Annotated in this window: 22 protein-coding genes and 4 pseudogenes; 8 read left to right on the forward strand and 18 right to left on the reverse strand. The window is 55.7% G+C overall.

Features of this window, described 5'->3' with window-relative positions; all coding sequences use genetic code 11:
* Nucleotides 1-557: 557 nt before the first annotated feature.
* On the forward strand, nt 558-1,529 hold the full coding sequence (locus GYH35_RS34135) for a glycosyltransferase family 2 protein (protein ID WP_161830709.1): 972 nt from the start codon (nt 558-560) through the stop codon (nt 1,527-1,529).
* A gap of 153 nt (nt 1,530-1,682) precedes the next feature.
* Nucleotides 1,683-2,882 (forward strand): macrolide family glycosyltransferase, encoded by a 1,200-nt coding sequence (locus GYH35_RS34140; RefSeq protein ID WP_161830710.1) that lies wholly within the window; start codon nt 1,683-1,685, stop codon nt 2,880-2,882.
* 118 nt (nt 2,883-3,000) lie between these two features.
* On the opposite strand, the gene GYH35_RS34145 is transcribed toward GYH35_RS34140, so the two are convergent.
* From GYH35_RS34145 to GYH35_RS34155, 3 genes are all read right to left on the reverse strand, one after another.
* Entirely contained in the window at nt 3,001-6,327 is a 3,327-nt protein-coding gene (locus tag GYH35_RS34145) for a family 78 glycoside hydrolase catalytic domain (protein WP_456115299.1), read from the reverse strand.
* 858 nt (nt 6,328-7,185) lie between these two features.
* Nucleotides 7,186-8,700 (reverse strand): hypothetical protein, encoded by a 1,515-nt coding sequence (locus tag GYH35_RS34150; RefSeq protein WP_161830712.1) that lies wholly within the window; start codon nt 8,698-8,700, stop codon nt 7,186-7,188.
* Nucleotides 8,701-9,390: 690 nt separating this feature from the next.
* Nucleotides 9,391-10,803 carry an MATE family efflux transporter gene (locus GYH35_RS34155; RefSeq protein ID WP_161830713.1) on the reverse strand — a complete coding sequence of 471 codons (1,413 nt, stop codon included), beginning with the start codon at nt 10,801-10,803 and terminating at the stop codon, nt 9,391-9,393.
* An 858-nt stretch (nt 10,804-11,661) separates the two neighbouring features.
* Between GYH35_RS34155 and GYH35_RS34160 the strand changes: the two genes are divergently transcribed.
* On the forward strand, nt 11,662-12,816 hold the full coding sequence (locus GYH35_RS34160) for a sulfotransferase family protein (protein ID WP_161830714.1): 1,155 nt from the start codon (nt 11,662-11,664) through the stop codon (nt 12,814-12,816).
* 27 nt (nt 12,817-12,843) lie between these two features.
* Here the strand turns inward: GYH35_RS34160 and GYH35_RS34165 are convergent, their stop codons facing one another.
* Complete coding sequence (locus GYH35_RS34165) at nt 12,844-15,183, reverse strand: arylsulfatase (protein ID WP_161830715.1); 2,340 nt, start codon at nt 15,181-15,183, stop codon at nt 12,844-12,846.
* 1,249 nt (nt 15,184-16,432) lie between these two features.
* Between GYH35_RS34165 and GYH35_RS34170 the strand changes: the two genes are divergently transcribed.
* On the forward strand, nt 16,433-18,463 hold the full coding sequence (locus tag GYH35_RS34170; RefSeq protein ID WP_407700242.1) for an outer membrane protein assembly factor BamB family protein: 2,031 nt from the start codon (nt 16,433-16,435) through the stop codon (nt 18,461-18,463).
* Nucleotides 18,464-18,746: 283 nt separating this feature from the next.
* Here the strand turns inward: GYH35_RS34170 and GYH35_RS34175 are convergent, their stop codons facing one another.
* The 9 genes and pseudogenes from GYH35_RS34175 to GYH35_RS35575 form a co-directional block, all read right to left on the reverse strand.
* Nucleotides 18,747-20,396: a PQQ-dependent sugar dehydrogenase gene (locus GYH35_RS34175; protein WP_161830717.1), complete on the reverse strand. Its 1,650-nt coding sequence runs from the start codon at nt 20,394-20,396 to the stop codon at nt 18,747-18,749.
* An 11-nt stretch (nt 20,397-20,407) separates the two neighbouring features.
* Nucleotides 20,408-21,592 carry an NAD-dependent epimerase/dehydratase family protein gene (locus GYH35_RS34180; protein WP_161830718.1) on the reverse strand — a complete coding sequence of 395 codons (1,185 nt, stop codon included), beginning with the start codon at nt 21,590-21,592 and terminating at the stop codon, nt 20,408-20,410.
* 933 nt (nt 21,593-22,525) lie between these two features.
* Nucleotides 22,526-23,124 (reverse strand): annotated as a pseudogene (locus GYH35_RS35070) (integrase core domain-containing protein); the annotation flags it as partial.
* An 89-nt stretch (nt 23,125-23,213) separates the two neighbouring features.
* Nucleotides 23,214-23,999, reverse strand: coding sequence for an IS21-like element helper ATPase IstB (istB, locus tag GYH35_RS34195; protein WP_161830721.1), 786 nt, complete (start codon nt 23,997-23,999; stop codon nt 23,214-23,216).
* Between the two features lie 65 nt (nt 24,000-24,064).
* A pseudogene (istA, locus tag GYH35_RS34200) lies at nt 24,065-25,595 on the reverse strand (IS21 family transposase).
* Between the two features lie 253 nt (nt 25,596-25,848).
* Nucleotides 25,849-26,247, reverse strand: a pseudogene (locus GYH35_RS35075) (transposase); the annotation flags it as partial.
* A 29-nt stretch (nt 26,248-26,276) separates the two neighbouring features.
* Nucleotides 26,277-27,395: an aldo/keto reductase gene (locus GYH35_RS34210; protein WP_161830723.1), complete on the reverse strand. Its 1,119-nt coding sequence runs from the start codon at nt 27,393-27,395 to the stop codon at nt 26,277-26,279.
* A gap of 834 nt (nt 27,396-28,229) precedes the next feature.
* Nucleotides 28,230-28,430 carry a hypothetical protein gene (locus tag GYH35_RS34215; RefSeq protein WP_161830724.1) on the reverse strand — a complete coding sequence of 67 codons (201 nt, stop codon included), beginning with the start codon at nt 28,428-28,430 and terminating at the stop codon, nt 28,230-28,232.
* 205 nt (nt 28,431-28,635) lie between these two features.
* A pseudogene (locus GYH35_RS35575) lies at nt 28,636-28,927 on the reverse strand (DUF1153 domain-containing protein).
* 814 nt (nt 28,928-29,741) lie between these two features.
* Between GYH35_RS35575 and GYH35_RS34220 the strand changes: the two are divergent.
* Nucleotides 29,742-31,778, forward strand: coding sequence for a pyrroloquinoline quinone-dependent dehydrogenase (locus GYH35_RS34220; protein WP_235936906.1), 2,037 nt, complete (start codon nt 29,742-29,744; stop codon nt 31,776-31,778).
* Nucleotides 31,779-31,961: 183 nt separating this feature from the next.
* On the opposite strand, the gene GYH35_RS34225 is transcribed toward GYH35_RS34220, so the two are convergent.
* Nucleotides 31,962-33,254 (reverse strand): ACS family MFS transporter, encoded by a 1,293-nt coding sequence (locus tag GYH35_RS34225; RefSeq protein WP_161830726.1) that lies wholly within the window; start codon nt 33,252-33,254, stop codon nt 31,962-31,964.
* A 547-nt stretch (nt 33,255-33,801) separates the two neighbouring features.
* Here GYH35_RS34225 and GYH35_RS34230 point away from each other — a divergent pair.
* Nucleotides 33,802-34,968, forward strand: coding sequence for an alpha-hydroxy acid oxidase (locus GYH35_RS34230; protein WP_268894976.1), 1,167 nt, complete (start codon nt 33,802-33,804; stop codon nt 34,966-34,968).
* A gap of 13 nt (nt 34,969-34,981) precedes the next feature.
* On the opposite strand, the gene GYH35_RS34235 is transcribed toward GYH35_RS34230, so the two are convergent.
* The 3 genes from GYH35_RS34235 to GYH35_RS34245 are packed head-to-tail and all read right to left on the reverse strand — an operon-like array spanning nt 34,982 to nt 39,081.
* Complete coding sequence (locus GYH35_RS34235; protein WP_161830728.1) at nt 34,982-35,968, reverse strand: SDR family oxidoreductase; 987 nt, start codon at nt 35,966-35,968, stop codon at nt 34,982-34,984.
* Nucleotides 35,969-38,656, reverse strand: coding sequence for a non-ribosomal peptide synthetase (locus tag GYH35_RS34240; RefSeq protein WP_161830729.1), 2,688 nt, complete (start codon nt 38,654-38,656; stop codon nt 35,969-35,971).
* A gap of 44 nt (nt 38,657-38,700) precedes the next feature.
* Nucleotides 38,701-39,081: an acyl carrier protein gene (locus GYH35_RS34245; RefSeq protein WP_161830730.1), complete on the reverse strand. Its 381-nt coding sequence runs from the start codon at nt 39,079-39,081 to the stop codon at nt 38,701-38,703.
* Between the two features lie 427 nt (nt 39,082-39,508).
* Between GYH35_RS34245 and GYH35_RS34250 the strand changes: the two genes are divergently transcribed.
* Entirely contained in the window at nt 39,509-41,197 is a 1,689-nt protein-coding gene (locus tag GYH35_RS34250) for an MBOAT family O-acyltransferase (RefSeq protein ID WP_161830731.1), read from the forward strand.
* A 190-nt stretch (nt 41,198-41,387) separates the two neighbouring features.
* Nucleotides 41,388-42,461, forward strand: a complete 1,074-nt coding sequence (locus GYH35_RS34255) for a hypothetical protein (RefSeq protein WP_161830732.1) — start codon at nt 41,388-41,390, stop codon at nt 42,459-42,461.
* 124 nt (nt 42,462-42,585) lie between these two features.
* On the opposite strand, the gene GYH35_RS34260 is transcribed toward GYH35_RS34255, so the two are convergent.
* On the reverse strand, nt 42,586-44,199 hold the full coding sequence (locus GYH35_RS34260) for a carboxylesterase/lipase family protein (RefSeq protein WP_161830733.1): 1,614 nt from the start codon (nt 44,197-44,199) through the stop codon (nt 42,586-42,588).
* Between the last annotated feature and the right edge of the window lie 1,158 nt (nt 44,200-45,357).

Genomic DNA, 45,357 nt, shown 5'->3' on the forward strand with positions numbered 1-45,357 from the left:
GTTCACGGAGCGGCAACCCTGCCTGACTGTGCAATTTTCGTCCGCCAGAAGTGTGCAAATTACGTCCGCCACCGACAGTGAGCCCCACCGTCCTCACGCCTAGAAACCTAGACCTCGACAAAGGTGCGATGCACATCAACTCACTGGCCTTGCTCATCGGGTCACGGCGATTACGGATGCCAGACTAAACGACCGCTCGGCTCGAGCCGCCCTCTGCAGTCAAACCCTCTTCCCGCCACCAGCGTTTCGACCGTTACATCTCAGTCATCCCGTGATGTTCGCCGAAACCCAGGTCGTCCCGAAGGAAGCTACCGGTGTCGTCGAATTATCTGGCGATAGACGCTAAAACAGTCAACACCCCAAAACACAGCGACATTCAAGCGATTCACACACAGGGCAAGCATTTTGGCAGGGCCAGGCACAGAGGAAGCCACGAACGTGGTGGAACTTCGCGAGAAATCCCTTAGCCTCAGCGAGTCATTCAGGTATGTGGTAGCTCAGCCCATTTTGCCTGTCCATATCCGCTCTTCATCTGATTCGAAATGATTGAACCCTCTATGACCAAACGACCGACCTGCAAACTCTCCATTTGCATTGCGACCTACAATCGCGCTTCGTTCATCGGCGCAACACTCGATAATATTATCTCTCAGGCGCACAACGACTGCGAGATAGTTATCTCGGACAATGCGTCGACAGACAACACTAAAGAAGTGATCGCATCCTATGCGCGTCGCTTCGATCGTCTACGCTATTTCAGACACGATACGAATCTGGGACTCGATCGAAATTTCGACTCCGCCGTTGACCTTGCTCGTGGCGAGTACTGCTGGCTAATGTCGGACGATGATTGGCTGAAGCCCAACGCCATCGCTCGTGTTATGGCGGTTTTAGCAGGAAATCTTAGCCTTGTCGTGGTAAACATGGAGTTAAGAGACTTCACTATGTCGAAGATCGTTCGTAGCCGTTTTATTGACTTCGAATCAGACCGCAATTATGAGAGCGGCGAAACGGATCGGTTGTTTGTTGAACTAGACAATACTCTGTGGAATATCGGTAACGTCATTGTGAAACGGGACATTTGGATGTCTCGCGAAAGGGAGCGGTATTATGGGTCTTGGTTCATCCACATAGGCGTAATTTTTCAAGACCACCTGCCCGGCGGGGCGTTTTTAATTTCCGAACCGCTAATCAACTACCGCCTGGGAAACACGCAATCAGCATCGTCTGTGTGGGCCGAGATCTTCCTTCACAAGTGGCCATCGCTCGTGGACTCTTTGGTCCTTTCAAACTCCGCAAAGGACATAATTAAAAGTACGAAACCATGGAGAAATCTGCGAACGATGCTGTGTCTGCGCAGCGATCACGGCTACACTCTGGCTCAGTACAAGTTGTGGATTAGTCCGCGCCTAAGATCCTTTCATGAACGGCTTATTCCGATCCTTGTTGCCGTAACCCCCCGTCCCCTCGCCAATCTCTTTATCACTCTGGCTGGCACCATCAGATTAACGCCTACGCTTTCAGGTTAACCGGAACGAGCGCGAATCAACGACGAGAGGCTCGTGCGATGGCACTACCGGTTCGATCTATGCGTGAATTCGGCGCCATACGATCCTTTCAAGGACATCCATCCGGCAACGACCTTGACAAACACTGATGCGAACAAGGAATCGAGGGCAGCAATGAAATCTCGTCACATCGCAGTCTTTACGCTGTTGACCAATGCTCATCTATACCCTGTTCTCGGTGTGTGTTCAGAGCTGGTCAACCGCGGTCACCGAGTGACCTTCGCAACAAACGATCGCTACGCGCCGGTCGTGAAGCAGACCGGCGCAGAGGTTGTTATTTTCAAGGATGTGAAGGTGGAGAACGCCGCAGCGTTCTCCACAGCGTCAGCCTTCTACGATCAGAACTTCTATACTATTTGGGCCTCGATCGTAGGGCCGTTTCTGATTCTCTTTGCAGCAAGCGCGTTTCCACAGCTAGAGAACTACTACAAAGAGAATAAGCCGGATCTGATATTGTACGATCGCGCCTGCTTTGTCGGCCGAATGCTAGCAGCTCGTCTAGGCTGTTCCGCTGTTCAACTGAGCCCTCACTTTGCTCCCTATGGTGATACTTTTATTCGGGAGAATGGAGTATTTTTGAATCCTTCTCCCATTCCTTCGTTCTCGCAGGTGCTTGATTGTTTCTTGCAAGCCTATGGCGTTCAAAGCAAGAACAACCTGACGCATGCCGCTGACTTGAACATATTTTTTATTCCCCGAGAATTTCAGTTTCATGGCGATTCATTCGATGACCGGTTTTGCTTTGTTGGACCTTGCCTGAATCGACCGGCTGCCTCTGAGTGGAGGAATAATAGCGGTGGCAAACCGATCATACTTGTCTCAGGCTCGCAGGCCGACGAAGGCACAACCTACTTCAGAACAATGATCAATGCTTTCTCCGGCTCGGATTTTCATGTCGTCCTTTCACCTGGCGCGAACGTTTCCGATGACCTATTCGGCCCTCTACCCAGTAATTTTGAATTGAACCGGGTCGCATACAATTTTCAAATTATCCCGCACTCCACGCTAACGATATCTCAGGGAGGCACGGGCACGGTGATGGAGACACTATATTACGGGGTTCCGTTGCTCGCAGTGCCTCGCATGCCCGTTCATGCAGAAACGGCGTACCGCCTGGCCGAACTAGGCTTGGGTGGCTACCTTCCGGAGCAGATGATGTCAGCGGACTCCATAAGAGAGCAGGTCACTCAGCTTCTAGGCGATACTTCGCTCGCCAGCAGAATAGCTCGTATGCAACACATCGTTAGAGACAGTGGTGGAGCTAAGATCGCAGCAAATCGCATCGAACAATGTCTTGGGTCCCGGCCCTCCTGAGATTCAATTAGTTGTTGCTGGCAAAGTCGAAGGCATGAGAACGACTTTCCTGGCCCGGCGCTGTCATTGATCAAACATTCGCCGATCCGCAACGACGCCGCGTGCTAGCAGACGAATTCTATCGTTCGACACGGAACGTGTACGAACCTGATCCGACTTCAAACACCGCTTCGCTATTCGAGCGGTTTACCAACCGCAGGTCCTTCCGTCCTGTAACCTCTCGACGACCTTCTTGTATCCGATTGTTCAACGAGGCGGGCAGATGAATCCGAGCGGTAGTATTAGCCGGAATCTTGACATCGAGGGTAAAACTGCCATCAATATTCTGTGACCAGTCCGTCGAGATACGGCCCATGATCGAATCGTAGTCGCCTCCTCCACTCCTCACACGAGGATCAAGCGTAGGGCGAATAACAATTGTTTCGAAACCCGGGGTTCCCGCATCAATGCCCGCGATACGACGGAATAAGAAACCCGATAGATTGGCAAAGTCCGAATGATTTTTTTCGAAGTGATTGATCTTGACGGTTCCGTCGGTATCCCTCGACTCATATGTACCATCCCAATTCTCCCACATCGTCGTGGCACCTTGGCGGACCATGTATCCCCATGAGGGGAACTCGGTCCTGAGCAGGAGGCCGTAGGCGAGGTCGGCAAAGCCCGCGTCCGTGAGTACTTCCAGAATAAACCGAGTTCCCAACATCCCGGTCGTAAGCGAAACGCCGCGCTGACGCAAGTCGTCCGCCAAACGCTCCGCGGCACGCCGCCGAAAGCCTTCAGACAAAAGGTTAAACTTGAGCGCCAAGACGTAGCTCGTCTGACTACCGCTGCCGACAGTTCCATCCTCCTGGACGAATGCGTATTGAAAAGCGCGACGGACCTGGCCGAACAACGCGTACAGACGATCGGCGTCTGTCCTGCGCCCGATCGCCCTTGCCATTTTCGCCAGTAGCTCGACCGAACCGGCCCAGTATGCCGTCGCAATCAAGTCCGAGGGCGTTGCTGGAAGCGTTCTGAATGACAGTTTCGTGAAATCCAGGGAAAACATGTCTCCGTAGTCCCAACTACGTCCTTTTCTCCAAAGATGGTCTGGATTGAGGTCCAGAATGAATTGCACGTGGCGATTCATCAGCTCCCAATGACGTTCGATCAATGCGATGTCCCCATATCGATGCCACGCAATCCAGGGAAGAACGATGCCGGCCTCGCACCACCCCGGGGCGCTCCCCGGAAGAGTCATCTCAGCATTATTGCTCTGCGGAGTCGGAGCCATGATCGGAAATGCGCCACTCGCGGTCTGCTCATCGCTGATGTTGTCCATGATTCGCGAAGTGAAGGCCGCCACATCCATATTGTAGGCAGCGTCATCCCAGCACAATGCGGTGCATCCTGTGTAGGGCCGCTGTTCTCGGCGTGTTCCGTCAGTGGGCACCGCTACCAAATTCGAGCGACGCGACCACATATGGTTGCGCCAGATCTGTTCGATGATTGGCGAGGACGTACGCAATCGGCCTGTCATTTTGAGGTCCGTGTGTACGACGATTCCTTCGAGCACATCCAGTGTCGGCACAGCTGACAGTCCCGTCACCTGAACATAGCGTATCCCTCGATAACTGAAATGCGGCTCGAGTGTCTCCCCTGCCGCTTCGCCCTTCAAAAAGAAAACATCTTGCTTTTGCACTCCACTATCAGAGTAGGTTTGACGAACCTGGCCCGAGTCGGCCAACCATTCCGCAAACTGCAATTCGACACGCTTGCCACGGTCACCTGTGACCCTGAGCCGACACCACCCAGCGAAATTTTGACCGAACTCGAAAACGTATACTCCAGGTGTGGGTTGCGTGATCGCTCGTGGCTTTAGGATCTGCATCACTCGAATTGGGGGAGTCACCTGGGCGACCAATCGCCCAGGCGGAATCTCTGCCAAGTGTGCCCGCTCCCAGTGCGAGGCGTCGAATCCGGAAGCATCCCAGCCAGGCTGCTCCAAGCGCGCATCATAAATTTCGCCACTCTGCATTTGCGACTCGCGAATGGCACTTTCTGTGATTCGCCACTCCGGGTCGGTCGCGACCGTCTGCCGCGAACCATCCTCGAAGATCACTTCCAACTGCGCCAGAACGCGTCGGGGCGGAAGCCCAAAGGCGTACCTATCGTCGAAGCTGGCATACCAACCATCCCCCACCGTCAGCCCAAGCACGTTCGCACCCAAGCGCAGAATCTCTTTGACATCGTAGATCTGATACAGCACACGTTTCGCGTACTGGGAGATCTCCGGTGCCAACAAGGCATCGCCCACACGACGGCCGTTCAGCCGCGCTTCGTACGCACCCAGTGCGGTGGCATAGAGGCGCGCCGTGCGCACCGGGCGATCCAACACGAAGGTGCGACGCAGATGCATTGCGGGTTGCGCCGGCCACGGCTGATGCCCAATCGGCATCACCTCAGCTAACTCCCACGCTGTGTCGTCATACCCGGGTTCGTACCACTTATCGGCTTGCGCCAAACGCGTTTTCCAATTCGACCGGCTGCCAATCCGCAGAGTCTCTCCATTGTCCAGCTTGAAACGCATGAATACGGCCAACCCATGCACCAATTTGCCTTCGGTTATGGGGGTGACCCTGAGCGTTGTCGTTGAATTTAGATCGGCGGTATGGGCCTCCACTGCAAGCAGATGCTCACCGGCAGGCATCCGTTTCAGCTTGCGCAACACCGTATCGGATTCCTTCACACCGACCTCGTCGGCATTGTTGCACCATGCGCCTCGGCCGCCGATGATCTCGCCATCGAGCCACACACGGCCGATCTGTGTGAACAAGACGATATCGTTCGTGACAGCGAACAGCTCACCGATTCGTGTGGCCGCTGGCAATCGAAACTTGAATCGAAACTGGCGCGTCGTCGCCTCGTTCGTTCTTGCACCCCAGATCCAGTGCAACCCAGCTTCGCGATCGGCGCGGTCCGTCGCGCTCTCTGCGGCCAACCAATGCGCGGCCCAATCCTTTGATTCGCGTAGCCCCATCTCCCACCAAGAGGCAGCACTGGCGAGCAACGATTCACCACCCTCGACCCACACTTGCACGCTCCACCAGCAGCGCTGGCGCGAGGCGGCTTCACGACCTCGATACGCGATCCCGAACGACTTTCTTGAATGGACCTTGCCGCTGTCCCACAGATCGCAGCATCCGGAGTTGAGCCCTTCTTCGCTGGTGGCGACCCAAATTCGATATGCACTTTGTCGTACATTTCGGCTGTCTGATTCCAATCGCCAAGAAAGCCGAGGATGCAACGACTCCAAGCCTAAGGGTCGATCCAAGTAGTCCGCTCTCAAGTCGACTACGCGTGCTCGACTGCTCGATCCGAGCAACGGACGGTTAGCTACACTCACGTACGCGGACATTGCGCCACCTGCAGTTAGAAACTCGCGGCGGTCAAATTTTGCAGGCATGGCTTCTTCACACCAAGAGAGTTGAGCGGAATGCGAGGGGTGTAGTTAGATTGGTTTTTGGCAAAAGGTAGCCTCACGTACCACAAACGTAACGCGGCGCAGGCTCCAACTGAGCACATAGACAGACATACCGACGGGCCAAGTCCGCCGCTGATGATCGCTGTTAGGACTGGATCCGGAGTTATCCCAAGATCACTCGTAACATGGAGTGCCGAAATCCGTCGCTCTGTTCGGCAAATCGACCGTGTCAATCTTGGAAGCACACACGATCATTCAACCAGCACGAAGCGGACCCACGTCTCCTTGATGTCAACATTGCCAAAGGCACGCATCATGCCGTCGCATTGTACCGCGCTGCCAAGCGGCGAAGTTCCCAGCGAAACCCGTTCAGGACGCCAATGCATCACTGCATCGGCCGCAGCTGGTTCCTTTTTGCCCAGCGCCTGCTACGGTCGCTGGTTGTTGCGGAAGTCGATTCAATCTCCGAACACACGACTGGCGTGCTGCAAGGTATCGAAGCGATGACGACGCAGGCATTGACCTCTCAGCACGAATCGCACTCTGGCCCATACCGCCCCGCACTGGCGTGTGCGATTGACGAACTCCTAACGAAGTCCATAGCTGCGTACCAGCGATGTGTGTCTGCGACCAGTAGAGACCAAACCGTGCCCGAACGAAGCAAGAACGCCGGCTGCATGCGCCCCACCGCTGCGAGACAAATGCCATTCAAATCTACTGCCGGAGGCCTGCAGCCATTTCCGCACCTGCCAATGCATCACCTGGGTCGTTACATCCGACCCTGGAACATCATTTCGCCGATTCCAGACAGATCAGTTCGAGGACAAAACAAAAAGATCCTCACTTGTATTCGGGTCCGTCCCAGCGCAACTGCGCAATTGCTCCCCCCCCGTGGTACTCAATCGGACTCTTTCCTCCCCAGTCCAGAAAGATATTTGCACGCTCAATCTTTCCCAGGATCTTCATTGGGACAGCAGTCTGATCGGTAGAGTGGATGCTAAGATCCACTGTCAACGCGCCAATTGCGGCATGGTTACCTATTCTGATCAGAGGGCGCTTAGCGATACCCTTAGTTGCTACTTGGCGCAGCTGCAGATTCTCAATGTCACCATTTAACGAGAACAAGGGCAGGTCACTCTCTTCTCCGATGTCTAATGACTCGAACTTCCACCACGCCTGTGTTTCAGCCAGGGCTTCGGCTGGCAACGCGTCCATGAGCGGAGCGTATAAATCTTCCCGGGAATAGCTATCCAGCAGGTCCACGTTTACATTGCTCATTATTATCGATCCAAAATTGCCCCCGCCCCGAAGTCCCATTGAGCTGATCACCGCCATTCGTTCACGCACGGTTCCCGACACGTTAGAAATAATGATCCGGTCCATCCGTTCGGATGCCGATTGCAAGCGGATACCATGAGAAGCTCCCTCAAAGACGACGTTGTTGACCGTCACATCCGTGATCGGACCACCCCCTAAAAATGGACCCAGAACATTCTCCCTGGTAGCCGTCGCTGCAACGTCCGCATGGAAGGACAGCGCATCATCCCAACTGCGGAGCAAGACTCCGTTAATAGTCACGTACTGAATGGGTCCGGCAAAATTTAGCCCATCTCGATTGCCCGCGTATTTTTTCATCCATGCCTGCGCAGCGGCAAGGCCACCACTCGTAGGAAAAGGTGGTGCGCCGATATCCACTGTGACGTCCCGAATCTGAATGAACTTGGCATTCGCCACCCCCATGCCAAAGGACCGAATGTTCCATAGGTGCACATTTTCCACGACCAAATAGTGCACGCCGGAGAACTGCAGTCCGGACATAAAGGTGCCGTCAGCCTCCTGAGCAACCCGATACATGGAAAGTGGAGGACCGACGACGAGTTGACCGTCGCTGTTGCCATTCAGAAAGCAATTTCGAATACCTACCCGTTGATCCGTCACCTCAAATCTGGAGCGATGCCCATTGCGCACTATGGCGCGGTTGGAACCGTCCTTCAGGTAGAGCCCGCCCCCCCCGGTGCACTCGATTGTGCTATTGCTATAAATATCCAAGCCCGTCACCAGCGCCGGCCCATCGATGATCAAATGCACCCCTTCCCCTCCCTTGGCTCGATCGAGTATCCCTTGAAGGATTGAGGTGTCATCTGTACCACCCCCCTTCATCAGATCCGAATCGAGATGCGCCCCGACTTCGGAGGCACGGACCAAGGTAGAAATCGGGCTGGCCGCACCATGCTTGGGCGCCTGTGCAGAAATGTTCCGTGCATGACCTACAGGGCCAAATACCGCCGTCCCAATAGCTATGGCAATGGCTGCTATAGAGTGCTTTGGGCCTTCAACGTTTAATGTGTGGCTCATACGACTCGTTGTGCGTGGATAGCAATTGTCCTTTTTTTGCCAATATCAAGAATAGAGCCGCAAGTTCATTGACGTTACTAGCGCTGAAATATCAGTGATGCTGACCATTGATATTGCCTCCGCCGTTGATGGTGACCGGTTAACTTACCTCACCCGCCTCTTCTTTGAGTCGCTGTCTGGGCGGACGAAATCGCACCATCAGGCAGGTGGCCGCTCGGTAAAAGATCGTGGGGCCCATCTGGGGAGGGGAGCCACGAGCGCTAGTACGTGACTATCCGGAGTGAGTGCTAGGCAAAGCTGATCGCACGCGCGTTAGGCATGATTCAGCGCGAGGTCTACCGCTGATCGAAACCGGCCAGTTAGAGGGAGAATCCGTTACGAGGCGGTGCGATACACACCGCGGCCGTCGGGGCAGCGTATGATCGATCCTTTTCGCCCCATCGTGATGTTAGGTTCGGGACCGCTCCGATGAGGTTGTGAACGGCTGATCAGATTGCACGACAGAGCATCTTAACGACCACGCTTTCTCAATGGTGCCGACCTCGTCAGAGCGCGCAGGCAACGATTGCCTGCCTCGGACGACTGGCCAGCCGCGCGATCGCCGCCGCTCGGCGAATGGCACCACATTTCGCTAATCGGGGGCAACAAGATCATGCGGCTGATACGAAAGCTGCTTGGACGAGAAGTCCTTCACTTGGCAGAGCGCCCCCGAATTCGCTCTGGCGCTGCTGTACGCCGCTCGGCGAGGAGCTCGCCTCGCCCTGATGTCCGCCAACCTCCATATCGGTAATACAACGTTGCCAGTACAAAGTCGAGGGTGCAAGAAATCGAAAAGCTCCACCAAATCGCATCAGCCTGCCAGCGGTCCAGCAATAACAACGCCAGAGGAAAGCGCACGACGAAGAGCGACAGACTGTGGATGAAAAGCGGCGCTATTACGACGCCAGTCGCGCGCATGACACCAAAAAGCACGACCGCCACCATCAGCAAAACTAAGGACCACATAATGACTCGATTGAGTTGGCTTGCGATCAGCAGTGCGGGCGAGTCCTGCGGTAGAAATAGCCGATACGCAAAGCCGTCAGCAGCATAGACCGCCAGCACTGCCACGCCGGTCGCGAGCGTGCAATAAATCACTCCGACTCGAGCCGCCATGTGCACGCGCTCCCAGTTCTGCGCTCCCACGCTCTGCGCCGTCATGCTCGACACAGCTACTGCTATCGCTAGTGCCGGCAATTGTATGTACGTCCACAGCTGGAGCGAAGCACCGTACGCTGCTGTCGTCTCCACCCCAAAACGATTGACCAGCACAATCATGAGCACAGCGCTCGAGGACACGACTAGCGCCTGCGCGGCCATCGGAACACCCATCCGCAGAAGCCCGCGGACAATCGGCCAATCCACCCGTAGCAGCGAAAGATCGTCGCTGTAAAAGCACAGCGGATGGCGACGCCGATACATATGCTGAACCAGCACTCCGAGGCTCACTGCTTGCGCGAGCAACGTGGCAAGCGCGGACCCCGCGATACCAGCGCCTGGCACGGGGCCTCCACCAAACATGAACAGGGGATTGAAAACGAGGCCTATGCACACCGCCAACACCATCGACAATAGCGGGGTCTTGGAGTCCCCTGTGCCGAGCGACATGGATATTACATAGGTGTACATATACAGAATCGGCAACGCAAGAAACATCACCTTCGTGTAGGAGATCGCCAGAGCAAGCGACTCCTTGGCGGTCTTCATGGCGAGCAGCAGCGGCTCCGCCAGCAAGCTGCCCGCAATGCTCATCGCAGCCGACAATGACAACAAGACAATCGCACCCGTGCTGACAACGCGCTTAGCCTCGCTGATCTTCCCTGCTCCCATGCATTGGCCGACCACAATGCTTGCAGCCATCGCCACACCGAAGGCCGCGCCCGTTAGCAGGAACATGATGGAGTGCGCATTCGCGACGGCAGAAAGCGCCGCTTCGCCTAGATACCGTCCCACCCAAAATGCATTCAGGGTCCCGCCGAGGCATTGCAACACATTCATGCCGAGGATGGGCAACGCAAACTGTAGAAGCGTGCGAGTTATCGGGCCTTCATTAAGTGACTGCAAGCGTTGCACTGAGGAACGTGACTACCTCTGGATTTCATCGCTTGCGCCGAACGTACGCGAGAACGCTCGGCGAGGCTATACGAATCGTCGCAATCGAGCGCCGTCATTCTAGATCTCGCCGGCGTCCAGTGTTCGCCATGGCCTTCACCCAAACAATCGATTGTCACGGGCTGTAGTGTCTGTCCATTCAGATTTGTAACTTGTCAGTTCACCGGTATCGAAACTTCCTCACTCTCTTCAACCGTTATTCGCCGGCAACTCGTTTACAATTGTGAATCACGCCTCCAGGAAGCAATCTTCGGTCACTCTTCATTAAAAGCATCTGCTCGAAGGTGCTTCGGTGCTTCTCCAATGACGAAGCCAAGCTTCGCGACCTCTGTGCGGCTCAGATTCTTTTGGCCGGTGGCATCTCGAATCTGCGTCGTAAATTCGCATGAGTAGCTGCAACGCACCCCTGCCGAAGCCACCATCTGGACAGACCGGCTTCACTTCACCTGGGGAGCGTCCAAACAGGGTTTACTGCCGTTAACCCACGGATCGACACATACCCTACCTGAGCATCGCATCTTTCGTTCTACATTCAACTCGGCTCGGCGCAACGAAGAACAAACTGGTGGCGACTCATGAGCATAGCTCGAAGCCGGCACCTTTACGCAAGGCGGAGACCATTCATATCACCTGCTGCCTCTGCCTGTTTCGTGGATGACAAGCCCCCACAACCGTTAATCTAGGCATGAACACAGCACGACCACTCGACACGTGCTTGCTTCTGCTCCTCTGAGATTCGGAATAGCAAAAGCTGAGTCAACTGGTCTATGGGCCGTCAATAACTCAGCTTGGTCGGCGCGCGAGGTAGTCATGACCGAAACTGTCAGAAAGTTCGTAGGACTGGAGGACGAATTGCACGAGGCCGCCATTCGCAAGACGACTCTTGATGACTTTGGTGACCCGAGCTACCGTCGCGGACTCGAAGCCCTACTTCATTCCTACGATGCTGACCTTCGACCAAGCGAATTTGGCTGGCAACGCCTCTATGAAGGAATCATCGGCATACTGAGCTCAAGGCTACACACCGAGCAAAGTTTGGCTGAGCACCCAGAGATAATATCAGTACCAATCCGCCGCCCCCTAATAATTACCGCACTTCCTCGCACAGGAACCACGGCATTGCACAGGCTCCTCGCTGTAGATCCGCAGTTCCAGACGCTCGAAAGATGGCTTATAGACTGGCCAATGGTGCGTCCACCTCGCAAGAATTGGAAAGATTATCCCGCGTATCGCGATTGCGAGAATTGGATCGAAGCCATGCATGCTGGGATACCTGAATCGCGCAAGCAACATGAACTACTGCCCGATCAGGCTGAGGAATGCTATGGACTTCTGATGCAAAGCTTTACGTGCCGAACATTCGCGCTACTCTGCCCAAGTTACGCTGACTGGTATGCCACGCAGAGTGCCAGCAAATCATACATACGCTATTCGAATATCCTTCGCCTCATCGGCTCAGCTGAACAGAATAAGCCTTGGCTGCTAAAGTGCCCAATTCACATGACTGATATTGACACCCTGCTTGAAGTGTTTCCCGATGCTTGCGTCATCCAAACACACCGTGACCCAGCTAGAGCGATTCCTTCACTCTGCAGCCTGCAATACACTGCTCGACAGTATCTTGGTCATCCCGCAACGCCCGACTCGATCGGAGCGTGGCAATGCACCTTCTGGCGCTTCGCCGTAGACCAAGTACAACGAGCTCGCCAAAGATTCCCAAGGCAATTCTTTGATGTCGATCATCGACGATTCGTCACGGATCCTTTGGCAGTAGTGCAGTCTATATATGAGTACTTCGGACTCACCCTAACACCTCATACCGAGCAACAAATGCGCACCTGGATTGAGGCCAGTCCGACTTCCAGACACGGGCGTCATGAGTATCCCCTTGATTCATGGGGCGTCACACAAGGTCAGATCTGCGAACTCTTCGCAGACTATCGAGCTCAGCATCATTTCACCTAGCCCCGACCTCAATCACCCCATGTGACTTCATTTCAGTTCCACCGTAACCTTGTTGATCTCTCCGGTGAACTTGAAGGGAGCTTTGTATGACTCACTGACCTGAGATGCCCCTGACTGTCCAATATCGAGGGTACCGAACATCATCATTGAACCGAGCATCGGCACTCCGAAATCCGTTACTTCCATCTCGCCAACCAGCTCATCGTTAATAAATAACTTGCCAACCCCCTGAACACTACGGCGGAAGGAGGAATATTGCTGCGACGAATCCTTGGACGTGAACTGATAAGCCAGTTCGACATCTCCGACGGGCACGGCCCTATTCGAAGTTGTCAGAGCCTTCTCATTCCGTCGTGTACAGCTTCTGTATTCGTATGCCAGTCGGCCATCCAACATGTACAGAACAAATCCGCAGTGATGCTGACCATACGACAGCAGGATCCCCTCCGCACCTTGCTTGGGTATAGATGCGGTCGCGCTAATCCGGTGAGACCGCTTAAAGTCTACCACGGAGTTGCCATAGAGCTGGATGGGCAATTGATTGGGGGAGTAAGTGAAGGTTCGGCTTCCTGAGATGATTGACGGCATATCACCCGAACCGTATCGAGCTAAAGGATATACATCACTCTTGCTCGCCTCGCTGTCAAAGAGTTTCTTCAATTCCTCGAGCTTTTCCGGGTACCGACTCGACAGATCCTTGGCTTGACTAAAATCGTCGTCGATCTTGTACAGCTCCCAACGATCGTGATCAAAGTTATCCAGGCCCTGACCATGATACCCTCCGCGCGCCCAAACCCATGGATTCGTGGGTCGGGCTGACGCCCACCAACCATCGTGATAGATCGCGCGATTGCCTAGCTGCTCAAAGATCTGGGTACGACGACGTGAACGCGCGCTCGCGTCATTGAAGCTATACGCAAAACTCAAGCCGTCCAAAGGTAGCTGCGGGACACCATCCACATAGGCAGGCATGTTGACTCCTGAAACCTCGTAGATGGTCGATGCAACGTCAGTGACATCGGTGAATTGGCTGCGGATCCCACCCGAATCTCTGATTCGCTCTGGCCAGGACACAACCATAGGCACACGAACCCCTCCCAGGTGAGAGGCCACGCCCTTTCCCCATTGAAAAGGAGCATCTGTCGCCCAACCCCATCCAGCCACCATATAGTTGTAACGCCGATCGCTACCCAATTCGTCTACCGTCTGCAGCTCAAACTTCGCCTGCTCCGGCTGCCAGATCTCTACTCCACCCAGAATATCAGCACCGTTATCTCCAGCGATGTAGAAGATCAGCGTGTTGTCGCCGCGCGGACCCGCACGCACTTCCCGCAGCAACCGCCCAATTTCATAATCAGCATGCGAGAGAAAGCCGGAATACACTTCCATCTGTCGCGCGTAAACCTGCTTCTGCTCAGGAGACAACGAAACCCAGGCGGGTAGTTCCTTGGGTCGCGAGGTTAGCCGGGCATTGTCGGGAATCACTCCCAGTGCTTTCTCCCGCTCGAAAATGGACTCTCGCAACGTATCCCAGCCTTGGCTGAACTGTCCGCGATACTTCTCGCTCCATTCGCGGGAGACCTGCTGCGGACCGTGGGCCGCCGCTGGTGCGAAATACAGGAAATAGGGTTTATCCGCCGCCAGGGACTCCTGAGTTCTCAACCAGCGAACCGCCTCATCTGTAATGTCGGTAGTAAAGTGATAACCCTGAGCCGGCGACTTAGGAGCGGCAATCAAGGTCGTGTTCCGATGCAGTACCGGCTCAAATTGGCTGTCGTTGCCTTTCAAAAATCCATAGAAGTACTCAAATCCAAGCCCCGTTGGCCACCGATCAAAAGGCCCGACTGGAGTCACTTCAGATAGCGGCGTGTTGTGCCATTTGCCAAAGGCAGCGGTGCTATAGCCATTGCGCCTTAGAACGTCGGCGATTGATGCGGTGCTCTTCTTCCACACGCCGTTGTAGCCGGGAAATCCTCGAACCACTTCGCTTATCGTTCCAAACCCCATACGATGATCGTTGCGACCGCCCAGCAGCGCTGCGCGCGTGGGCGAGCAAAGCGCGGTCACATGGAACCGGTTGTATAGCAGCCCCCGCGAGGCCAAGCGCTCGAGTTCCGGCATTTGAACCGGTCCGCCGACAGCGCTTGAGGCACCAAATCCAACGTCATCAAGTAGAATCAGTACGACGTTCGGAGCTTTATCCGGCGCCTTGATTGGCTGCGGCCAACTGGGAGCAGAAACTTTCGCTATTTCTGAGTTTTTTCCTTGGAATTGAGGCTTCGATTGCTGGGGCGACTCAGCCGCACATAGAAGGCACGAACTGAGAATACCAGCTAAACACACACACCACTGTCTCGTGATTCCCATCGGCAACCTAGCTGCTATCTTGTACCGCGGCGGCGCCGCCCGACATGTCGGGCCAACCTTTGTGATCAGCTCGCAAACACGCTCCATGCGAGAGATCGGCCGGAAAGCACCGTTGACCTCACCGTGTGTAGTTGCCCGTCGAGTGAGAGCTAGAAAAGCTCATTGGCGTCTCCGCGGAACGCAACAGAAACAGCTGCCTGTGTACGGAGTCGCAGCAGCTAGAAACTTAGGGGAAGCGAAAGCGCGTCACGCGACCTCAATGAGGAAGGCAGCCGATCAATATAGAAGGCTCCGGCAGCTCATCTTCCTGCTGCTGGCGAAGCCGCCATCTCTCAGAATCTCGGGCCCCTTCGGGCTTCACAAAGGAGGACGCCCCCCTCGGCGCTGACCGCAGCGGCAGTGCTGCATGATTCGATCGCCTATCAGTGGCCAGACGCCAAAACCTACTCGCTGTTGCTGACGCGGAGCTCTCTTTGTGGCTGACCTGAAGCCGCGATATCCGTGAGCGTGGATAGATCGGCAACACAGGCCTGAGGGCTGTGCGAATCGACAATGATCCGGAGCTCACTCGCTCAACGTTCGACGCCAGAAAAAAATTGCAGCGTGCAAAGTACCCCACACACTGCAAGCCGGCCCGGGGATCGGCGCCCGTCCGGAACCCTGCTTCGACGCTTCGCATGTCGTCGACAGCCGTGCCCTAACCGCATGACTCTGGTCTATTGGCCGCTGCTACAAGAAACACGCGAACTACTACGCACTCAGCCAGCTACTGACGCACCGGAACTCACATGCAAGTCCTGCCACCCGTCCCGTCCAGCAGACTTGTTTCGGTGGCGAACGCTGTCTTTCGCCGCGATACTCCTACCTACGTCAAATACCCAATCACTGAGACATACCCACCTCAATTTTTTTCTAGGGCTACGAACTTCCCATTATGGCCGCAGAAACAAACGATTTCGGCACGCACGAATCTGTCGAATAGGCACGCACATCACGACCTACCGTCCACGAGCCATATGGTGCTGCACGATCCGTAAACAGAAAGGAATGCCTCAGGGATGCATGCATGCCACTTTCAACCAGTCATAATAGTGCCTCTTTGAACACGAAACGTTGCGATCAAAGCTCCACGAACTCCACTCCGTCGCGCAAGGGAGAGCTGTCCCTTCTGCAGCTAATTCTCTCTGTAGGAATTTTTACATTTTCCTGCTCAACGGCTCAGTCGCAAGACACTCCAGCATTCACATCGATGCAGGCCGAAACAGGCGAGTCGAGATACACAGAGTACTGTTCTCGCTGTCACGGAGAAACATTGCGTGGCACGGACTTCGCGCCAGCTCTTATTGGAGACCGATTTCTCAGCCGTTGGGGCGGCCAACCACTTGGCGCATTCTTTTCGTGGATCAAAGCGACCATGCCACCGGGAAATAGTGGCGCACTCCACTCTCAGGCCTATACAGAAATCATCGCTTTTATTCTCAAATCAAATGGCATGAAACCCGGCCCGGCTGCGCTGCCGGACGACATTACTTCGCTTGACACAATGACCTTACCCGGAGAAAGATCATGGTTCGTTGATATCTCGAGGCCGGGATGGAAGCTCTCCGAAGGGATCACATTGCCCCCGTGGCCGCCTAGAGCGAATCCACTGGATAACTTAAGACCTGTTACCGACGATTTGCTTAAACATCCATCGGATGGCAGTTGGCTGAGTTGGAGACGCACTCAGGATGCGATTGGTTTCAGTCCGCTCACTCAAATAACAAAACGAAACGTCAAATCGCTTCGCGTTGCGTGGAGCCTTGCATTACCAGCTGGCCCGAATCAGTCCACTCCACTTGTCCACGATGGCGTGGTTTTTGTGCATAGTTTTAACGACCATATACAGGCACTTGATGCGGCGACCGGCGATGAGCTTTGGCATTACGTTCGTAAACTTCCCACGGGAGCTGCTAGCACGGTACATCGAAACATCGCTCTGTACGATAACAAGGTGTACTTCACCGCGTCGGATGCCAGCGTGGTCGCGCTTGACTTTAAAACGGGAAAAGTCATTTGGGAACAAGCAATCGCCGATTTCAGACTGTCACTCACGCATGGCGGCCCTCTGGTAGCGCGTGGAGTCGTAATGCAGGGAATAATTGGGAACCGTCAGCCCGGTGGTGGATCGATCGTCGGATTGGATGCCGAAACCGGCAATATTCTGTGGCGCTTCCACACCATTGCGCGACCGGGTGACCCCAACGATAGTTCCTGGAATGGCATCGATCCTGAAAAGCGCAGTGGGGGCTCCGTTTGGACTGCGGGTAGTTACGATGCAGACCTAAACCTCGCGTTCTTTGGCCCGGCACCGACGTATGACACGGCGCCGCTTCGTGATTTGGTGAAGGGACGGGGACTTTCCAATGACGCACTATATACCAATACAACCGTGGCCTTAGATCCCATGACTGGAAGGCTGATTTGGTATTACCAGCATTTGCCGAACGATCAATGGGACTTTGATTGGGCGTTCGAGAGACAAATTGTGCATCTCCCGATCGACGGCTACATACGTAAAGTTGTTATCACTGCCGGGAAAGTCGCAATCTACGACGCTCTTGATCCTGCAACGGGCCAATATGCGTTCTCGATTGACCTTGGGCTGCAAAACGTCGTTACAGCGATAGATCCTAAAACTGGCATTAAAACCATCGACCCAAACCTCATTCCCGGGTACGGAAGGAGAATAATGGTCTGTCCTCATATGGCTGGAGTGAAGACTTGGTATCCCGCTTCTTACAATCCAGCCACTCGCGTTTTGTATGTACCGTTGGTAGAATCGTGCATGGATATGATTCCTCAAGACAAAGGTGAACCTAGCTATCTCACGACAGGTGACGAGATCACGCTACGTCCACGACCCGATAGCGATGGCAAGTACGGGCGCGTGCAAGCGATCGATCTCACGACTCGCAAAACACTATGGGTGGCCCGGCAGCGCGCTCCGCAGATGACGGGAGTACTGGCGACAGCGGGCGGTCTTGTTTTTGCTGGCGCGTTAGATCGCGTGTTTACGGCTTACGACGCCGACACGGGCACAGAGCTGTGGAAGACGAAGCTGAATGCTGTACCTAATTCGACGCCTATTAGCTATCTTGCGAACGGAAAACAATATGTGGCAATGGTAGTTGGGAGCATCGCCGGCAACTCCTACGTATTCCCGACCTTGGTGCCCGAAATTAGTGTTCCCATGGCCGCAAACTCTACCTTATGGGTCTTCGAATTGCCGGATTCCTGATCAGCGGTTGTCTCATCGCGGGCGCCGATGACGGCGGTATGGGCAGCTGCGTTCTTCAGTTTGATTAGCACCGACAAGCTAATAGATTGCATTCCGAATGCTACTTACGCGGTCTCGCTCGAGTCGAATGGAATGACCGAGGCGCTCGTAAAGACGCTCGAGCGCGACTAATTGTTCGCCTTGAGCGAGTTCGCGACTGCGGAGTCAATGTTATCGTAAATTGCAGGATGGTACGCGAACGGTCACCTTCCCTCCCCTCCGCATGGGTCCTGAACGCTAGGGCTCAGTGGGACGATGACTGTTGTTTCAGAAAGCCGATGATGTTTCTCCGCGTTTGAGCATCGGTTACAGGTGGTGCCGTCATCTTCGTGCCAGGCGCGAGATGCTGAGGAGCCGCTAAGAACTGATTCAATGTCGCGAAGTCCCAGATCAGCGCACGACCCGACATGCTCGTCGAGTACTCATAGCCACGCTTCCGCCCCATGAAACTGTCATACACGTTTTCCAAATCCGGGCCGAGCTCTCCGCCACTTATCGACGGACTAATACTGTGACAGCCCGCGCAGCGCTCAAGAAATTCCTGCCGGCCCTGCGCAAAGTCTCCAGGTTGCATTAACGCCAGTTGCTCCTCACCGCCTTTAGGCAGCCCTGGTCCAGGGATAGCCATCGGTTGACCAAGCTTCCGAGCAACGCGGGCTTGATCGCTCTCGGCGGGATAGCCACTGCGCAATTTGAGGACCCTGCCATTTTGATGATCAGTCAACAGGTACAGATAACCATCCGGGCCGAGCCTCACGTCGCGAATACGCTCATCAAGGTCATGCAGCATCCGTTCCTGAACTACGACTTGCCTATCTGAAATCTTCAAGCGCAATAATGCCTTACCGCTGAGATTTCCAATGAATAAATCTCCATCCCAAGGCGGGAACACTCCACCTACATAGCGGGTGATCCCTGCCGGTGTCACCGAGGGCATCCAAACGTATACGGGATCCTCAATCCCTGGCCCGCTCTGGACAGGGGCTTCCAGCCCCTTGTTTAGGTAGGCGAATCCCCAGCTAGCCTTCGCCCATCCATAGTTTGCACCTGCCTTGAGGAGGTTTAGTTCATCGCCACCCCGTGGACCAGGTTCGATCTCCCAGAGCTCCCCCGTACTCGGGTCCTGATAAAACCCCATCGGAATGCGATGCCCGTACGACCAGATCTCGGGAAGTGCTCCCGGCGTGTTAATGAACGGATTGTCGACCGGGATAGACCCATCACGATGGATTCTCAGAATCTTGCCCATGTGCGAGTGGAGGTCCTGCGCGCGCGCTTGCGCGTGATCCTCGGCTACGCCGAACAACAAGGTACCATCCTTCAGAAGCGTCATCCTCGATACGATGGATACCGAAGCGCCGCCGACTGCCTCACTGGACAGAAAGATGCGCCTGGGATTGGCAAGGCCTCCCCGGTCCAATCGGGCCTGGTATACCGCTGCGCGCCGAGACTCGAACGTGCCCTCGGAAAGATATAAATAGAGTAGTCGATTGTTCTTGAAATCCGGGTCGAGTGCGATGTCTCTGATTCCATCGTACACGCTATGATAGCTCGGAGGGGTGCCCGGCACAGGTTGCGGATCTAACTTTCCCTTGTGCATCACACGTAGATTACCCATCCGTTCGGTGATCAAAATATCGCCATTGGGCAACCAAGCCATCGAAGACGGGAAATTTAGCCCCTCCGCAAGCTGTTCCACCCAATATGTCTGGGCACCGCCGGATGTTCTCACCATCGTCTCGGCAGGTGCTCCGACTGACAAATCCTCTGCTCGTGATACTCCAAAAATCCCGAGCAAGAGATACGCCTCAACGGCGTGCAAGCACAGTATCTTTGCGGCCCCAGCCAAGTTTTCTGCAGTAGCCATAGGTAAATAATTCAAAGTTTCGGTCATCAAACCTTTGGCTAGTTCTCGCGGCTGTGCCACGCGGCAAGCAGCTCCCGTTCGATAGCCATCGATTCCTCCAACGCCTTGTTCGTTCCATCCAATCCCATCAGTAGTTGCTTCTGGCGGTCTACAGCCTGATTTCTGAACCAGGCTCGCGTGTCAGATACCGTTACTGAGATGGGTCGGAACGTCAGTCCCTTGCTGCGCGCCTTGTCATTCTTCATGCGCATGATCCCGGGGAAGCCTACTTCCGCCGGCCAGAAGAGCACACTGCTCAAGGGCGATGAAATTCCTTGCTTTCTGACCCATTCAACAGGAACCCAAGTGAGTGATACTTCTGACGATGACAAGCCGCGGAGCGCGCCGAGAAACTCGGCCCAGCCCAGCGGCAGAGCAGGACCTACTAAATTGAAAGCACCTGTCTCTCCGATCTCAATCATGCGAATGACCCATTCGGCGATGTCGCGTACATCAACCATCTGGACCGGCGACAGCGGATCTCCAGCGACCAGAATTTCGCCCCCAGCCTCAATACGCATCGCCCAATACGTGAACACACCGCCACTGTCGTTGGGGCCAACAATGGTGCCGGGACGGACGATGAGAGTTCTTTCTGGGAATTGCTTCTCAGCCTCCGTTTCGCATAGTGCCTTCAGTTCCCCGTACTGACTCAAATTCTGGGACTGAGTAATCGAATAGGCATCCGCGCCTTTGTATTCCGCCCGCTTGTTCGTTTCATCGGTGCCATCCTCATTCGCACCGGGGTGATCGTAGACCCCCACTGTAGAAATAAAGGTATAGTGTCCCACTCGGTCTTTGAGCGCCTGCCCTAGCGTGCGCACCCAGATTGGACCATAGGTGGCAGTGTCGATAACCGCGTCCCAGTCGCGACCCTTGATCGATTCCAAGTCGCTATTTCGGTCTCCAGTCAGCTGCTCCACCTCTGATGGCAGCTCCGTCGCCCTCCTGCCACGATTGAACACGGATATCTTGTGTCCCCGCTGCAAGGCCGCGCGGACATGATGAGGACCAATGAACCCGGTTCCGCCGAGCATGAGAATGCGTAAAGGCGTCGAAGCCAAGCGGGTACTGTTTGGAACTACATCCTTTTCACTGGCTACGGCCCGCAGAGTGCCACTGGTAAGCCCGGATCCCACACAGGTGGCTGCGGTTTGTGCAAGGAATTCGCGACGATTCGGCATACGACTCCGGGCATACGGCATATTGCTGGGTAAGCAAACGATCCTTGAGTCAAAGACCCAGTAAACTGCGTGATCCCTTCTGCCCTCCTATGGGCTGCAGCTGTCGATCAGAGCGCTCGATCGTCCCGAGAGTGACGCGCATAAGTGAATACCCGCCGCTCCATGCGTGCTTCAACACACGCTGTGCGCGATGAGGGTTGTTGCCAGATTTGCCCACGTACCCGGTCTAAAATCCCGTGCCCTCTAAGGACGGTTCGTAGATAGACCGTGCGGTCGGCGACGGCGGCCCATAATGCACGCGTTCCTACGACGACAGCTCGCTACTAGTCGCACTTCGAGAGCGCAGAGCAAGATGGACCGGAGTCCGTCTCGGTCGCCGGCACGATCCCTAGCGGACAATTAGATTGTTGGAAGTGCACCACAATCGCTGCGAGTCGGCGTCGCGAGTGCAGCAGTCGATCACGAAGGCCAGCGCCCCCTTCATCACGACCACTCAAGGCGCGACACAGATAGGTTCCCCAGCGTCCGTTCGCTACTCTTGCCACCAATGCCAAAGCTCAAATCCTCGGCCGGAAGCCCACGGCCATTTTTGAATCTGCCAAGGCTCCCCTGGAAAACCATCGACGCTGATTCTGTCGATCCTCAGCAGACCCGCCACCGTGAGATAACCAAACGAGGATGCTCCTTGCTTAGTTTCCAACATACCGTGCAATCCAGCTGCTTCTACTACCTAGAGTTGCGGTCGTTACCGTTCAATGATCGCCATGCCAACGGCAGGCGCTGCAGCTTCGGCTTTAGGGGGAACTGGTTTGCGTGGTCTCGAGCTGAGGATTGTAGCGTCCACTCATCAGGCGAACGTTTGTCGCAGGGCTCTGCCAATCTCATCGTATAATGCGGAAAACGATCCGCGGTTGTTGTTGACAGGGTCTGTTTGAACTGCAGCGGCGTGAACTGACCGAGACTCGAATTCCGACGGATCTCGTTGTACTCCTGCCTGCACTTCTCGATCAGCATCTTCGCATCGATTCGATTCTTGAACCACTGCATGTTCAGACACTCGTCTCGAAACTTCCCGTTGAAGGATTCGTTCGAGCCGTTCTGCCACGGCTTGCCGGCGTCGATGTGTGCGGTGTCGATGTTCGTCTCCGTGGGCCAGCGCAGGACCGCTCTGGAGACGAACTCCGAGCCATTGTCGGATCTGAGATACCGTGGAGCGTCATGCGTGCTCACAAGCTTCGAGAGATGCTCGATCAAGCGACAGAGAGAATGCTGCCGGCCGCGTCGATGGCTAGGCACTCGCGGGAGTACTCATCGATCACCGTCAGGCACTTCAGCTGCTGGCCATTGGCGCGGGCGTCGAACACGAAGTCATAAGCCAAGATCAGATTGGCACCGAGCACTGGAACGGCTCAGGGGCGGCTAGCGGCGATGCGTCGTCGAGGCCGCTTCCTCGGCCTTTGGAAGCCGTACTGTCTCCAGATGCGATGCGTGCGATCCGCCCTCATCGCATGGCCTCGCCGGGCCAGGAACACCTGGTGTCACCGATCGGCATAAAGAGGCCGGGGATGATCGGCGTAATGAAGCCAGTTTTCAGGGGAGGAAAACGGACATCCCAGAGGGGTTAAGAATGGGTGGCTTTGCTGATGTTGGCAAGCATCGATTGAGCAGGCGGCGCGATTTTGGGATTGCGTCCGGACGGCCCGTCGAGCACGAGGCAGTAGGCGTTGTGGCGCAGCCGGTCGACGGTGGCTGAGGCGAGCAATCGATTGCTGGGGAACGCCTGATCCCATTCGTTGAAGTCGAGATTGCTGGTGACGATGGTGGAGGACTGCTCATAGCGTTCGGCGATGAGATCGTGGAGGTCTTCGTCTGCGGGCGGCCGCAGTGGTTTGAGACCGAAGTCATCGATAATGAGCAAGGGAATGCGCGCCAATGTGGCGAGCTTGCGCTCGTAAGCACCTGCAGCGCGGACGGCATTGAGACTGGCGGTGAGTTGCGCACAGGGCGTGAACAACACATCGATGCCTTGACGGATTGCGCAGTGGCCGAGCGCCTGCGCGAGATGACTTTTGCCGACGCCGACCTGGCCGACGATGAGCACGGGCGCGCGTTCGCTGAGATAGCGACCGGTCGCCAGATCATGCACGAGCGAGCGATTGAGCTTGGGCAATCGCTCAAAGTCGAACTGGTCCATCGTCTTGGTCGAACGGAACGTGGCGCGACGCTGACGCAATGTGAACTTCTTCTGCTCTCGGCGAGCGACTTCATCTTGAATCAGCAGTGCCAGAAACTCCGTGTAAGCGAGCTTGGCGTCGATCGCTTGTCGATTGCGAGCCTCGAGTGAATCGAGGATGCCGGACAGGCGAAGTTGCTTGAGGTGCGGGGCGAGTTCGGGAATCGGGTTCATAACTACTCTGGTAAAGGAATGAGAAGGAAATCGGGCGAGATGCTCGAGGTAGGCAAGGAAACAAATTAGTGCTTGGTGTCCTCCTTGCTATCGAATAGCGTTCTGGCGTCACGAGCGAAACGAGCGTTGCCGCCATAGACGTTCGCGTTTTCCCGAGGAGCGGCTTCCGACGGCAGTCGATCGAATCCGCCGATTAGGATGGACTTAACTGTGCGGTAAGCGGGGCTCGCGTGCGCGAGAGCACGTTGGCAGGCAGCTTCCAGGCGCGCGGCACCAAAGGTCTGTGCAAATCCCAACACGCCTTGCGCGCCGCGGAGTCGCTCAACGATGCGATCGCCGAGCAACTGCTCGATGAGCTCCGCGCAGGCGGGACCGACGACACGTGCCTGATGCAAACACCATTGGCGATCCTTGGCGAAGAATGTCCGCGCTTCCGGCGGCAAGTGATCGAGCACTGTGCGTCGATCGCCGGGTCGGCGCGCACGCGCGTGGCTGGCGACCAGCCGATAGTCCTGGAAAATCGAGATAGACATGTCGGTGGCACGCAGCCACAAAGTCTGGCCGACCAACGTGAACGGCGCCGAATACAGCACGTAATCGAACTTCACGTGGCAATCACGATGAAGCACGACGCGATGCCCGGATCCCAGATCCGGCGCGACCGGCGGTAATCCACGCATCAGCGGCTTCTCAAGCAGGAAACGTTCAAGCGGTTGCTGGCGTGTGGTGCCATGGATGCGAACGCCGGCTTCCTCCAATACCCAGCGACGCGCTTGCTCGTTCAGATCGGACAGATCGCGAAAGCTGCGCGTCGGCAGGAAGTTGCCCTTCACGTACTTCACGCCGGCCTCCACGATCCCCTTCTTCTGCGGATCCGCCGGCGGACACGGATCGATCTTGAATCCGTAGCCTTCGGCGCACTCGGCGTAAGCGCGCTGGACCAATGGATCGCGCGCGCAGGCGCGCGTGATCGCGCACTTCGGGTTGTCGATGATGATGCGAGCGGGAACGGCAGCGAACCACTCGAAGGCGCGTCGATGGCAACCGAGCCAAGTCATCACGGACTGGTCGAACACGAACTCCACATACTGGTGTCGTGAGAAACACAGCGTCATCACGAAACACCACGTTCGTCGCGGCTCGCCGCGGGCGGGGTCGATCAATAGCGGTCCGGCGCCAAAGTCGACTTGGGCAGCGTCCGCCGGTGCGAACAGCAGCGGCACGGTGACATCTGGGGGCAAGCTGGCGCGGATGCTTGCGAGCATGCGACGCACGGCGGAGTAACTACCTCGGTAACCGTGCTCGCGGCACAGGGCTGCATGGATAGCGATGCCGCCGACGCCTTCGGCGACCCAGCGTTCGACTTGCGCCCGATGGGGCAGTGGATATCGTGCTGCGCGCACGACGCGCTTGGCCAACGGCTGCACTGATCGCAGCGTCATCCGGCAGTGTGCCCTCTGGCGCCAACCAGCCGTGTGTCGCTGCCAACGCTCGAAACGCAGCTACCTTGGGCCGGCCCATCAATCGCGAGCGGGCAATGTCGCGATCAGAATCGCCCTGGCGCAATCGGACCAGGACTTGTCGATACTGAAACATCTCGAATCTCCGTCGGCCCACTGACGCTCCCGCCGGCAAAAAGCCTGCAGGATAGCCGCCGATGTCAGTTCGAGATGTCCGTCTTGCCCCTCCGTGTGGCTCCTATATGCCGATCAGCCAGTGGCTCCATTATGGCGATCACGCCGTGGCTCCATTACGCCGATCATCGAGTGGCTCCTATATGCCGATCACGCCCTGGCTCCGATATGCCGGTCGGTGACACCTGGATGCGCCGATAACCATAGCGCGGTTACTGCGCCGACAGCTCGTGCAATGCTGCCACCACTGGCGCATCTCGCCGCACCACTCGCCACTCGTATCCCAAGCGGATCTGGCCACTGACATCAGCGCGCACGCTCGTCGCTGCGCCGCGCCGCGTTCGCACACGAACGCCACATGTCGACGACGCTCCTGCGCGCTTACCGCTTTTTTGCCGCGACGTCCTTCATGACTGCGATCTCCAGATCACGCTCGGTCAGCAGCTTCTTGAGCTCGGCGTGCTCTTGCTCGAGCTGGCGCAGGCGCTTCACATCCACGGGCTCGAGCTGCCCAAACAGCTTGCGCCAGGCGTAGATCGTAACGTCACTGATCCCGTGCTTCTTGGCCACCTCCGCGACCGACGACTGGTCCGCCTCGCGCAGGATCTCACCATCTGTTCTTCTGTGAATCGGCTCTACTACACTAGGAAGGCCTTCGCTGAAACTTCACTGCCGCCTCCAACAATGCGTACCAATCCTGTCGGTTGATCTCTAGCCGATCCGCGGAACAGTTCTCGATGATGTGCGCGGGCTTCGTGGCACCGGTGATGGGGACGACACCGGCCGGATGACGCAACAGCCACGCCAACATTACTTGTGCCGGGGTCGCACTGTATTTCTTTGCAATGTCTGCTAGGAGGACCGCCGCTTGCTTGAACTCCAATGGAGCATCATCAGCCGGATCTATTAGAGTGCGCCCCCAAACATACTCCCCTTTCAAGGGCGAGTACGCTTGTACCAACATCCCAGACGCGCGGCAGTAGTCAACGATGCCGGAAAAATCAGCATAGCGAGCATCCACTAATGATCCCGCTATGGGACAACAGCTCGCCAAACCCAGTTTAATCTGATTAACCACTAGAGGCTGTTCGACGGAATTCTTGAGTAACTCAATTTGATGGATCGTGTGATTACTGACTCCAAAGTAGCGCACCCTTCCACCTCTGTTAAGGATGTCGAAGGCACGCGCAACTTCATCGGGCTCCACCAGGTGATCATGCGCATGAAGCAAGAGAATGTCGATATAATCCGTTCGCAATCGTCTCAAGCTCTCCTCGGTGGCGCTGACGATGTGTTCATAACTCGAATTCAATCCCTTCGAATCGGCACCGCACTTGGATTGGATAGTAATGTTGTTACGCAATCCCGGTGACATCTTCATAACTTCCCCGAAAAGTATTTCTGCCTTTCCTCCGCCGTAGGTGTGCGCAAGATCGAACAGAGTGATTCCGTGTTCGTATGCCGTATTTATAATCTTCAAACCCTTTGTAATTGCATCAGGAGCCATAGGCCCAGCGGATCCGCGCGTATATGATTCCTTGAACGAACGCTCATCTGCATAGTCAGGCTCAAGACCCAGAGTGGCAGTGCCATAGGCTATGCGAGAAACCGTCAAGTTTGCGTGCGCGACCTGGTATGTTTTCATATTCTGTTTTTTCCCCGCAACGACCCGTTCAGACGAGACCTCCGCATCATGCATTTGGGATTCGGCAGCAATACCCGCGGCAGCCATTTGCGTGAGAAACTCTCGACGTGTGTACACGCCATGCCTCCTAGATCCGAGCTCTCTTAGACTCTAGATCAAATGTAGTGAGCGCTGGGTGCCGCATTTTCTGGCGAGGCTCCTTAGATCGGCGCCGACCGCTTGGGTCACACAGATTCGGCGGCGGAGGCAATCAGTCCTTCGTCCATCAAATCTACGCACTGCCCCGGTCAGACGCGGCGTATTTGAATTGTTTCATTGAGGGGCAGCGCAAAGTTGCACGATGTTCTTACCGCCACTCTGAACGCTTGTAAGGACTGCGACGACCACCCGCGATCACGCCCCGCCACAGCCGGCGCGCTCCTTCCAGCGATTGATGAAGTCTACCTTTGTCATAGAGACAGTTCCCGTTGCTGGGAAATCCCGCTCGCGTGATGTACGCCTCGCAACGGGTACAGCACGCATGGGCGCTTCAGCGTGTCGACTCGCGCGATGAACACTGAGCGCCGCCTCGGCGGTTCAGGATCGACCGCGGCGAGCAAGAAGGCATCCTGCAGCTCTCAAATGCAGCAATTGATGAGGAGAGCGAGCAAAGCCTAGCCGTCACTGCCCACTACCCACGCGGCACAGGTCCATCGCCACGAGCTCATTTGACGCGCTCGCCGGTGATGGAGGCTACGGTCAAGTGCAGGCAGGTCGTCGATTCGGCAAGTCAGATCGGGTTCAAGGACGACCCGCGCGACAAGGGATCGCGATGGCGGCGCGAACGGTATCCACTGGGCTCACCCTTGGCAGCATTTCGCGGCTTGCTTGCAACCGGCTTCGAGCCCGCTGATATCGGCGCCAATCTGAGGCCCTTGCAGCGCCGTGACCTGCGTTCCGTCTTCCGACGTGTCACGCGATCCGGCCGGCTGCGACGCAGCGAATCATCGGCTTCGTGAAGGACAACGGCGTGCTGAAGGCGTCGATCCTGAACCGGTAGACGACACCGACTTGCCCGGTCGCGGCCGGCGTTCCCGAGATCGTTGGCGCCCGGTTCACCACCGGCCCGGTGTACGTCACCGTCACGTAGCGAGCTTGAGAGTCGAAAGGCACTCGACCAACTACGCACGGTACTCGGCAAAGAAATTCACTCGCTCGTTATCCGCCCGACCAAGGGCACGCAGGAATGATGTCTTTCTTTGAGAATCACGGCACCAAGATCCGAGGAGGCCCGCGTGTACTGGCCGCGAGGTACGCAGTGGGTCAGCAGAGCTTGCACTCGGCCTCAAACCGACGGATCGCTCGCCTACCTGCCAGTTCATCCGCTGGAGGCACGCTGTACCGTGCTCTTGTTCAGCCGATTGGCCACCGCACCGCGGGTTCTCCTCATCATCTGTGTGATGGGCTGAGCGTACCGCTCCTGTGCTGCTGGAACCTTCTTCGTGAGCCTGTAGTAGTGCTCGCGAAGATTCTGCGGGTTGGCTCGCAACGTGTTCTCCATGCCACGCTTGCCATCCTCAACTCACTTCGCGGTCTCTGAGTGTGTAAGGTCGCGAGCTCGGCTGGCGCTTGGCTACTGTCGTCTTACCTTGAATTATCTGTAGCAGCAACGCGTGCTAGCGCCGGGCTGTCAAACGTTTGTACTTTTCGTCCATCAATGAACTCAGTGGCTCTGCGATGGATCAACACTTGAGCAGGTGTTCACTCGTCATTACACATTCGACAGTCGCTGAATATGAAACAATGTTTACTCTGACACGCACGGTTTGATCGAAGAGAGCTGAGTGGCGCGCGACCACACGCTGGATCTGGTACTGAGATCTGTATATGTTAACCGATCTAGACGCCATGCCAGGCCCGCAGCTGTGATAGGGCCGCCTATTCACTTGGTTGAAAGATGAATGACCTCTCATATCTACGGCAGGATGCTTACGTCTATCTGGACTGGCTCCACACAGTAAAATAGATATCTGTATGCCACACCCCACTCAGCGACCGGCTACGTTCCTCTATGTCTATGCATATTCGCTGTTACTGTTGGGCGCCACCCTGACAATAGGAGGCGCACGTCTTCTCCTTCTCGGAGGCTCTCCATACTATTTCATTAGCGGCATAGCCATCGCCGCAAGCGCTCTGCTGCTGCAGATACGGCGTGCAGAATCTATGCTGATTTACAACTTAACTGCTCTTGGTACTGTCGCTTGGTCTCTCTGGGAGCTCGGCTGGGATACATGGGCCCTATTGCCGCGCATTGCGGCACTAGCCGCACTAGGAATGGGCTTCCAATTTCAGGGCATCAAGAGCCAACTAACGCGTGGAAGGTACAACCCGTCTCGACGCCGCATGGTTGCTGCAGGAGGCGCGATTATTCTATTTGGGATCGCATGCCGTGCCCTAGCCCCTCCACACAGTAGCCCAGACCCGATGTACCAGATTGGAACCTCCAACCATTCATACACAATAACTCCCGCTAGGACATCAACCAACACCGAATTCGGCGATTGGCGTCATTACGGCAATGACCAGGGCGGAACACGTTTTAGCGAACTACTCCAAATTGACCCTGAGAATGTGATCCGGTTACGGTTGGTTTGGGAGTACACAGGCTCCGACAACATAGCCAATCAAACAACGCCACTCAAAATAGGACGCACATTGTTCGTTTGCACCCCAAACGGCGCCATAGCGTTGGACGCTGAGAATGGGTCGAGCATCTGGCGATCCGTGATCGCTGGTACCCGCAGTACAGCGCGCTGTCGAGGTTTGGCCTACTACCGCTCGACTTCCATACAAGGCAACTGCGCTGAACGAATAATCTCCACCATAGTTCTGAAGGACCCCTTTGATGTCAGATTGATTGCGCTGGACGCTCGTGATGGGAGCGCCTGCTCGCATTTCGGAATAAGAGGCGAAGTCTCGCTTCTAACAGATCTTGGTAGCGTTCCCCCGGGCTACTACGAAGTAACATCGGCCCCAACAATCGTGCACGACAAAGTTGTAGTTGGTGGCCGCATCATGGATTTTCAGTACTGGGGCGGCCCCTCAGGCGTGGTTCGAGCTTTTGACGTTTTAAGCGGAAAATTGGTTTGGGCGTGGGATATGGGAGATCCGTCCCGCACTCTTGCACCGCTCCCAGGAGAGACCTACACACACTCCACTCCCAATTCGTGGGCTCCGATGAGTGGCGATGATGAACTCGGGCTCGTGTATGTGCCCACTGGCAACGCTACCCCCGACTTCTTTGGGGGAAATCGACGCGCTTTTGACGATCGATATTCGAGTTCCGTGGTTGCTCTCGACGTTACTTCTGGAGTGCCTAGATGGTCTTTTCAAACCACTCACCACGATGTATGGGACTACGATGTCGCATCTCAACCGTCACTGGTCAATTTTCAATCCGGGAAACGTCTCATACGTGGATTGGTACAACCAACCAAGCGCGGAGAAATATTCGTCCTCAATCGTCAGAATGGCGAGCCCCTCTTTCCCGTCACCGAGATCCCGGCACCACAAGGCACCGTGCCGGAGGAACGGCTCGCGCCGACTCAACCAATCTCTCCATCCTTGCCTTCATTTCGGGGGCGCGACCTGACAGAAAGTGACATGTGGGGAGTGACGCCCCTCGATGAGCTTTGGTGTCGAATCCACTTTAGAGCCGCACGTTACAGCGGCACTCTGACCCCTCCGGCTGTCGGCGCATCCATCCAATCGCCAAGCTTTTTTGGAGGCATGAATTGGGGGGGAATGGCCATCGATACTGCGCGTGGCATTGGTGTTGTGACCACCACCTATCTTCCACTTCATGTGCAACTTATTTCGCGCGAACAAGTCACCAGGCTGAGTATAAAAAGACTGGTACCTGGGAAAGGCCACCCTCCTGTGCCATTGAGCGACCAGCTCATTCTTGATGCACTCAATCCATTCAACAGCAACGTCAATCTCGGATTGCTTATGAATCCATGGAGATTCGGAGGGCCTGGAGACGGTACACCGTATGGATCCATTGCCGCATCATTCATGTCACCCTTGCAGATCCCGTGCACCAAACCTCCATATGGCCGTCTGAGCGCGATTGATCTGAAAACGGGACGACTGTTGTGGACACAGCCGTTCGGAACGATGCGAGACGCCGGCCCATTTGGAATCCCGTCGCGGATCCCGCTCCCCGTAGGAATGTCTACCAACAGCGGAGCGGTTGTGACGTTGGGCGGCCTAACATTTATTGGCGCCACTATGGAGAAGTCCTTCCGCGCGTATGAGACGACCTCTGGAAAGCTTTTGTGGGAAGATCGATTGCCGACCCCTAGCGATGCGACACCGATGACCTATCTTTCTTTGAAAAGCCAGCGGCAATTCGTAATTGTTACTGCTGGCGGAAAGTACATCCGGGCCTACGCTTTACCGGACGTCCCTAGGAATGACGGAGTTTCTCATTCAAGCAAGTCACGGCGCGCGATCTGAAGATCAAACAATGAGCGAAGTTGCTGCGCGACTGGGTGAGCGCCTTCTGGCATGTCGATCACCAAGTGACAGCGGTTACCGACTACCTTTCAGCTAGATCGCTTGGACTTTCCCGACGGTTATGCCGCAGGCGTACATTGCGATGATCATTGCGACAAGATCTAGAGATTAACTCGCTCGTGCTCAGTCGACCACTCGTTTGGCCGTTCCGAAGGCCAGCCATATGAGAGCTCCTACGACCGAAATACCGGCGGAAAGCGAGAACGCTGAGGCATAGGAGTTGGTTGAATCCACAAGCCAGCCCGTAAGGGCCACTCCGACGATGCCAGGTAGTGTTCCGGCAGTATTCGTCAGCCCCATCACCACGTCGGCATATCGTGGAGCGATATCGAGATGATTTGGCAGGAATCCTGACCATGTGAAGGCTAGAGTACCGAGAGCGCCGCACATCAGCAACAGCGCGCCTATGGCTGAATCGACGCTGTGCATAGTGAGCAAAAACGCCGCTGAACCAAGCAGCCCTACGGACTGCATCAACTTACGAACCGTCTTGAGCCCAGCACCGCGTCTGACCATTGTATCTGCCATCCAGGCTGCAGCATTGACCACGATGAACATTGTGAGCCAAGGCGCCGCAGAATACAGCCCGGCGTTGGTAATGGTGAGGCCATGCTCATTCTTGAAATAACTCGGCAGCCAAGCAATCAGAATGTACAACGACCAATTGCTGCAGAAATGATTGACGATCAACGCCCAAACGGCGGGCTGCGTAAGTAGCAGCCTCCATGGCACGGCGGAACGCGTAGGTGGCGCGGCCCCCCCTCTCAGCAACTCCCGTTCTGCTATCGTTATAGTCGGATGGTGTGCTACATCGTTTGAGATCAACATGAACCAAAGAACGCCCCATACAATGCCGAGGGCGCCGAAACTATAAAACACGGCCGCCCAGCCCCATCTCTCAACGATCCAGCCCGAGGTCATCAGGGCGAAGAGCGTACCAAGGGGCACCCCACTCAGTAGTAACGACACTGCACGTGAGCGCTCCGCGGCCGGCACCCATCGACTAAACAGGTTGTATGCCGCAGGGAAGGTAGCAGCTTCACCAAGCCCAAGTGCGACTCTCGCAGCAATCAGCATGGGCAACGACATCATTGCGGCAGCCGGCGTTACAATAGTGAGCGTGGACCACCAGATCACTGCGGCACCCAACACTAGCTTCCCCCCGCAGCGATTTGATAAATAGCCGCTCGGAACCTGAAATAGCAGATACCCAACAAAGAACGCCGACAGGATAAATCCTTTGTCGGTCTCTGACCAACCGAATCGATCCTCCATTGCTATGATTGCGACAGAGATGTTGACCCGATCTATGTAACAGACAAATGCAGCCATAAAACTCAAAACCACGACTGTATATCGACGCGGCCAGCGCTCAACGCCAATCGTTTCAGTTGCCGTGAGATCCTCGGCACTCATGCGCTGCATTCTTTCGTAATATTGATGTAGCCGCTGTTGCTCTGCGCCACCACACTCCACCTACTTCGCGTGCGGCGATGGCGCCCGTCATCGCAAACTTTTGCCACAGCAGCTCGGAAACTGCCGATTTCAACGCCGCTCTCATCACACAGCCCGTGTATGCAGAGTGATCCTAGTTGCCCGCACCTCCGCAACCACAAAAGGCGCTAGCGAGATTGGCGCACAGTTTTCGGTATATTTCTAGAACATGATTAGCTTTTGTCCTTACTCAGCGTTTGACCGTCATGCAGACAAACAAGCCCCCTTCAACCGGATACATTCACTCTGTGTCCGGCCAGCTGAGCAAGCGGGCACGGCACCGGTGCAGCGCAACGTACCAATGACGCATGAAGGTACTGGCGCGCCTGACCGAATGATATGATGTGACGAGGCCCCTTCCTAGACTAACGTTTCATATCAGTCTCCCCCTTGATCCGGATGTTTTTGCCTCTGAACTAGGCGGGTGAAGGGTCGTTGTTGCTAACAGCTCGAAAGGTAGTGAACTCCTTTGATACAAGGCATCTTTACAGTTTCGGATCTCCGTCGCTGTGCTCGGCGACGACTACCGAAGGCAGTGTTTGACTTCATTGATGGCGGCGCTGAGGGGGAATTTACCCTCGCACGGAATTGTCTGGACTTTGACTCAGTAGAACTGCTGCCACGAGTCCTTAAAGATGTCTCGCACTGTGATCTATCAGTTTCCATCCTTGGGTGCGCAGCTCGGCTACCGATCGCAGTCGCGCCAACGGGGCTCGCCGCACTGGTCTGGCGGCACGCCGACATTGCGCTTGCCCGCGCCGCGCACGAGACAGGCATTCCACTCACCGTAAGCGCAGCATCGAGCGTTCGCCTGGAACACATTCGTGCGGCTGTTCCAGAATCGCGTCTATGGATGCAGGTGTATCTCTGGAAAGATCGTGAGCTAATCCGATCTCTGGTTCGTCGCGCGCTCTCGCTGGACTTCGAAGCGCTGGTCTACACTGCGGATGTTCCGATACTTGGACAGCGACATCGTGATCTGCGAAACCGCTTCACTGTCCCACTGCAACCCAACTTGAAGCTTGCATGGGACGCTTGCGTTTGCCCACGATGGAGCTATCACATGCTTCGGCAGGGCATACCCAAGATGATAAATCTGATTGACGGAACTGCTACCGACACTCGTACCGCCTCACTCGCCAGCGTGATGATGCGCAATCTCAACGCATCCAACACTTGGGCAGATCTGGCTTGGCTGCGTGACTTGTGGCCCCGAAAGCTGCTGGTTAAAGGCATCATGTCACCTCTCGATGCTAACGAGGCTGTTAGTCGTGGCGTTGACGCGATCATTGTCTCTAACCATGGCGGGCGCCAATTGGACTTCGCCGCCTCGCCGCTTTCCGTGCTCGCCAGCGTTGTCGATACGGTGAAGGCTCGCTGCGAGGTTATCCTCGACGGCGGTGTCCGCCGCGGCTCTGATATCGCGAAGGCGCTCGCGCTCGGTGCCGGCGCCGTCATGATCGGGCGCGCCACACTCTTTGGCGTCGCAAGCGGCGGCGAAGCCGGCGCCCGATGTGCACTTTCAATCCTCGAGTCAGAGCTTCAGCGCACCCTTGTACTCATGGGCTGTTCAGCCGCATCGGAGCTTGATCGAGCCTACCTCCGGACGGCCAGCCATCTCAACTCCCCTTCTTAGACAATCCTGCCGATTACACCACGCGAGTTCCTTGGTTGTGTCGATGAGCAATTTGCTCAAGATATATCGGATTTCGCGCGATGCTCGCGATCGCGACACGCGCCGGGTGCACTTCTGCGCCCCTGGGAACTGCCGCGAGCAGCGCGTCATTTCGGTCCCGAATAGCCTGCTCGTACTCAGGGTGCGAAAGTATATGTAGGTCATTGTTTCGAATTCCGCCCAACACACGTTCACCCGCTTCCAGCGGATCCATCATGAACCGCACTCCCCTGGTTTCAAAGATCGCCTTGCGCACGGCATCGGCGAAAGTGTTGATCGATTCCATCTGCGCCGTATCCGGCTCGCCCCGCTCACCCAATGCGGAGGGACGGTTGCGGTCACATTGCCCAATATTAGACTTCACGTCGCCTGGGCAAAACACCGAGACGCCAATGTTGCAATTTACCAGCTCGGACCGGAGAGCTTCCATCATACCGATGACGGCAAACTTACTTGCCGAATAGACACCCCAGAGCGGATGAGCCACCAATCCCCCGATGGATGCAGTCGACACGATATGGCCGCCCTCGCCATGCGATTTGATGTGAGGAAGAATTGCATGGATGCCATTGAACACGCCGGTCACGTTGACACCAAAACACCAATCCCAATCATCGTAGCTGGCATTGCTGAGCGCGATCTTTGGCCACACGCCAGCGTTGTTGACCAGAACATGCACCCGACCGAAGACACGCTTCGCTTCTTCGGCAGCCGCGGCAAATGCAGCACGGTCCATTACATCTAGAGCAATGGCGTGGACGCGATCGCCCGCGCCCCCCATCACCTTCATCGCATCCTCCGCATGCTTCTCGCTTCGGTACGTTATCGCGACGTTCATGCCAGCGTGAATAAACGCACGGGCAATCCCCAAACCGATCCCGCTGTCCCCGCCGGTAACAATGGCCACCTTTCCTGTCACGTCGGACATCGGGGCCTTGATTCGAACGTCTCCATCGTCCATTCAGCCTACTCCCTCTGTTTCATTGGTGCTCCGTGCCGTCTCCGCCTCTTGCAGCTGACCTCGAAGAATGGCGTGAAACCTTGCCACGTTCTTTGGCGCTAACACAGAAAGATGGTCCCCCGGCACGTTCAAGTATCGCGCTGTTCGAACATGCGTGCTCCAGTTCTCGAGACAAGCAGCCCACCGTCCCTCATCGGCCCCTTCTGGCAACCCTGACGTTCTGAAGACGGTGATCGTATCAACCGTACCAGCAAGCCTGTGCGCCCGACTGACGTCTTGCATGCATTTCACCATCCTAGACCACACGGCAAAGTGTCGCTTGTGCAGTGTAGTAAGTAGGTGAGCTGCGCCCAGCATTGCGGCTCCGAATGCGGGCGGCACTTCATCGCCGCAGGGGATGCCGTCGATACATCCCAGGAACTCGATCTGCTCGCCTAACCGCTCCAACTCTCGCGCCATCTCGAACGCAATTGATCCACCGAGGGAGTATCCGATCAAGATATACGGACCCGATGGCTGTACCTTGTGAAGAGCGTCGACATAGCAGCCAACCATCTCTTCGAATGTTTCGAAGTGGCGCTCCCCCGGATCAAAGCCACGCGGCCGAAACGCAAAGACCGGCCGCTCACCGCTGAAGTACTTTGCGAGATTGACGAAGACAAACGTCCCCCCATCGCCGGGATGTACAAGGAACAACGGAGTCTTTTTACCCGCAGCTTGGAGAGTCACGATTGCATCATATGTCGTCCCCGCGCGATCCGTCAGTCTAGCCAGTTGCCTTACTGTCGGGTTCTGAAGTACGGTTGCCAAGGTGACATCGAGCTCAAAGGATTCCTCTAATAGCCGAGTGAGCTGGAGAATCTCCAGAGAGGTTCCGCCGAGATCGAAGAAACTATCCGTAACACTGAGCGTAGCTTCTTCAATACCGAGCATCTTGGCGATCATACTCACCATCCTTTTCTCGATGTCGCCCGCTGGCGCGATGTACTCGCCGCGATGGCGTCGAAGCACTTCCCTCATCGCTTCAAGCTCGTGGGTAAACGTCCCTGACTCCAATCGTCGGCGCATGAGGGACCTCTGGATCTTGCCGAGATTAGTCTTTGGGAATGCCTCCCTAGACAGCGCGAGAACGAGCGATGGCCTGAACCCCCATAGCATGATCGCGGTATTTCGGACAGCCGACACCAACTCGACTAGTGCCGCCTCCGCGGCCACACTGGTGACATCTGCGGCAAATGCGACCACTAGCTGCTCAGTGTCGCCGCCTTTCTCTCGCGTCGGGAACGCCGCAACGTAAGCTGGATCGATCCCATCCAACCGATGCAAGGCGATCTCTAGTTCCTGCGCGAAGTAGTTAACGCCGCTGACAATGATGCTGTCTTTGCTCCGCCCGACGAGGGTGACTCGACCATCCGCCTCAGTCCGTGCCATGTCTCCCGTGCGAAACCAACCATCTGGCGTGAAGGCGGACGCTGTCGCATCCGGATCGTTGTAGTACCGGCTGAAGACCATCGGTCCACGCACCTGCAAGTGTCCATCGTGCCCGGAAGGCAATTGCTGCTCCTCCTCATCAACGATACGTACGTCGAACCCACGGACAGGAACTCCGACAGACGCGAACTCTTTCTCAGCATCGCGCTTGTAGAATTCTGTCGAATATGTGGCTCCCGCACACGTCTCAGTCATACCATAACCTGGCAACAAACCCGCTTCATTCAGGCCAAAGGGTCCTAGGAGATTCAGAAACTCCCGACCCGTGGCGACACTGTTGGCTTCGCCTCCGGAGAATATGTGTCGCACACATGTCAGGTCCCATCGATTCATTGCTGGTCGTTCATCTCGACGACCCGGCAACTTCAGGGCAGTGCAAATCTTTCCGAGTAGAAAGTTCGGGGTGAAAGCGGTTGTGGCCCGGTAATGATCAATGATCCGAATGAATTGCAGAGGATCCGCCAAGATGCTGCGGGCATTGACATTGATCTGATTCACGCCAAGATAGACCGCCAGGACATGCGCCTCGATGAGCGCCACGACGTGGTCGAATCCAATCCAGTTGAATATCAAATCGTCCGACGTAAACCCCCTACTTTCGATCTTGGCGACCACTGAGGAAATGACATTTTCCTGAGTCAGTGCGACAGCCTTCGGAATTCCCGTCGAACCGGATGTCAACATGAGCATCGCCACATCCGACGGCTCGCACCTGTACTGCAACTCCGCGGGCGAGGGGCTATCGAGACTGCGGCAATCTATGCTCGTCAGTGACGGCGGCATCTCCGCCAGCGTGCCTTCATCACATACGAAGGTTGGATGCTGAAGTGTGCTGTCGATACCTCGCAGTTGCTCCCGCCAGCGCTGAGCATCAGTACGCGTGGGCGCTATGACGCACGGAAGGTATCCACCCAGAACGCACGCCCAGAACACCCTCACGAAGTCCGGCCCGTGATCGATCACGACCGCCACCGGACTTCCGGCCTTCAGGCCCAATGCTTGCAGCGCCCCAAGCATGCGTAAGGCGTCTGTAAGAAGCTGCGAGTGATTCAGGAACGCGGCCTTTCTGAAGTCTGCATCCGACGCGAAGTAGATACCGGCTGCCGGATGCTGTATCGCAGACTTCGTCAGCACGTCTGTCAGGTGACAGGGACGCTCGAGCATCGCACCGTTGGCTGAACCGGCCAGGAATTCCATATCTAACAGCTCCTATATCCGATCGGTTGCTCGCTAAGCCGCCACTACGAGCCTGCCATCTTGCTTTCGATCACATCCGCAATCTGGCCGACATTCCTCAGAGAATTGATCTCTGTTGAGCTAAAGCGAATGGAAAACTCTCTTTCGATCTCGAAGAACAGCCGCACTTGTCCGAGGCTATCCCACCCCTGGACATCGCTCGACTGAAGATCTGGCGTTGCAACGAGCCCGTTATTTTCAAACACCTCTCGAAGCAAGGGCGTCAATCGTGAGAGGGTAGCGTTGTCACACATACCAATCCTGATGAATGTTTTGTGGATATCAGTTGATGGTGCGACCGAGTTTGCGCCAAGCCTCCCCTCGGTCAAATAGTCTTTAGCGGACAATTCGTAAAGACGGCAGTCCATCTCTCTAAGCCACTTCAAACGTTCTATCTGCGCGAGCGTGGAAATCCGATCAATCGTATGTCAGTGCTTGCTCAATTTGATGCCTGGAGCTTGACTCAGTATTTCTCCTTGCACGCGACCGCAGGAGTCTCTCACCAGGAAGATCTTCCGGAGTTAATGGATACTCCTCGCACCGACCGCTAGAACCACCCAATTGCCACCGAGCGACGCCATCGCTCGCACCGACATGCCATTGAAGCACTAGCCATTGAGCAGCACTGCGATCGACAATATCAGCAAATATCATGGAGCCTTCTTTGATCGCTTGACAGCCCGCAGCCTTGCATTGACTAATTGCATCGCCTTCTTCCGACGACGCATCAGACAACCGACCGGAACCATACTCGCTCCGGATCCGCATTCTTGTTGATTCCAAAAACATTCATATCTCGGCAGCAGCTCGAATATGGTCTTCAATTCGCACATCTTCATCTTTGCCTTCCTGCCCGTGGCGCTGACCGGCTACTGGCTGCTGCATCGGATGGCAGATCGAGCTGCTTCTTTCTGGTTGCTCGCCACTTCCATTGCCTTCTACGCCTGCGCAAGCATCAAGAGCCTCGCACTTGTTACACCGTCAATCCTTCTCGACTATCTCTTGGCCAAAGCACTGCTGCAATCGCATGACCGTCCGGGATGGATTCGAACTACACTGTTCGCGTTCTCTATCTCGACAAACATAGCGCTGCTCGTCGTCTTGAAGTACACGAATTTTTTTCTAGAGACGACGAACGCGCTGCTCTCGACGCACTATCCGATTACGCATTGGATACTTCCTCTTGGAATTTCCTTCCTGACGTTTCAAAAGATTGCATTTTTCTCCGATATTCACTCCGGGCGGATTGCCTCTATACGATTCATTGATTACCTACAGTTCTTCTATTTTTTTCCTCGAACCATTGCCGGTCCAATAAGCCGCTATGGGGACGTCGCACCCCAGTTCGAGGCCGTTCATCCAAGGTCGTTTGCAAAGGATTTCCCGATCGGACTCTTTCTCTTCTCCATTGGGTTATTCAAGAAAGCCGTGATTGCGGACAGTGTCTTGCCATTTGTCTCTCCCACTTTTGATGGCAATTCGTCCGTGCTACCAGTCAGCATGCTAGTCGCCTGGATCGGCGCCTTGGCTTACACCCTCCAGGTCTATTTCGATTTTTCTGGATACTCGGATATGGCGCTGGGTGTCGCGCGAATGTTTGGGGTCCGGCTTCCTGCCAACTTCAACTCACCTTTTAAGAGCAGCAGCATCTCAGAGTTCTGGAGCCGATGGCATATGTCACTGACCAGCTTTCTGACCGAGTTTGTCTATACCCCCATTGTCGTACGATTGACTCGTTGGCGGATTGCCCGCCGAAGGCCGGTACTGCAGGGCAAGCGATCAACGTTCCCTGCCATTCTCATGCTTATCTGCCTGCCCATGTTAATTACCATGCTGATCGCTGGAATCTGGCATGGCGCGGGGTGGCAGTTCGTTGTCTTCGGCCTGATGCATGGCTCGTACTTAATGATCAACCAGACCTGGCGCACACTACGGCCCCGCTTCTGGGCGAGCGACGTGTCCCACGATAGTGTTATGCGGCCACTGGGATGGGCGATGACGTTTGGCGCTGTGGTGCTCTCGTTGGTGGTCTTTCGAGCCCCATCCATCGCATCTGCGTGGTCGATCTTGAACTCTCTTGTTGGCGTGAACGGAATCCTTCCGGGCGAAGTCGGGTTGCTCCGTGACATGGGGGTGAACTTTCCCTGGGATTACCTCCAACATCTGTGGCAACCACTCCTGCTCCGTCCGCTGGTCCCGATTGTCTGGATCGTATTACTACTGTTGTGTGTCTTGCTGTTGCCAAATTCTCTGGAGCTTCTGGGCCGATATGGTCCCGCCCTCAACTTCAAATCAACGCATTCGGCCGCACATGGCCGCACCGCCAGCCAAGCCAGTAAAATCAGCAGAATTCTCACGCCGCCGCCCCTGATCAGTACCAACATGGCACCCGGCTCACCTGATGGACGCCTCCGTCGCGATGCAGTTCTTGCGGCATTCCTGTTCACCTTCGGCATCCTTGCATTGAGCCGCGGCCAGCCGTTCATCTATGCGCAGTTCTAGTTAGCACGGGAGTCCTCTCGAAGTGGACAGATCCTCATACTTTGCGATCAAACTTTGGACAGCGACATCCGTCTTAGTAAGTTTGGTCATCTGCGCGCTTAACGTCGTCATCGACCCGTACTTGGTTTTTGGCGCCTCTCGCGTTGCTCATTTGAATGCGCGGAAACCGGCAGTGGAGACGCAGCACTTCATGATGAAAGCATACGACGTCGAACGTAGAAAGCCGAACGCCGTGCTGCTTGGCAGCTCAAGAGTTGGTTGGGGCATAGACTCGCAGGATGCCGCTTGGCCAACTCAGTATCACCCAGTCTACAACCTCAGTGTCCCGGCGGGATATTTGCCCCACTCCTACCTTTACTTGCAGCATGTTCTATCAAGGCAACACCCTGAGCTCGTAGTCATAGGATTGGATTTCTCGCAGTTCCTCTACAAACCTGAGCCAGTATCTGCAATAGCACCAGATCTCAAAGGACGGCTCGCTATGACTTTGGGCGGCGAACCGAACCGTGAGCAGACTGCGCAGCGAGTTCGCGATATATTTTTCGCCGCGTTCTCACTCGATGCCCTCATCGACAGCAGTGGGACAGTCGCCGCGAACTGGCGCGATATCTCCTCTGACCTGGCCGAAGGGAATTGGATTCACGAAGACAACTTTAGTTCTGGCGTCGGCTCCTACGCGCTAGCCGCACTTTTTGATCTCTCTAGGACGCTACGCACAGAAGAAACTAAAGAGCAACGACGCCTGCGCGATCAAAGCAGCCTTCTACGACTCAAAATGATTCTAGATCTTTGTGCGTCTCAGAAGATTGACGTTGTTGTCTTTCTCCATCCGCTGCATGTCGACTATCTAGAATTTGAGACGCGTTTGGGTTTCTGGGAGCCGTTTGAACATTGGAAGCGTCAAATACTGGCTCTGACCGAGCAGTACTCGGGACCCAATCAGCGTAACGAAGTAGCCTTGTGGGATTTCAGTGACTACAACGCGTACTCTACGGAGGAATTTCCAGTTCAGGGGAAAGCTTTGTACTGGTTTGAGCCTGTTCACTACAGCCCCGCCCTCGGTCATGCGATCCTCACGCGAATTTTCAACGGCGGTTCAGACGAATTCGGAATGCGGCTCACTCAAAGAAATATCGACGGCTGGCTTGCGAACATCCGCAATCAGCAACACCGTTATCGTCAGAATTACGAAACCGGTGTTCGTCGCCGGTTCAGCGACCTTGATAGGTTGTTGGAGACGCACCCTCCGCCCACGCAGCCTTGACGCTCAAACGCGATCCATCGCAAATGATCCCTCCGCTCGTGACATCACTGATCAATGCCCACCTGGACACCGGCGGGGCGTATTGGCACCTTTGTGATTGAATCCTCTCTATCGATACCGGGCATCATTCCCGATCCCTAACAGAGAAACAATCGTTCCAGAAATCGCGCTTCGTTCCGCGAATTGGTGCTGGAATTGGCCCCACCTTGTCTCCGAGCTCCATAACGGGCTCGGACTTAACTCCAAAGGTAGGCCATAGCGGAAGACCTGGCCCGTTAGGATCGCCCGCGGCTGCGAAGTTGACCAAGTAGGAGGAGAACGTGTCCGCTAGTTCGTAATCCTCAGGGGTCCATGTCTGGCCTTTTAGCCTTGCCAGACTATCAAACATGTAGGGAATCTCCGCCGTATGATATGCACCCAAATTCTCCGGAAGCGGTCCACCAAAGTAGTTGAACTTGACGTTGGGGGGCGCCGGCGCTACGCGAGTGAAAGAATAGAGATATGTTCTCCGGCCGTTGCGTGCACGCAATGCGGCCCATCTAAAATGCTCCCACGCATAGTAGTCCGTAATCATCCGGATATTGGAAGCGGTCGCCTCGAAATCGGAGGTAGCCGGGTACAACTCTGGCCATCGCGCGGGCAGGTTTCCGCACCTGATTCGAATCTGATCTGCAAATTCTTTCGGTGTGACCGGATTGGCGGTCACCGTTGCGAAATCGGCGGTTACTCCAGTCAAGAGATGAACCCTTCCGACAGTGTTGTGCTCTTCGGCTGCAAACACACTTGTTCTATCAAGCACCCACCCATCCATCACTAGGCCACCGGCGTCCCCCTGTGAGACAATCTTCGGGAACAGCTGCTCGATCGGCATTCTTCTCAGCTCGTCAATTGATGCGGCTCCTAGATCCTTTACGATCTGACTTCCTTTACGCTCAGCCTCAGATAAGGTGCTAGCCCTGTCGAAAACGCTGTCGCCGGCGACAACACCGTAGATGTCTCCCGCAACTAGAGGTGATGTAGAGAGAGCGCTCGCTGCTCGTGCGCCCGCTGATTCTCCCAGTATAGTGATACGTTTTGGGTCTCCACCAAATGCGACAATGTTTCGACGCGCCCATTTGATCGCAGCGATCATATCGAGTAGGCCGTAGTTGCCCGACGTGCGTCGCGAAGATTCCTCGGACAACTGCGGGTGTGAGAGAAATCCAAGGACTCCCAGGCGGTAGTTTATTGTGACGACAACTGCGCCCTTTTTGCTCAATGCTTCTCCATTTGCGACGGCTCGCGTCCCCTCGCCTCCGATCAACCCGCCGTCGTGGATCCATAGCAGGACGGGAAGCTTGTCTTGGGTCGCTTTAGCTGACGTCCACACGTTAAGATAGAGACAATCTTCGCTGATTGGATGGGGCTCTTCGTAGTGAAAGTCCTCCGGCCTCCGGCGAACCTGCATGCAACTTGTGCCGAATGCATCCGCCCTACGCACTCCCTTCCAGGCAACAACTGGCTGCGGCGGATACCATCGAAACTTGCCAATCGGTGGCGCAGCATATGGAATTCCTTTGAACACGCGCACTCTTTCGCTGACGGCCTTCCCTGAAACCCAACCACCATCAATACGCACAGGCTCTGTTTCGGCCGAGCTATGGTTTTTGTCGCGAGCCTGCACGTCCCAGCAGTTGCCAAACACCAATGCATTGATGTTGAGAAGGAGCCAAAGACGCCGGCAGCTATCTTTTCTCATTTTATTGGGCCGTGAATTTTTTCTTCAGCGAAGACCAGAGGGTGCAGAGACCTCGAAATATAGACTGGAGCGAACGCGTTCCCGCCCCCCAGCGCCCATCTCGCGGGGAATCTGCTCGCGCTGGCAGACGACCGAGGTTCGCGCGTGGAACCTGACATCCCGGCCAAGCACTCTCGGCTGTGCTGTCATCAGAGTCACGGCGACTCGCGCCAGCGCTATCGACTTGGGATAATCAGAGCGAGATGGTGCCGCTGAATGGCCGCGTATCAATGCGCCCTCCCAGCCAACACTTCCAGCTAGGCTCAATCCGTCGCACCGCCGGAGGTCTGCCAGCACCGATGACCGGCATGCCCTCAACAGCCGCGTGCCCATATGCTCATCGTTGAGCCCCGCCCCGTGGTCGGGATCGGCTGCTCGCTCTGGTCGCAACGTTTGGCCTCAACCGCGCACGTTTGTGCGCTTCAAACGATCTGAGCTGTTCACCAATGGGGAGATGGGCTGGTCGCCGCCTCCGACGACTTCGGTAATGGGCCGCGTGAGGTGCTATTCAATAAGACCAAGACGAAAATTATCGAACGTGATGGTTACGGACCAGGAGCTACACCACTGGCATGCCGGCATGTGTCCTTCGTACCGCGCTCGGATCAAGGGTAAAAGTCGAGCGCTTCAACGGTTATCTTAAGGACAGCTTCCTGTCCGTAGCGCAGGCGGCGACACAAAGGGCATGCGGCCTTCGGCTCGATGTGGACAGTGCGAACCGCGATGTATCCTGAGCTGAGTCAACGAGGTAGCGAACACGCGCATCGATGCGACGACGGGCATCCGACCGTGCATGCGATTGGCCGAGGATCAGACTCAGCTGAGCGCGCCGGCGACCGCCCCTGCCAGCGTCGAGCCATTCGAGTGGCTACATCATCGGCTGTCAAGTGGGCCGCGCTCCCCCCAGCGAGCTGCCGACGCTCGGGCCAGCTTCGACGACTCCCTCACGTCACTGCTTGAGACGGAGCAAGCGGCCAGCCGAGCGCACCCCGAGAAGCACTGCTGAAGTTCAGACGTTGCCGGTGGTGAAGACGATCGATAGCTGTCAACGCCGATTGAATTTTGACCCACCCCAGCTCAGAAACGCCGAAGTAAATTTGACCCACCCGGGCACCTATT

Source organism: Steroidobacter agaridevorans (assembly GCF_009932555.1).
GTDB lineage: Bacteria > Pseudomonadota > Gammaproteobacteria > Steroidobacterales > Steroidobacteraceae > Steroidobacter > Steroidobacter agaridevorans.

Bases quoted from the DNA above. Each gene is read 5' to 3' on its own strand.
- GYH35_RS34175 (WP_161830717.1), bottom strand. From the start codon at position 20,396: ATGACCGAAACTTTGAATTATTTACCTATGGCTACTGCAGAAAACTTG.
- GYH35_RS34170 (WP_407700242.1), top strand. From the start codon at position 16,433: ATGCAGGCCGAAACAGGCGAGTCGAGATACACAGAGTACTGTTCTCGC.
- GYH35_RS34220 (WP_235936906.1), top strand. From the start codon at position 29,742: ATGTACCAGATTGGAACCTCCAACCATTCATACACAATAACTCCCGCT.
- GYH35_RS34165 (WP_161830715.1), bottom strand. From the start codon at position 15,183: ATGGGAATCACGAGACAGTGGTGTGTGTGTTTAGCTGGTATTCTCAGT.
- GYH35_RS34235 (WP_161830728.1), bottom strand. From the start codon at position 35,968: ATGGACGATGGAGACGTTCGAATCAAGGCCCCGATGTCCGACGTGACA.
- GYH35_RS34260 (WP_161830733.1), bottom strand. From the start codon at position 44,199: ATGAGAAAAGATAGCTGCCGGCGTCTTTGGCTCCTTCTCAACATCAAT.
- GYH35_RS34255 (WP_161830732.1), top strand. From the start codon at position 41,388: ATGATGAAAGCATACGACGTCGAACGTAGAAAGCCGAACGCCGTGCTG.
- GYH35_RS34140 (WP_161830710.1), top strand. From the start codon at position 1,683: ATGAAATCTCGTCACATCGCAGTCTTTACGCTGTTGACCAATGCTCAT.
- GYH35_RS34160 (WP_161830714.1), top strand. From the start codon at position 11,662: ATGACCGAAACTGTCAGAAAGTTCGTAGGACTGGAGGACGAATTGCAC.
- istB (WP_161830721.1), bottom strand. From the start codon at position 23,999: ATGAACCCGATTCCCGAACTCGCCCCGCACCTCAAGCAACTTCGCCTG.
- GYH35_RS34225 (WP_161830726.1), bottom strand. From the start codon at position 33,254: ATGAGTGCCGAGGATCTCACGGCAACTGAAACGATTGGCGTTGAGCGC.
- GYH35_RS34180 (WP_161830718.1), bottom strand. From the start codon at position 21,592: ATGCCGAATCGTCGCGAATTCCTTGCACAAACCGCAGCCACCTGTGTG.
- GYH35_RS34135 (WP_161830709.1), top strand. From the start codon at position 558: ATGACCAAACGACCGACCTGCAAACTCTCCATTTGCATTGCGACCTAC.
- GYH35_RS34145 (WP_456115299.1), bottom strand. From the start codon at position 6,327: ATGCCTGCAAAATTTGACCGCCGCGAGTTTCTAACTGCAGGTGGCGCA.
- GYH35_RS34240 (WP_161830729.1), bottom strand. From the start codon at position 38,656: ATGGAATTCCTGGCCGGTTCAGCCAACGGTGCGATGCTCGAGCGTCCC.
- GYH35_RS34250 (WP_161830731.1), top strand. From the start codon at position 39,509: ATGGTCTTCAATTCGCACATCTTCATCTTTGCCTTCCTGCCCGTGGCG.
- GYH35_RS34150 (WP_161830712.1), bottom strand. From the start codon at position 8,700: ATGAGCCACACATTAAACGTTGAAGGCCCAAAGCACTCTATAGCAGCC.